Source organism: Mesorhizobium sp. M0166 (assembly GCF_040322255.1).
Lineage (GTDB): Bacteria > Pseudomonadota > Alphaproteobacteria > Rhizobiales > Rhizobiaceae > Mesorhizobium.
In genome coordinates, this window is the sequence record NZ_JAMYTD010000008.1 from 1 (window position 1) to 53,508 (window position 53,508).

Here is a 53,508-nt window from a genome sequence, read left to right on the forward strand (position 1 = left end):
CAGAGAAGCGGCTGCGTTTCATGTCCTGGTCCTCTCGATGGCCAGAACGAACTTCAAACCGGATTAGATCAGAGGGGCAAGGTCAAAGCTTCCAAAATCCTGATGCACCAACCGGTTTCTATCTCGGCCGATCTCAAGAAATGCCTTCGCAGCCTCATCAAACTGGACGCGGTTTCTCACCAAAGACGTCATATGTTCCCTAAAGACGTCTCCAAACATTTGATAAAATTTGTTCGCGTTATTTTTATCCCAATCAAACCACGTGTGGTATTGCCGGCTTATAACTCGGGCTTTAATCAAGTCGCCAACCATCGTGTTTGCGCTGCTATTCCTTGCAAACTCTTCCACTATGTTGGCGAGCGCGTTTTCGAAATAGCTCGCCGCGCTTAGCAGTATCGATTTTCTCGAATTGCCGTCCAAGCTATTCTGAAGAGAAATTTCACCAGCTCGACCTAGGACGTCATAGGTCGCGACAAATTCCTCATATATAGTATCTACGACCCCCACCTGATCGCCTCATCAAAGGGATGAAATTATTTCCCTCGCCTTTGAAATTCTAGTTTCAACATTGGAGGTTCTCGTTGTTCCTTCTAGTGAAGCGAGAACGAAATCCTTGTCTTTCTCAAGTGACGTGACTTCGCTTGGATTTATGACGCCCTTGACCTTCCTTCTCTCTTTGAAGGCCGTTGAGCAAGCTGCCGTGAACACCGCTTCAAACAGCGCAATATTAAATCTCCCATTTCGGGGATTGGTGAACGCATCCATTTGAAGTTCTGCGCACGCCTTCAGGAAAGAGTGGAACAAAGCCTCCAAATACGAATTTTGCTCTTTCGTATGGCTCTCGCACATCCTAGAAAAGTGATTTAGAAATCTAACTAAAGATGGAGCATATTTGTCCCCATCGATCAACATCGCGAATCCCCGTAGAAGAATCTCTATATCCTTCATATGTAGATCTGGCTCGGTATTTCCTAGGAATTCCCTCCATTTCTTATCTTGATTTATTCTGTATAGCATATCGTAGAAATTGGAATGGTACATACTGGTGCGAATCTCTTGCGGCCTTAGATTAACCCCGCCGGTATTAAGCCTATTGAAAACTTCATAAATAGCCGAGTCGTCGTCTTCGGGGGAGTTTTGTCTCACAACAATATTTCTAATGGGACGAAGATCCAATTGCGTCTTATATTCACCGAGCGTCGAATAGTTCAGCCCGTGGAACTTGTTGGACTCGTTTGGGAGTCGGCCCGTAAGCTTCAGTTTGAAATCCTCGAAATATGCATCGTCATGAAGTATCTCATCAGGTATCCGACCATGTAAATCGAATATCGCCCTAAGTTCGATCCTGTTATCTGTTCTTGGGAAGCGTCGCTTCATGAAATAATAAATTGACATTAGCCGCTGTTGACCGTCTATCACTAGAAACTTATTTCTAGATTGTTCATAAAGAAATAACTGAGGAACAGGTATACCGATTATCAAGGACTCAATAAGTTTTGACGCCCTCGTTCGGTCCCATACATAGTTTCGTTGGAAACCCGGTATACGAACGGCGCCGGCTTCGATGAAGCTGTAAAGCGTTAATACATTGAAGTCGTTCGGGGTGGCCGTAATGTCGTATTCGTCGACTTGGCCCTCGTCTGCATCATCGGCATAGTCGTCAAACCAAGAGTCTGTGTCGTCGGACATTCAAATCTCCAAATCGCGCGAAGCGCGTCGTGTCCATTAATCACAAATCTCAACGAGGCGTCAAAGGTCTCAATTCAACAAGAGTTAGGGAATATACACCCGAGCTAATCAGCCACAGATCCATTAACTATCGCAACTTTGATCCGATATTTGACCCTCAATGCTGAAGCTGCCTTAGACAAGCCAGCCCTCAGACCACTCCTGTATGAGTTAGAGTCGACGGCAAAAAGCATCAGAATATCGCGCAGCAGCCTCTTCAATCCCCCATCTTCAGCGCCTGGATAAACGCCTCCTGCGGGATGTCCACCTTGCCGAACTGGCGCATCCGCTTCTTGCCCTCTTTCTGCTTGTCGAGCAGCTTGCGCTTGCGGGAGACGTCGCCGCCGTAGCATTTGGCGGTGACGTCCTTGCGCAGCGCCGAGATCGTTTCGCGGGCGATGACCTTGCCGCCGATCGCCGCCTGGATCGGGATCTTGAACAGATGGTGCGGGATCAGCTCCTTCAGCTTCTCGCACATCTGGCGGCCGCGCTTTTCGGCCGCCGTGCGGTGGACCAGCATCGACAGCGCGTCGACCGGCTCCTCGTTGACCAGGATCGACATCTTGACCAGGTCGCCTTCCTTGTAGTCGGTGAGGTGATAGTCGAAGGACGCGTAGCCCTTGGAGATCGACTTCAGCCGGTCGTAAAAGTCGAAGACCACCTCGTTGAGCGGCAAATCGTAGATCAGCATGGCGCGTTTGCCGACATAGGAGAGGTCGGCCTGGATGCCGCGCCGGTCCTGGCAGAGCTTCAGGATGCCGCCGAGATAGTCGTCGGGGGTCAGGATGGTGGCGCGGATCCACGGCTCCTCGATGGCCGATATCTTGACCACGTCGGGCATGTCGGCCGGGTTGTGCAGTTCCTTGACCGTGCCGTCGTTCAGCAGCAGGCGGTAGACGACGCTCGGCGCGGTGGCGATGAGGTCGAGGTTGAATTCGCGCTCCAGCCGCTCCTGGATGATTTCGAGATGCAAAAGGCCGAGGAAGCCGCAGCGATAGCCGAAGCCGAGGGCCGCGCTGGTTTCCATTTCGAAGGAGAAGGACGCGTCGTTGAGGCGCAGCTTGCCGACGGCGGCGCGCAGGTCCTCGAAATCGGCGGCGTCGACCGGGAACAGGCCGCAGAACACCACCGGCTGCGCCGGCTTGAAGCCGGGCAGGGCCTGTGCCGTCGGCCGCTTGTCCTCGGTGATGGTGTCGCCGACGCGGGTGTCGGCGACTTCCTTGATCGAGCCGGTGAAGAAGCCGAACTCGCCGGGGCCGAGCTCATCGACATTGATGCGGGCGGGCGTGAAGACGCCGGTGCGCTCGACCAGGTATCTGGCGCCGGTGCCCATCATGCGGATGGTCTGGCCCTTCTTCAGCACGCCGTCGATGATGCGCACCAGCACGATGACGCCGAGATAGGCGTCGTACCAGCTATCGACCAGCATTGCCTTCAGCGGTGCGGCTATGTCGCCCTCGCGCGGCGGCGGCAGATCGTTGACGATGGCTTCCAGCACGTCTGGAATGCCCAGCCCGGTCTTGGCCGAGATCAGCACGGCGTTGGAGGCGTCGATGCCGATCACCTCCTCGACCTGCTCGCGGATGCGCTCGGGCTCGGCGGCGGGCAGGTCGACCTTGTTCAGCACCACGACGATCTCGTGGTTGTTGTCGATCGCCTGGTAGACATTGGCCAGCGTCTGCGCCTCGACCCCTTGCGAGGCATCGACGACCAGCAGCGAGCCCTCGCAGGCGGCCAGCGAACGCGACACTTCATAGGCGAAGTCGACATGGCCGGGCGTGTCGATCAGGTTGAGGATATAGTCCTGGCCATTGTTGGCGCGGTACTTCAGCCGCACCGTCTGCGCCTTGATGGTGATGCCGCGCTCGCGCTCGATGTCCATCGAGTCCAGCACCTGCTCCTTCATGTCGCGCAGCTCCAGCCCGCCGGTCGACTGGATCAGCCGGTCGGCAAGCGTGGATTTGCCATGGTCGATATGGGCAACGATGGAGAAGTTGCGGATGTTCTTGATCGGCGTGGTCATGCGGCGCGCTTTAGCAGGGGCACGGTATATCGGCAAGCGGCGGGGCGCGGGTGCGACGGCGGCGAGGCAAAGTCGTTAAACTTTGATCCATGAGATTAGAGCATAGTTCGCGCCCGGCGTGATAGCCCACCGGTCTATCACCGTTTCGGGGGGATCGGAATGCCGCTGTCAGCATGCAAATTTCTCACATCGGTGAGCGGCTCGTTCGCACCGATGCTCGCCATTTTGCTTATCCCGATGGTTGCCGCATTGGGTTTTTCCATCGACTATACCTCTGCGGTTTCAACCAGGGCATCGATGCAGAACGCCCTCGATGCAGCGTCGCTGTCGATCACGACGCTTGCGACGGACACCTCACTGGCAGACCGCCAGGTGAAGCTGCAGGAGGCATACCTGGCCAATGGCGGGCAAGGCACGGCAAAGCTCGACAGCTTCGTCGTCGCCGCCGACGGCGCCGCCAGCATCAAGGCTTCGGCCGGCTTTGCCATGCCGACGAGTTTCATGCAGATCGTCAAGATCAACACGGTGCAGGTCGGCGTCGCGTCGGGAGTGACAAAGCGGCCAGCATTGGTGGAGGCCACGTTCAAGGTCGACAAGATCTCGGGCTGGTGGGACAAGACGGTGACGCTCTACGGCACGAAATCCGGGGACACTGTGGCCAACAAGCTGATGAGGATCTCTTACGCCTACAACAGGTTTGGCGATCCGAAAGGCTACGGAACCTCCTCTGTGTACACGATCAATGGAACGACTGAGACGCTGGTCCAGAAACAAGTATGCACGACCACCACGGTGCTCAGCTTCTACGGCTTGCCCACCGGCACAATCACTCAGATCAGCGGCACCAGGAAATACGCAACCACCTGCGTCAACACGATGTATCCCGCGACCGGCGCCGGTGCGGTGATCGACGTGAAGGACATGGATAACCTGTCGCTGGAGATGAAGATTCCCAATCCCAATCCCGGTCTTGGCGGCGGCTACCTGGAGACGGGCACGAAAACAACCCTGCGATCGGACGATCCGGTAACCTCCGACCGATTGTTCATCGACAAGGTCAAGACGCTAGCCAATACGACTGTCGACATCTTTACGGCCGTGCCGTGCGGCATCACCAGCAGTCAAGCGTGGGAAGACGGCGGATCACTTACCAACAACACCATAGACGACGCCGATTTTTCCTATTTTGTGACCGGAAAGTGCGCCTTCAACAAGCGGCCTTCGGAAACCGTGCTTACACAATAGCCGGGCCGCGTGCCGATCTCCCCCCGTGTGGGCGAGATCGGATGTCGCCTCGGCTGTCGCCAATCCCTGAGACGAAAAACTTGTACTTCTCCTCAATCACGAAGCGGTGATGCTGTAACGAACCGTGCGTCGGCGGCGAAGTGTGGACATGGAACCGCACAGGAGAACAGCGATGACCGGATCGAAACGCAGCACAGCGCCGATGGGGCTCGCCGCGGCATTGTTTTCGGCGACTGTGCTGTCGGCAACCAGCGCGGCCGCCGGCCAGACACTGACCGTCGTCGAGCTGTTCACCAGCCAGGGCTGCTCGTCCTGCCCGCCGGCCAATGCCAATCTGATCAAGGTCAAGGACCGGCCCGGCGTGCTGGCGCTGTCGTTCAACGTCACCTACTGGGACTATCTCGGCTGGAAGGACACATTCGGCAAAGAAGAATTCACGCAGCGCCAGGTCCGCTATGAACCGTCGCTCGGCCGTTCCGGCCCGTTCACGCCGCAAGTGGTGGTCAACGGCAAGGCCGATGCCGTCGGCGCCAGGCCGGGCGAGATCGAGCAGCTGATTTCGAGCGGCGGCCACGCCGACGGACCTTCGCTGTCGCTCGCCGACGGCAAGGTCAGCATCGGCGCCGGTCCGGTGCCCGGCGGCAAGGCCGACGTCTGGCTGGTGCGTTACGGCAAGGGCGTCATCGAGGTGCCGGTGGCGCGCGGCGAAAACACCGGCCGCACGCTGCCGCACGCCAATGTCGTGCATTCGCTGACCAGGCTGGGCAGTTGGACCGGCGACGCCACCGCGCTGCCGCTGCCGGCGACGACGGGCGGCCTCAGCACCGCGGTGCTGGTGCAGGTGCCGGGCGGCGGGCCGATCCTTGCTGCCGCCACGAACTAGAGACTGTCGCGAAATTCCCCCAACGCGCAGCGGCGTCGCCGCATGCCGTCAACCCCTGCCAAACCCAAGGAGACCACCATGACCAATCGTTTGACCAATCGCCCGACCCTGGCGGCACTCGCCTTCGCACTTTGCTCGACGGCGCTGTTCGCCGGAGGCGCGGCGCGGGCCGAAGACGCTATGAAGCCGGCGATGGCGACAAACGCCATGAAGCCGGCCGGCGCCATGGCCACGACCGCGATGAAGGCGACAGATCCGATGAAGGCCGACTGCATGGACAAGGCAGCCGCCGAGACGGACGCCATGAAGAAGGCAGAGGCGACTAAGGCCTGCGATGCCATGGCTCCGGCCAAATAGGCGATGCGCACAGCAATGTGAGAGCCGGGCGGACCTATCCGTCGTATAATCACCACATCATGGGAGATCAGACATGACTGCAGCCGTGAAACGATCGTCGATTTTCGCAAAAGCAGCACTTGCCGCGCTTATCCTCACGGCGGCCGCTGCCGTGTTCTGGCAGACGCCGGCAGTCTCGGCCGAAGACGCGGTGGTGATCCCGCCGCCGGCAATGGACGAGAAGGCCACCGCCGGCACCGAAAAGGCGGTCTTCGCCGGCGGCTGCTTCTGGGGTGTGCAAGGCGTGTTCCAGCACGTCAAGGGCGTCACCAGCGCCGTCTCCGGCTATGCCGGCGGCGACAAGGACACGGCCGTCTATGAAATGGTCGGCACCAGCCGGACGGGTCATGCCGAATCCGTCGAGATCACCTACGAGCCGTCCAAGGTGACCTACGGCCAGCTGCTGCAGGTGTATTTCTCGGTGGCGCACAATCCGACTCAACTGAACTACCAGGGGCCGGACAGCGGCACCCAGTACCGCTCGACGATATTTGCCGAAAACGACATGCAGAAAAAGATCGCCGAAAGGTACATCGCCCAGCTCGACAAGGCCAAGGTGTTTCCCAAGCCGATCGTGACGACGCTGGAGACCGGCAAGAGCTTCTATCCGGCCGAGGATTACCACCAGGACTTTCTGACACTCAACCCGACCTATCCCTATATCGTCTACAATGATCTGCCCAAGGTCGAGAATCTGAAGCGACTGTTCCCAAACCTCTACAGCGAAAAGCCGGTTCTGGTGCTGGCCGCCAACAAGAGCTGAGCTTTTGGGGCCTGCGGGCCCGACGGAGAATAAGCGTCGGCGATCCTTCGCACCCCCCTCTGTCCTGCCGGACATCTCCCCCGCAAGGGGGGAGATTGGCTATCACCTCGACCTTCGCCAAATCTCCAACGTTCAGGACGAGCGGAGCGCTGAAACTGCTAATCTCCCCCCTTGCGGGGGAGATGGCCGGCAGGCCAGAGGGGGTGCTGTCCCGCCAACGCCTCGAAACTACACCCCCTTTTTCCAGGGCAGGCTCCAGCGCACCTTCTCCAGCGTCGCCTTTGCCTCGGCCGAGTCCGGGTCGGGCTCTGTCTCGCGATAATGCGCCGAGCCCTCAGGCGGGTAAGCAAGCGTGTTGTTGAGGGCGAATTTGTCGATCTGGCTGAAGTCGGGGAAAGGCAGATTTTGCGCCTCGCGCCAATCGCTGACCCTTTTCTCCGCGGCGATGCGTTTTTCGTCGTCGACCGGAAGGTCGGTGGCTCGGTATTCCAGTGACGAAGGGAAGGCGAACTGCGCGCCGGCATCATCCATGATATTGATCATGGACAACAGGATGTCCTCGCGGATGGCTTGAAAATCGGCCACGTCGGCGGTTTTGACGTAAGTGAACACGTCGATGTCGAGCGAATAGGCACCGAAGCCGGCAAAGCGCACGCGGCACGGCTCGTCGATGACGCGCGGGTGGGCGATCAGCAGCCTGCGCAGCTCGGCCAGGACGTAACGCAGCTGATCGGGCGTCGTCTCGTAGCGCAGCTGCAGCGTCGTCGTGAACCGGGTGCGGTCGCGATGCGCGTAGTTCTCGATCTGCATGCCGGCAAAATCCGAGTTCGGCACGAGATGATCGTGCGGTCGAGCGACCTGATGCGCGTCGAGCGCATGCCGATATGCTCGATCGTGCCGGACTGGTCGCCGAACTTGCAGAAGTCGCCGACGCTGACCGGCCGGTCGGCATAGAGCGTCAGGCCGGAGAGGAAGTTCTGCAGCGTCGGCTGCGCCGCCAGCGCCACCGCCAGACCGCCGATGCCGAGACCGGCAATGACGCCTTCGTAGGGGATGGCGAGCACTTCGGCCAACAGCAGGAAGGCGACGACCAGCACGGCGACGCGCGCGACACCGGTGGAAAGCGAAATCAGCGTGTCGTGATAGCCGGGCACCTGCCACAGTCCGCGATAGTGGTCGGCGACCTTGCCGATCAGGTGCCAGACCACCGGCACGGCGCCGATCACGACCAGGCTCCAGGCGATTGCCTTGACCGGGGCGGCGACGACTTGCGGCAGACCGAGCGGGCGCAGCGTCAACAGCAGGAAGAAGCCAAGCACGATCGAGCGCACCGCCCATTCGACAATGCGGAAGAAGGCCGAGCTGTCCGTCCTTCGCACAAACAAGGAAATCAGCGCATTGGCGATGAAGCCGAAGACGATACCGGCCAGTGCGGCAAGGCCGAGCATCCACCATTGCCAGTGCTCCATCGGGCCGGCGCGGGTGAGCAGGCCGGGGCTGATCTTGCGGGCGAGGCCACGGGCGATGAAGAACGGGTCGGTGCTGGCGAAGGCGGCGAATTCCGGCGCCACCGGCACGTCTTCGACGTCGGCGTAGAGCGCGCGGATGTGGGCGAGCGTCTCGGGCGTAAACTGCCAGATCTTGCCCTTCTCGGTCTCGACCGGGCCGATGACGATGTTGCCGGCGGGATGCTCGAAATAGACGAAGGGGGTGTTGCTCTTCGGATCGTCGGGGATCTCCTGCCAATAGACATAGCCGATGCGGTCGATGACCTTTTTGAGATAGCGCTCGAGCAGGAACGCCTCGTCGCCGCGCACGGCCTGACTGTAGTTGCGCAGGTCGAGCGCCGCTTGTGCCGGGTCGCCGGCTTCGGTGAGGCCGCTCAACAGTACCTTGAACGTATCGCGCGGCGAGGCAAGCTTGCTCGGATCGTCGACCATGTCGACGGCTTCGCCACGCGCTTCCCTGGAATTCGGCGAGCTTGGCCTGGAGCCGGGCAAGTGGCGGCCCGACGATGAACCAGTCGCCATTCTTGCGGCGAAAAGTGACGGCGAAGGAGATCCTGGTGCCGTATTGCGGCAGCGTCGCCGTCGCCTCGTCTCCGGAAATCGCATCATGCGGCAGGCTCCACAGACGGAACGTCGCGTTGTCGATGACGGTGAACAGAAGCTTGGTGTAATCGGGCATATTGAGGCCGCCGCGGTCGGCCTCGGTGACGTCGACGAGACCCGCTGCCAGACCGGCAAGACCCATGCCGCCGCCCGTGGCGCGCGGCACGTTGTCGGCGCCGCTCTCGTTCATCGTCTGCAGGAACGAGCGCATGGTGCTCATCGGGCTCGACTGGTCGACACGGACGTCCTCGACGGCGCTGACACGCACCCCTGTCCACCATTCGGCGGTGGCGGCATCGAAACGGCCCATGAAGCTGCCGCCGTCGGGCGACTGGACGAAGGTGAAGGCGCCCTGGCGGTCGCCTTCGAACCAGTGGCCGACAAGCTTGTCGCCTTCGGCCTTGGCCTCGATGCGGCCGTTATAAACCGGGTACACGCCCTTTACGTCGGCGCCGGTCTGCTCGAACTTGATCTGGGCGCCGCCGCCGCGCCACTTCGTGTCCCACACGCCCGCCCAGTTGGCCGCGTCCTGGGCATGCGCCTGCGGCATGACCGGCAGCAGGCCGGCAAGCGCGAGTGCGCCGATCAGCGCGACCGTCCGGATCAGCAAAAGCAGCAGCCGATCCTGTGCTGCCGCAGAAAAGGGGTTCATTCTGTTGCCCTTCTTCTCGCCGGCGATTCTGCTGGGCCGACCAGAGAAGGTTATTCCGCTTGAAGATGAATATTCTGTTTCAGGCGGCGACGGCGATGCCGGTCAGTCATAGGTCAGATCCGTCGCCTTGCCGGCGAACACCCGGTAGGCAAAGAACGAGTAGAAGATGATGATCGGCAGCACGACGACCGTCCCGACCAGGATGACGGCCAGGCTTTCGGGTGCCGAAGCAGCCTGCCAGATGGTCAGCCGGTCGGGCACCACGAAGGGGTAGAACGACCAGGCGAGGCCGGCAAAGCCGAGCGTGAAGATCGCGGCCAATGTCAGGAACGGAAGCAGCGCGTGGCGGTCGCCGGGTTTCGGCAGATGGAAGGTCTGGCGCCATAGCCACAGGAACAGCACTGCCGACAGGATCGGCAGCGGCGACAGATAGAGCATGGCCGGCCAGACGAACCATTTGTCGAAGATGCGCGCGCTGGCAAAGGGCGTGGCCAGCGATACCGCGACCATGCCGAGCGCGGTCAGCACCAGCGCCGTGCGCAGCCACAGCACCGCCTTCCTCTGCAGATCGCCTTCCGTCTTGTAGATGACCCAGGCCGCGCCCATCGCCGCATAGGCGGCGGCAAGGCAGAGCGCCACCAGCGCGCCGAACGCCATGCCGCCAGGGCCGACGTCGAGGCCGAGCACATAGACGCCGAGCATGTAACCTTGCGCCAGCGACGCGGTGACCGAACCGAGGAAAAAGATGCGGTTCCAGCGGTGCTTCCTGCCGGCCGGCACCTTGGCGCGGAAATCGAAGGCGACGCCGCGCAGGATCAAGCCGACCAGCAGCACGAAGACCGGAATGTAGAGCGCCGTGAGGATGGTGCCGTGCGCCAACGGGAAGGCGACCAGCAGCAAGCCGACCGCCAGCACCAGCCAGGTCTCGTTGGCGTCCCAGAACGGGCCGATGGCGGCGATCATCGTATCCTGCTCGGTATCTTCGGCTGCGGCGAACAGGATGCCGATGCCGAGATCGAAGCCGTCGAGGATGACGTAGATCAGGATGGCGAGGCCCATCAGCCCGGCAAAGATCAGAGGCAGCAAGGTAGGCCAGTCGAAGCTCATGATGTTTCTCCCGGTTGCGCAACAGGCTGCGACAGCGGCCTGTTCATGACGCCCGGCAGCGGCGAGGTGTCACCATCCTTCGCCGCCTTCAATGCCAGATGCACCAACACGCCGAGATAGGCGATCAAGAGCAGCACATAGAGGATGAGATAGACAGCGAGCGACAGCGCGACATGGCTGCCGGCGACCGGGCCGACAGCATCGGCGGTACGCAGCACGCCGGTGACCAACCAGGGCTGGCGGCCGATCTCGGTGGTGTACCAGCCGGCCAGCGTCGCCAGCCAGCCGGACAGCGCCATCGGCACCATGACGAGCGCCAGCGGCTTGGGTAGGCTGTGGCGGCGCTTGAGGAAGAAGGCGGCCGACCAGGAGACGGCGAGCATCAAAAGGCCGGTGCCGACCATGATGCGAAAGCCCCAGAACACCGGAAATACCGGGGGATGGTTGCCGGCATAATCGTTCAGCCCAGGCACGACGCCGCCGGCGCTGTGCCTGAGGATAAGGCTGGCGCCATCGGGAATGGTGAGCTCGAACCTGTTTTCCCTGGCCGCTTCGTCGGGAAGCGCAAACAGCACCAGCGGCACGTTGGGACCGGTGTTCCAGTTGGCCTCCATCGCGGCGATCTTCTGCGGCTGGTGTTCCAGCGTGTTGAGGCCGTGCTGGTCGCCGGCAAAGATCTGGATCGGGATCAGGATCGCGGCGGTGAAGACGCCGGTGCGCAAGGCCTTCCACATCGATTCCGAGCGATCGCCGTAGAGATAGCGCAGCGCCGACAGGCCGGCGATCAGGAACGAGACGGTCAGCCCCGAAGCAAGTAGCATATGGACGAGCCGGTAGGGCATGGATGGATTGAAGACAACGGCCCACCAGTCGGTGGCGTGCGCCACACCATCGCGCATTTCGAAGCCGGCCGGCGTCTGCATCCACGAATTGAGTGCGATGATCCAGAAGGCGGACAAGGTGGTGCCGCCGGCCACCAGCACCGTCGCCAGTGTATGGACGCGGTTCGAGACGCGGCGGAAGCCGAACAGCATGATGCCGAGGAACGCCGCCTCGAGGAAAAAGGCGGTCAGGATCTCGTAGGCCAGCAGCGGGCCGGCGATGTTGCCGACCGTCTCCATGTAGCCCGGCCAGTTGGTGCCGAACTGAAAACTCATAGTGACGCCGGAAACCACGCCCATGGCGAAGGACAGTGCGAATACCTTAACCCAGGTGAAATAAGCGCGCATCCAGGCTGAATCGTTTGTCGCGTTGTAGCGGAGCTTGAAGAAAAGCAGCACCCAGCCGAGCGCTATGGTAATCGCCGGGAACAGGATGTGGAACGAGATGTTCGCGCCGAACTGAATGCGCGACAGAATGAGCGGGTCCATGGCGGCTCCGGCTGCTGCTTGTTTGTTGAAGGATAGGCTTGATGCACCGGACGGTCAAAGCGGCGTCCCGCCGCGAGGCGGAACGCCGCAGTGCCGGTTAATCTGCTTTTGCATGGAATTTGGCTGGACGACCGGGCAGGTGTTGCCTATTCCGGCGAACCTCGATGTCCCGAACTGTCAGGAGCGCCATTGACATCCGGATTTGCGAACCGACATTCAGCGGATTAAATCAACAACTCTGTTTCAAGCAGCCGTTTTCAGCCATGCAGCCGATCATCTCGATTTCCGGGGTCACCAAGACCTACGCCACCGGCTTCAAGGCGCTGAAGGAGATCAATCTCGACATCGTGCGCGGCGAGATCTTTGCGCTGCTAGGGCCGAACGGCGCCGGCAAGACAACGCTGATCTCAATCGTCTGCGGCATCGTCAACCGTTCGTCGGGCAGCGTCACCGTCGACGGCCATGACATCAACCGCGACTACCGCGCCGCGCGCAGCCTGATCGGGCTGGTGCCGCAGGAACTGACTATCGACGCCTTCGAGAGCGTATGGGCGACGGTCAATTACAGCCGCGGGCTGTTCGGCAAGCCGGCGGACAAGGCGTTCGTCGAAAAAGTGCTGCGCGATCTGTCGCTCTGGGACAAGAAGGACGCCAAGGCGATCACGCTGTCCGGCGGCATGAAGCGCCGGCTGATGATCGCCAAGGCGCTGTCGCACGAGCCGCGCATCCTGTTCCTCGACGAACCGACGGCAGGCGTCGATGTCGAGCTGCGCCAGGATATGTGGGCGATGGTGCGCCGGCTGCGCGAAGACGGTGTCACCATCATCCTGACCACGCATTACATCGAAGAAGCCGAGGCGATGGCCGATCGCGTAGGCGTCATCAACCGCGGCGAGATCGTGCTGGTGGAGGACAAGGCCGAGCTGATGCGCAAGCTTGGCCGCAAACGGCTTGTACTGGAACTGCGCAGTCCCCTGGCCACTGTTCCCGACGCTTTTTCGAGCTATGCGCTGGAGCTTTCGCCGGATGGCGGACAGCTGACCTATACTTATGACAACCAGAGCGAACGGCCGGGCGTCGCCTCGCTGATCCGCGAGCTCGAGGCGGCCGGCATCCAGTTCCGCGACATCGATACGGAAAACAGCTCGCTCGAGGAGATCTTCGTCAATCTGGTGAGGAAACCGGCATGAATCCGCGCGCGGCCATGAATCTTCATGCGGTATGGGCGATCTATCGGGTGGAGATGGCGCGCGCCCTTCGCACGGTGCTGCAAAGCATCGTTTCACCGGTCATTTCGACGTCACTCTATTTCGTCGTCTTCGGCTCGGCCATCGGCTCGCGCATCACCGAGATCGACGGCATCAGCTACGGTGCCTTCATCGTGCCGGGGCTGATCATGCTGTCGCTGCTGACGCAGTCGATCTCCAACGCCTCTTTCGCCATCTATTTTCCGAAATTCGTCGGCTCGATCTACGAATTGCTGTCGGCGCCGGTGTCCTATCTGGAGATCGTCATCGCCTATGTCGGGGGCGCGGCGACAAAGTCGATCGTGCTTGGCCTGATCATCCTGGCGACGGCCTCGCTGTTCGTGCCGCTGACGATCGAGCATCCGTTCTGGATGCTTGCCTTCCTGGTGCTGACGGCGGTGACCTTCAGCCTGTTCGGCTTTATCATCGGGATCTGGGCGAAGAGCTTCGAGCAACTGCAGCTGGTGCCGCTGCTGATCATCACGCCGCTGACCTTCCTCGGCGGCAGCTTCTATTCGATCAACATGCTGCCCGGCATCTGGCGCACGGTGACGCTGTTCAACCCGGTGGTCTACCTGGTCAGCGGCTTCCGCTGGAGCTTCTACGGCAAGTCCGACGTTTCGGTCGGCGTCAGCCTCGGCATGACGGTGGTCTTCCTGCTCGTCTGCATAGCAATCGTCGCCTGGATCTTCAGGACCGGCTACCGGCTGCGCAACTGATCGACTGGCCTTGTCCCGGCGAAGCAGCCTTATCGGTCGACGTTTCCTTTCCGAAGGCGATATAAGCCCGCGCCCGCGCCCCGGAGCCGGCGCTTGAATGCTCGATCTTGCTTTTTATGCATTGTTATATATCATGTTATAGATTTTGAGGTGAAGTGACCTATGGAAGACGTCATACGATCGCTTGGCTTCCTATGCCTGGGAAGCAGGCTGAAGCGTATAGGCGAGCAACTGCAAGCGGAGGCGCAGCGCCTGCTCGACCGGCTGGATGTTCCGGTTCAGGCGAGCCAATACCCCCTGCTGGCCGCGCTCGACAGGCTGGGTCCGTTGTCTGTCGGGGAACTGGCGCAATGCCTTGGCGTCGCGCAGCCGGGCGTAACGCGAAGCGTCTCGCTTCTGTCCGAATTGGGACTGCTCGAGGTCAGTCCGTCGACCGATGACCAGCGGCGCAGGATTGTCTCGCTTACTTGGGACGGCCGGCGGCTGGTCGATGTCGCAAAGCGCGACGTCTGGCCTTCCATCGAGAACGCCGTCGCGGATTTGTGCGCAGGTCTTTCGGGGCCGCTTCTTGAGCAGCTGGCTGCCATCGAGGATGGCCTCGCCGCGGCCCCTCTCGACCGTCGTGTAAAAAAGCCTGAGGGTGCCGCGCAATGAGACATCTGCTTGACCGCCCCGTCTGGAGCGCGCTTCAGACGCGACATTCGGCGTTCGCGCAAGGTAATGACCTCGCCAAGCGATATAGGCCGTCGATTGTTCCTTTCGCCGCCACTGGCGCGGACGCCCCGGATAGCCTGCGGGCGCTCGAAAGGCTTGTCTCCCCGGGCGAGAGTGTGATCCTGCTTCAAGCGGACGTGATTGCTCTGCCCACGGGGCTTTCCGCGACTTCGGCCGCAGCCGGGGTTCAGATGATTGCCGAGCAGCCATTGCAAACCGTGTCTGACAAACGCGTGCAACGTCTGACCCGAGACGATGCCGCTGAGATGCTCGCCCTGGCATTGCTCACCAAGCCTGGCCCATTCACGCTCGAAGCCTTGAGCCTGGGCGATTTCTGGGGTGTGAAAATCGAGGGCAGGCTTGCGGCGATGGCCGGCGAGCGCATGAAGCAGCCTGGCTATACCGAACTCAGCGGCGTGTGCTCACATCCGGAATTTCGCGGCGGTGGCCTGGGCAAGCTGCTGTCCCTGTTCGTGGCAAACCGGATAGTGGCGCGCGGCGAAGTTCCCTATCTCCACGCCTACGCCAGCAACGCCACGGCCATTAGATTATACGAGTCCATTGGCTTCAGGTTGCGAAGCACAATGAATGTGGCTGTGGTTCAGCGCACCGGATGAGTGTCGGCGCATGATGCGCAGCATGGATGCATCCCGTATCGGAAAGGAAGGATTTCGTATGGCCGAAATCCTTCCTTGAGACTGCAAGACCTTGCTGCGTGTCAGACCGCGATCTTGCCGCCGCCTTGCCTGGTAATGGCAACGACCGACGGGCGCACCGGCATGTCCGGCTTGAAGTCGGGCCAGCGGGTCGACAAATCCTCATAGTAGGACGGACGGCCGAAAGCCTCCCAGTCCTCGCCGCCGTCGCCCGGATGCTGGACGGCAACGAAGGCGGTCTGGTCGTCCGGCGCAAACAAGGGACCGCACATTTCGGCGCCGATCGGCACGCGGAAGAACAGCTTTGATGTCGCCCGCGCCGGCCCTTCCGTATCGACAGCCCACAGACCATCGGTGCGGCCGGTGGCTTTCGGGCCTTGGCCGTCGGTAGCGACCCAGAGGCGGCCGGCCGAATCGACCGCGCAATTGTCCGGCATGCCGAACCAGCCATTGGCGGTGGTTGCGGTCGAGAAGGTGGCGCCGACAGCGGCAACCGAGGGATCACCGCATTTCAGCAGGATTTCCCACCTGCCCTTTGTCGCGGTGAAATCACCGCCGTCCTCGACGATCTCGATGATGTGGCCAAAGGCATTTTCGGCACGCGGGTTGGCGGCGTCGACCTGATCGGCCTTGCGCTTCGAATTGTTGGTCAGCATGACATAGACCTTGCCGTTGGCGGCATTGGGCTGGATGTCTTCCGGGCGGTCCATCTTGGTGGCGCCGAGCAGGTCGGCGGCGCGGCGCGTTTCGATCAGCACGTCGGCCTGGCTGGCAAAGCCGTTCTCGGCCGTCAGCGGCCCCTGGCCGAAGACGATCGGCAGCCATTCGACCGAACCGTCGTCGGCAAACTTGGCGACATGCAAGGTGCCGTCGTCGAGCAAATCCATGTTGGCGGCGCGATCGTCTGGGTTGAACTTGCCTGTGGTGACGAACTTATAGACATAGTCGAAGCGCTCGTCGTCGCCGAGATAGAAGACGACACGGCCATCCTTGGCGACGATCGATTCGGCGCCCTCATGCTTGAAGCGCCCCATCGCGGTGCGCTTCCTCGGCGTCGAAGTCGGATCCTGGACGTCGACCTCGACGATCCAGCCGAAGCGGTTCGGCTCGTTCGGCTCCTTGCCGATGTCGAAACGGTCGTAATGCGCTGCCCATTCGTAGGCACCTTCGGGAATGCCGAGGCGCTTGTAATTGGCGGCTTCCTTATGGCCCTGCGGCAGCTCGCCTGAGAAATAGCCGTGGATGTTCTCCTCGGCCATGACATAGGTGCCCCATGGCGTGACGCCGCCGGCACAATTGTTGACGGTGCCTATGACCTTCGTGCCGGTCGGATCGGCGCTGGTCTTGACGCGGTCGTGGCCGGCGACGGGGCCGGAGAGCGCAATCTCGGTGTTGGAGGTGATGCGGCGGTTGAGCTTGCCGTTGCGAACGATCTGCCATTTGCCTGATAGCTTGCGGATCTCGACGATGGTGCCGCCATGCGCGGTCATCTCGACGTCGACTTGTTCCTTGCTGAGGGGCGCCTGCTTGGCCTTGCCGTCAACGATGGTGACGAGGCCCGGAAACATCAGGTGCGGATTGGTGTATTCGTGGTTGACCACCAGCAGGCCGTGCTCGGCCGAGCCGTCGATCGGGATATAGCCGACATAGTCGTTGTTGTAGCCGAACTGTCTGGCCTGGGCTTCCGCCGACTGTTTTGTCGGATCGAATTCGGGCGAATCGGCGAACAGCGGATCGCCCCAGCGCAGCAGCACATCGGCGTCATAGCCCGGTGCGACGTGATGCTTGTCGTCGATGCCGGCCTCGAGCTCGTCGAAAGCGAAGGCGGAGCCTTCGGCGGCGCGGGCGTTGTCGGCGGTGATCAGCGCCATCGGGCTGACGGTAGCGGCTATGGCCGAGACGGCAAGCGAGCCCTTGAGGAAGCCGCGGCGCGAGAACCGCGCGGCGATGATCTCACCCATGGTGCGGTTGTCGGTGGGATTGGCTCCTGGCCCGCCGTTTTCCTCGAGCAGGCTGGTGCGGAAATGGGCGTCAGGGGTGCGATGTTCGGTCGAGCGCTGTTCAGTCATGGGGGCCTGCCTCTGGCTGGATGGATTGCTGGAGCGTGTTGCCTGGCCAAATCCGGTATCGCCGGCAGGTCACAGTTTGATGACATGCCGGCTAATTGCCACCTGCGATTTCCTATCCAACATCGGGCCCGCTTGACCGCGACCGGCGCTTCGGAAACAAGAGCTGCGGCAGGCGCGTAGGGATCGCATCGGGAGGAACAAAAAGTGAGTTTCTGGGGACTTGGGCAGCTCTGCGTTTCGACGGTGATCTTCCTGCTGGCGGCGATGGCTGCAAAACAGTGGGGGCTGGCGCCGAGCCTCGGCAAGATCGTGCTGACGTTGGCGCTCTATTCGCTCGGCAATCTGATCATGCTGAGGCTGATCCGTGAATTCGGCATGTCGGTGTCGTTCAGCCTGTCGGCGGTGATCCAGCTGGTGTCGGTGAATGTGGTGGCGCTGGTCTTCTTCGGCGAGCGCGTCAATGCCTTACAGGCAACCGGCATCGTGCTTGCCATCGCAGCTGTGGCGCTGATCACGCTCGGGCCCTATCTGCAGAGGCTGTAACTGCGATCGGGCCGATGAAGAAGGTTGCAAGCAGACTGCGCAACTGGCTGGAGTTCCCGGTTCTGCTGGCCGGGCTGGTCATTGCCGGCGGGCTGTGGGGGTTCGAGGAGCTGATGGAGATGGCGCGGGCCACCACGCCGCATGCCTTCGATACCGAAATCCTGCTTGCCTTCCGCAAGGCCGGCCAGCCCGACAATCCGATCGGACCGGCGTGGCTGGAAGGGGCGATGCGCGACATCACCAGCCTCGGCAGCGCCAGCGTGCTGGTGCTGATTACCGCAGCAATGATCGTCTATCTGCTCCTTATCCGCAGGCCAGGCGCGGCGCTTCTCATGTTCGTCGCGGTAGCGGGCGGCCAGCTCCTGTCGAGCGTGCTGAAATTCGATATAGACCGGCCGCGCCCCGATCTGGTCTCGCATCTCGCCGACGTGGCATCGCTTTCGTTTCCGAGCGGCCACGCCATGCTGTCGGCGGTGACATATTTGACGCTGGGCAGCATGGCGGCGCGGTTTTTGCCCGGGCGGACAACGAAGATCTATGTACTCGGGCTGGCGGTGCTGACGACGGTGGTGGTCGGCATCAGCCGCATCTATCTCGGCGTCCACTGGCCGTCCGACGTATTGGCCGGCTGGTGTGCCGGCTTTGCCTGGGCGATGCTGTGCTGGCTTGCGGCTCGGTTCCTGCAACGATGGCTTGGGCAGGCCGACGGCACCTGACTCAAATCAGCCCGTTGATCAGGCCATGGCCGCAGCCTGCCAGCAGGAAAACCATCGACAGCAAGGCTGTCGAGGTCGCCAACGCTTTGAATATCACCCGCTCATCCTTTTGAAGTCGTGCCTGTGAAATCGGGATCGCAGTGGATGTTCCGCCAAACGATGCCGAGGTTTGTAGCATGACAGCGCATCGGCTGGCAAAGAGTGCTGTATGTTTCAAGTATGCAAGATGATTCTTGAACCATCATAATAATCAGGCGCTTCACCGCAGACACGCCGTATGCTGATCAACCACGGCGTCAAGCGGCCGCTGGTGACTTATGCCGCCTCGATCACGGATGCGCGGGCGCAGCTGAGGAAAGCCGCGCCCGCAGCCTGAGCCGATGGCTCGCTTAGTCGAGGCCTAATGCCGCGACCTCGCCCTCATTCATCAGCGGCACGAAGATGGTCGACCTACCGTCGGTGCCGATGTCGGCGCTGCCCGGCTTGAACGTCGCAACCGCTTGCGGCGTGCCGCCGGCTTTGTAGCGGTAGAGCGTGCCGGTCATATAGGCAGTGGCGTAGACGCTGCCGCCGATGGCAACGACGCCATCTAGGTTGGCGAACTTTTCTGCGCCGGGCAGTGGCGAAACGGCCTTGGTGGCGAGATCGACCGAGAGCAGGCCGCCTGGCTCCGCGGTGCTGAAATCTGATTTGATGCCCTTGCCCCACGAAGCGACGATCAGCCGGCCGCCATCGGCGAAGATGCCATTCGGCGAAGCAAGCGCCGCATCCCTGACGAACAGTTCCGGCCGGTCGCCATCGACGCGATAGATCGTGTCGGCCAGCATGTCCGTGACGTAGACCTTGCCGGACGCGTCGGCGGTCACGTCGTTGAGGAAGACGGCGTTCGGCACGTCGATCGTGGATGTTAGCTTGCCGCTTGCGAGATCGACGACGCGCACATGGGTGATATCGGCGACGTAGAGTTTGCCGTCGGCAATCGCCATGCCCTTGGGCGCGTCCATGCCGTCGGTCCAATGTTGCGTAACCATCTTGCCGTCCATCGACAGGACCGACAGATATCCATTGCCGTCGGCGTCGCCGGGATTGCCAACGATATTGGAGATGATGATGCGTTTGCCGGCGGCATCGAACAGCGCCGATTCCGGCTGCTCGAGGCCGCCGGCGCGCCAGAGTTCAGCGGCCTGAACTGCCGGCGCAGTCGCGATGCCGACGATGGCGAGAAGTATCGGTGTGAAGAGGCTTTTCATGGCTAGTCTCCTGTAATGGACTGGCGGAGAGCTAGGCTCTACGATACTTTTCGGGAAGATCTATCAGGACTAGTACCGAAGGCTGATACCAAATCGCGCAAACGAGGTGCATCCCATGAACGGCCTGATCTTCGAAGCGCTGAAGCGGACGCTTAAGGCCAAGGGCGTGACCTACCGCGTCCTTGCCGAGCGGATGGGCGTTTCCGAGCCGACGGTGAAACGCATCTTCCATGAGCGCAACTGCAAGCTCGACCGGCTGATGGAGATCTGCACTGCCGCCGGCGTGGAGTTGGAGAACGTGCTCGGCTCTATGAACAGAGGGCCGGGACCTGCCAACCAGATCGCGCCGGAGATCGAGCGCAAGCTCGCAGGGCGGCCGGCACTGCTGTTCGTCTTCGTCATGCTTTCCGAGAAATTCACGCCCGAAGGTATCATGCGCTCACAAGGGCTGAGCGAGGCTTCGATGTTCCTCTATCTGCGCGACCTCGAGGAACTCGGCCTGGTCGCGCTCGGTCGCGGCCTGTCGGCAAGGCTGCTGGTCGAGGCGCCGATCCAGTGGAATTTCGACGGGCCATTGCGGCCGCTGTTCGAGATGACCAACAAGAATTTCATCGGCTGGGCCATCACCCATCTTGAGCGCGAGGCGACATTCGTCAGCTTCTCCAGGCGGATGCGGCCGGAAACGGCGGAAATGGTCAGGCGCGAGGCGGAGGAATTGGCGGAGCGCGCCAAATTGCTTGCTCATCACGACCAGCACACGACGCCCGAAGACGGACTGGTCGGCTACAAATGGACGTTTGCGTTCGGCGCAACGCCGTTCCCGGTGATCATGCCGATCGGGCCGCATCCGCGCGACGCAGGCGCGCGGACGGACGATCGAGTTGCGGCCGCCCCAAACGGACGGCGTCTGCCGGCCTAGGTCAAGACGCAGAACGACCGAATCCGGGCTGTTGGCGGCAGCCAGTCTGACTGAGCTTCTCACCCCTGAGTATCGGCCGCAAACCGGTTATCAGAGCGTCCCATGCTCAACCACAAGATCGAGCGGCTATTCGGCGGTCTTGTTCGCCGCCACCTTGTCATCCCAGACCACATGCCGGTAGTCGAAGCCGTATTCCAGCGTCGGCTTGACGATGCGGAAATAGGGCGACAGGTCGAAGTCGCGCGGCGTGTAGAGCGAGTGGTGACGGATGTGCAGGATTTCCTTGCGCGAATAGCTCGACTGGGCCGAAGCACGGCCGGGCGCCCGGGTAATCTCGGGCAGGATCGGGTAGCGGATCTGGCCGTAAGCCTCCGCGATCAGCGACGAGCAGATGGCGCGCGTCGGGTCGCCGGAACCGAAAGCCAGCATGCGGCGGCGCCAACGCACCGGCACCGGCGGCGTCGGCAAGAAGTAGCGCAGCATGTCGAATATGTTCTTGAGATCGTATCTGAGACCGAGTCTGCCGATCATGAAGGCGACGACCGCTTCGCGATCGTCCGGAGCCAGGCCGCTCGCACGGCAGATGCGGGTATTGTAGCTGCGGTAGCGCGACAGCGGCACGGCGATGCAGCCATCGCCGAGCGTGACCTCGATCAGGCGCCGCCGCTCCGATCCGTCTTCCGGCTCCGGCAATGCATCGCCGACATAGAAGGCGGCATGCGACCAGGTCGACTGGGTGAGGTATTTGATTGCCGCCGAGATCTTCTGGTTGCCCTCGATGAGCAGGATGTCGCCGGGTTCGAGCGTGCGGCGCAGCGTTTCGGCGTCCGACGGCGTGTAGGGCTCGTAGCCGGACGATTCCTCCTGCAGCCGGCCGGCAAGCCAGCGGCCAAGTCGGTCCAGAAGCGTGTCGCCGGGCTCGGTCATGCCAGACGGCGATTACCACAGGGCGGCAAATTAGACCATGATCAGCCCACGCCAGGCGCGCCGGCGTCTGCCTGCTGCGGTACCGCTGTGAGATCTTCGCGCGCTTTACGGGCGAGCTTCCTCGTCGAGCGCTTCAGGCTGTCGCCGAAAAGCTCGGCCGCCTCGGCGAGGCAGGTCTTTTTCAGGCTCTTTTCCGAGCGTTTCAGCAGCTTGGCAAGCAACCGCGTGTCCTCAGGGGGGCCAAGCGGCTCGTCCTCGGCATCGAGAAGCGCGCGCATAACGAACACATCGTGCAATTCGCCGAGCCGCTCGCCCAATTCGTCGACGGCCTTGCGTCGCGTCTTGATCGACGTCGGCCACAACCTGCCGAGCAGCGACAGGTGCATGGCATGCGTCTTGGCCGCCTTGCGCAGATCGTGAAAGTCATCGGCTTCGCCGCGCGAAGCCGCCTTGTCCAGCGCTTTCCTGGCGCGGCGCAAAGTGGTGCGCGCGCCTTCGGCGAGCACGTCGGCAGCCTGCTCCGGCTGGTCGGGCAGAGCGAGCTTGTCGATCCGGACGACACCTTCCTCGCAAGCGGCGATCGCCGCGCCTATCGCAGCGTCAAGGCCTGCTCCGCCATGCAGTTCATGCTGGCGCGCAACGAGCCTGTCACGCACGGCATCGAGGCCGCCGGCACTTTGCTCGGGAAAGCTTGCCGCTAGCCGGTCGATTGTTTCGACCAGTGCAGTCGCCTCACGCGGGCCGGCAAGCAGGGCCGCTACCTGGCGGTAGCACTGGTTCTCGGTCACGCAGAATGTTTCGTCTCCGGAACGGACAAGGCGCAGCAAGGCGCGGACGTTCTTCAGCCGTTTGCGGCATTTGTGCAGTCCCTGTTCGGGCCTGTCACGCGCGGCGTTCAGATGGTCGAGCGCCTTGCCGATTTCCTCGGCAAGGATGCGCCTGACCTCGCCGGTCAGCGACATGCGCGGATCGATACGAAAGCTCATGCGACGATCTCCGGAATCCCCCCAAGGGCGAGCGACGCGTTGTAAAATCTCGGCTCGCCGGTGACTTCACGGCCGAGCCAATCTGGCAGCATTTCGTCCGGTACATCCTCCGGCGTCTCGAGCTCGGCGATCACCAACCCCGCAAGCGTCCCGCCGAAGACATCGACTTCGTAGCGATAACCGCGGTGTCTAACATGGTGGCGTGTCTTCTCGATGACATGTCCGATGGCAAAGGCCTGCATCTCCTGCGCCTCCGCCAAAGGTACTGGATATTCGAATTCATCGCGCACGCGTGCCTGGCTGCCGAACTTGAGCGTCAGCTTGGCGGCCGCATCGTTGCTGATGCGCACACGCACCGTACGGCTGGGTTCGGCGACAAGATAGAATTGACGGATATGAATGTCCGCCTCGATCATCGCCCGCCATTCCTCACCTGAGACCAGGAATTTACGCTCGATTTCCTTGCCCATGGCCAGGCACTAAAGCGCGCACGGCCAGAGTTGGCAAGCCGCTTGACCGCACTTGACTTTAATCATTCGATTGATTAAATTATCGGCCATGATCAAATCGCCCAGCGCCAGCGGCCCTCCTCATGAGGCGCCCAAGACCGCCGCAGATATGACGCGGACGGCACTCGTGCACGCGGCGCTGAAGCTGTTCGGACGGCAGGGTTTCGACGGCACGTCGACGCGCCAGATCGCGGCCGAGGCCAAGGCCAATATCGGCTCGATCGCCTATCATTTCGGCGGCAAGGAAGGGCTCCGCAACGCTGCGGCCGACTACATCGTCGACACCATCCAGACCGTTGCCGGCCAGGCGATCGGCAATCTGCAAGCGCCGGCCGCGGCATTGGCGGACACCGAGGCCGCGCGGGCACATTTAGCCGTTGCACTGGAGCGGATGGTGGCCTTCATCGCGGCAAGGCCGGAAGCCGGCGAGATTGTACAGTTCGTCCTGCGTGAGCTGTCGCATCCAACCGCCGCGCTCGACCGTATCTATGATGGCGTGTTCGAACCGGCGCATCACCGGCTCTGCCTGATCTGGGAACAGGCGACGGGCGAGCCGGCCGAGAGCGAGCGCACAAAACTCACCGTATTCACGCTGATCGGCCAGGTCGTGTATTTCCGCATCGGTCGCGAGGCGGTTATGCGCCGGATGGGCTGGCGCGAGATCGGCGATGACGAGGCCGGCAGGATCGCGGCAACAGTAACCGACAACCTCAGTGCGATTTTAGCTCGGCGCGATTTGGCTGTACGGAAGGATCGTGGATCATGAGCCTGCTCTGTTCTTTGCCGCTTGCCGCCCAGCTTTTCAGCGCCTGCGCGCCGGCAGCACCGCTCGCCGTCGGCTACGTCGAGGGCGATTATGTGCTGCTGGCACCGATCGAGGTGGCGCAGGTCGAGACGATTGCGGTCAAGCGCGGCGACCGCGTCGCGCCCGGCACGCCGGTGGTGACGCTGGAAAACGCCGACGCCAAGATCGCGATCGCACAAGCCGAGGCGGCCCTCGCGCAGGCCCAGGCGCAACTTGCCGACCTGCAGGTCGGCAAGCGGCCGGAAGAGATCGCGGTGCTCAAGGCGCAGGTCGACATGGCCAAGGCGCAAGCCGCCGACGCCAAACGCCGTTACATCCGCGCCAGTGATCTGTTCAAACGCGGCACCGGCACACAGGCCGACTACGATACGGCTTCCGCGACGCTGGAGACGGCCAACGCGCAGGTCGGCCAGGCGGAGGCCAATCTCGCCGTCGGCGGCCTGCCGGCACGGTCCGAGACGATCAAGGCCGCCGACAATCAGGTGAGGCAGGCGCGATCGGCGCTGGAGCAAGCGCAATGGCGGCTGTCGAAGCGCGTGCTGACGGCGCCCTCGTCCGGCCGGGTCAACGATGTCATCCGCTATCCGGGCGACACGGCCGGCCCGACCGCGCCGGTCATCTCCATACTGCCGGACGGCGCGGTGAAGCTCAGCGTCTATGTGCCGGAAAGCGCGTTCTCGTCGATCGAGATCGGCACGCTGCTCAACGTCCATTGCGACGGTTGCGGATCGGGCGTGAAGGCTCGCGTCAGCTACGTGTCGCCGGATCCGGAATTCACGCCACCGGTGATCTACTCGCTCGAGACCCGGCAAAAGCTGGTCTATCTGGTCGAAGCGCGGCCGGAGGGCGACGCCAGCGCATTGCAGCCCGGGCAGATCGTCGACGTCGATCTGGCGGACATCGGAAAATGAACGTCATCGACGTGCACGGCCTGGTCAAACGCTTCGGCGACAAGACCGTCGTCGACCATGTGACGATGACGGTGGCCGAGGGCGAGATCGTCGGCTTCCTCGGGCCGAACGGCTCGGGCAAGACGACGACCATCCGCATCATGTGCGGCTTGCTGACGCCGGATGAGGGCGAAGGCACGGTTCTGGGCTTCGACATCCGCACCGACAGCCTGCGGATCAAACGCGAAGTCGGCTACATGACGCAGAGATTCTCGTTCTACGAAGACCTGACGATCGGCGAGAATCTCGAATTCGTGGCGCGGCTCTACCGGCTGAAGCCGCTCGACGAGCATGTGGCTAAGACGCTTGAGGAGCTCGGCCTGATATCGCGCAGGAACCAGCTGGCCGGCACCTTGTCCGGCGGCTGGAAGCAGCGGCTGGCGCTGGCCGCCTGCATCATGCACAAGCCGAAACTGCTGCTTCTCGACGAACCGACGGCTGGCGTCGACCCGAAGGCCAGACGCGAATTCTGGGACGAGATCCACCGGCTGGCGAGCGGCGGGCTGACCGTGCTGGTCTCCACCCATTACATGGATGAGGCCGAGCGCTGCCATCGCATCAGCTACATCTCCTATGGCAAGATGCTGGCCACCGGCACGGTCGAGGACGTGGTGAGGAATGCCGGGCTGACTACGTTCGTCCTGCAGGGGCCGCGGCTCGACCAGGTCGCTGCCGCACTTCATGGCCGCCCAGGCGTCGACCAGGTGGCGCCGTTCGGCGCGACGCTGCATGTCGTCGGCTCCGACAGGACGGCCCTTCAGGCAGCGCTCGCCGACGTCGAGAAAGACCACAAGGGCGTCAGGGTCTCGCCTGGCGAGACCAGCCTGGAGGATGTGTTCATCCAGTTCATGTCCGGTTCGAAGGACAACATGGGATGAAAAACGGGATAAACAGCATCTTTTCCTTCGCCAGGCTGGGCGCGCTGCTGATCAAGGAGTTCATCCAGATGCGGCGCGACCGCATCACCTTCGCCATGATGCTCGGCGTGCCGCTGATGCAGCTGGTGCTGTTCGGCTATGCCATCAACAACGACCCGAAGAGCCTGCCGGCAGCGCTGGTGGTGATGAGCAGCGATCCTTACACGCGGGCCATGGTTTCGGCGCTGCAGACCACCGGCTATTACCGTTTCGACCATGTCGCGCAAAGTGCCGCCGAAGCCGAATTCCTGATGGCGCGCGGCGACGTCGCTTTCGTCGTCACCATTCCCGCCGATTTCGCCCGACGGGTCGAGCGCGGCGACAGCCCGCAGATCCTGATCGAGGCGGATGCGACCGACCCGGCCGTCGCCAGCGGCGCCATCTCGACGCTCGGCACAGTTGCCAACCAGGCGCTGCTCAGGGCACGCGGCATGCAGGAGACGGCGGCCGAAGCTGCCCGGGGGCAGCTCCAGGTGGTGGTGCACCGGCGCTACAATCCGGAAGCCGTCTCGCAATACAACATCGTGCCCGGCCTGCTCGGCGTCATCCTGCAGATGACGATGGTGATGATGACCTCGATCGCGCTGACGCGCGAGACCGAGCGCGGCACGATGGAGAACCTTCTGGCGATGCCGTCCAGCCCGCTCGAGATCATGCTGGGCAAGGTGCTGCCCTATCTGGCGGTCGGCGCCGTGCAGGTGCTGGTGGTGCTGGCGGCGTCGAAGCTTCTCTTCGCCATCCCCTTCACCGGATCGATGTCGCTGCTGTTGACGGCCGTCCTGATCTTCGTCCTGGCGTTGGTGCTGCTCGGCTACACGATCTCGACGATCGCCCGCACGCAGATGCAGGCACTACAGCTCACCTTCTTCTTCTTCCTGCCGTCGATCATGCTGTCCGGCTTCATGTTCCCCTATCGCGGCATGCCGGACTGGGCGCAGGTCTTCGGCGAGGTGCTGCCGCTGACGCATTTCCTGCGCATCATCCGGGCGGTGATGCTGAAGGGCGCCGAGCTGCCGGCAGTGGCAACGGAAATCGGTTGGCTGGTGGTGTTCGTGGCGCTGTTCGCCGGCATTGCGCTGGTGCGGTTCCGCCGGACGCTGGATTAGGGTCAACGCAATCAGCTTGCGCAAATGATCGAGATTCACACGGTCCTGGCCTAGCCCGGAACCGGGGTCAATTCAGGCGCATTGAGCCCTTCGAAGGGATCGCGCCAGGCGTCGATTTCTTCAAGCTGCCGATACCAGCGGCCAACAGAAGGATAGTCATCGAGAGGCAATCGGGCGACGTCGTTGAAGGGCAGAAACGTCGCCATTCGAAAGTCGGCGTAGGAAACCGAATTGCCGACCAGCCATTCTCGCTGGGAAAGCTCGGCATCAAGTATTACAGCGGCGGTACTGAAGTCCCTCAAGCCCTCCTCAACCCGCGCCTGATCGATCGGGCCGAGCGCATAGCGCTGTTTGGTCCCGCGTTCGAAATGCACGACGTCGCAGGCTCTTACGAAGTTCTCTTTGCCCCAACTCAGCCATCGGATCATCTCGGGCTCGTCGTCGCCGGTGCGCCAGAAATGCGAATGGGTGTCGCGTGAAAGCCGGCAGGCTATGGCGTCGGCCTCCCAGAGGCTTTTTCCCAAGTCCACAAGGATGGGCAATGAAAGATTTGGATTGAGCGGCCGAAAGCGCTCGGCCTGCCCCGGAGCGAAGGGAGACGCGAATTCGAACTCGATCTTGGCTTTGAGATACCGTGCCACCGCGACCGCGAGGCGAGGATTGGGATTGCGGCTGAAGAACAGTTTCATCGATCTCAGTCTTTGAAGGTACCGGTTTGACTAGCGCAACGGAGGCTCGAGCGCCTCGAACCGGCACATCACCTGGAATTGGTTGCTATCTTAGCTGGCAGCAATGATCTCGGCATAGGTGCTAAGATCGACATTGCCGCCGGAGAGCACCACGGCAATGGATTTCCCGGCAAGGTCGATCTCGCCTGACGACAGCGCGGCCAAGCCGACGCAACCGCCAGGTTCGACCACCAGCTTCAGGCAAGCCATCGCATCGCGCATCGCCTGTGCCACCGCCTTGTCAGAAACGGCGATGGCGCCAGCGAGGTTCTTGCGGTTGATCTCGAAAGTGATCGCGCCCGGCTCGGCGACGAGAAGGGCATCGCAGATCGAAGTGTGGCCGGGCGCGTTCGACACCCTGGCGCCTCTGATCAGCGAGCGGCGTGTGTCGTCAAAATGCTCCGGTTCCACGGCCCAGACGGCGGTGCCCGGCGAGGCGTCCTTGACCGCTATCGAAATGCCGCTGCTCAACCCGCCGCCACCGCAGGGAACCACTACCGCATCGAGGCTGACACCAAGCGCTCTTGCTTGGCGCATCAATTCGAGGCCGATCGTGCCCTGGCCGGCGATGATGGCCGGATCGTCGTAGGGCGGCACCAGGACCATGCCCTTTTCCACGTAAGAACGGACGACGGCAGTGCGATCGTCGCGGACCCGGTCGAAGGTGATCACGTCCGCGCCCATCTTCCTGACATTGCCGACTTTCATCGCCGGCGCATCGGTGGGCATGGCGATAACGGCCTTGACGCCGAACATCGCCGCCGCGGCGGCAACGCCTTGCGCGTGATTGCCCGACGAGAAGGCGACGACGCCGCGGGCGCGTTCTTCCGCCGAGAGCGAGGAGAGCTTGTTGTAAGCGCCGCGGAACTTGAACGAGCCGGTGCGCTGCAACGTCTCCGGCTTGAACAGGATCCTGGCGCCGAAGCGCTTGTTCAGCTCCGGCGATTCGATCAGCGGCGTTTCGACGATCAGTCCGGACAATCGCGCTGCTGCACTGTGAATATCGGCGATGCCGGGAGGGGTGGTCATAGCTAGGTCCTGCAAGAGATGAGACCGCCTATGTGCACGGAAAGAGAGGCGGCGCACCAATGAAAAAATGTGACCGTTACAATTCGTCTTTGGAGGCAGGAGTGGGGCGTGACCGTCCCCACCGCCTCCTCGGCCCTCCGCCATGCATTCGTCGCTTCAATCGACAAATCGTTGCCGATTGACCGGAATTGCCGGCCGCTCCTCACCCCAACAGCGTCTTTTGCCGTTTGGGGCCGCCCATCTTGCGCCAGGTGTTGAAGCGGTGGGTGGCGGCGGCGAAGGAGATCTTCATCTGTTGTGCGACCGAATAGCGCGACTTGCCCTCGTCGAACAGCCGATAGCAGCACTCGACACCCTCCTCGGTCAACTTGCCGTCGGGAGCCTTGTTGTGCGGATTGGCGGGATCGAATTTTTCGACCTGCTGCTCGACCAGGCCTTTCAGGCGCTGCAGATCCGCCTCAATGTTAGCGATCAGGTCGAGAACCGGTTTGGGATCAAACGGCTGCTGTTTTTCCGGCATCTGCCGCGTTCCTTTCTCTTGGTTGAGATTCGGTTATATAAGTGAACGTTTGCCGATAGCAACAGGCGACGTGTTCGGGATTTTGAAGCTTGTACCTTTTGAGCATGAGCGGAGCGCAAACGATTGACCGGCGACGCGTGAGGTCATAGTTTAGAACTATTCTAAACTAGGGTGAATTTCTCATGCTTTCCCGCGTTTTCGGCATCGGCCGCCGTCCCTTTGAGTCGCTCTCGGAACAGGAGATCCTGGCGCTCGCCATCTCCTCCGAGGAGGATGACGGGCGCATCTATCGCGCCTATGCCGACGGGCTGGCGGAGAGCTTTCCGCAATCGGCCAAGGTGTTCGAGGAGATGGCGGAGGAGGAGGACGGCCATCGCGATTCGCTGATCGAGCTTTACCGCAAGCGTTTCGGCGAGCGTATACCGCTGATCCGGCGCGAACATGTGAAGGGCTATTACGAGCGCAAGCCGGACTGGCTGGTGAGGCCGCTCGGCGTCGATCATGTGCGCAGCCAAGCCGAGGCCATGGAGCGGCAGGCCTACCTGTTCTATATCGAGGCGGCCAAACGCACAGGCGATGCGTCGACGCGAAAGCTGCTCGACGACCTGGCGATCGCAGAACAGGGCCACGAGACACTGGCGCAGCGGCTGGAGCAAAAGCATGTGCCGGGCGCGGTCAAGGACGAAGAGGCGGCAGCCGAGCAGCGCCAGTTCATCCTGACCTACGTGCAACCGGGACTGGCTGGGCTGATGGATGGATCGGTGTCGACGCTGGCGCCGATCTTTGCCGCCGCCTTTGCCACGCATGATACGTTCCAGACTTTTCTGGTCGGGCTTGCCGCCTCGATCGGCGCTGGCATCTCGATGGGTTTCACCGAGGTGGCTTCCGACGACGGCAAATTATCTGGCCGCGGCTCGCCGGCAAAACGCGGGCTGACCGTCGGCGTCATGACGACGCTGGGCGGGCTCGGCCATGCGCTGCCCTATCTCATCCCGCTTTTCTGGACGGCAACCATTGTCGCCGCCGTGGTGGTTTTCTTCGAGCTGTGGGCGATCGCCTTCGTGCAGAACCGCTATATGCAGACGCCGTTCTGGCGCGCCGCCTTCCAGGTGGTGCTGGGTGGCGCGCTGGTGTTTGCAGCAGGGGTGCTGATCGGGAATGCATAGCGGTCCCTATCCGTTCACAACCCGGCTATCTGTTGGCGCCTCGGCGCGTTCGGTCAGGCCGTAGTCGCGCACGACATGAGCGATACGCAAACGATAGTCCGCAAAGATACCGCCGCGCCCGGCCTTTTGCGCCTGCCGATGTTCCTGCGTGTTGCGCCAGGCCTTCACCGCGTCCTCGTCGCGCCAGAAGGACAGCGACAGGATGCGGCTCGGATCGGCAAGGCTCTGGAAGCGCTCGATCGACAGGAAACCGTCGAGGCCGTCGAGCAGTGGGCGCAGGTCGGCGGCAATGCCGAGATAGGCATCGCGCTTGCCCGCCGCCGGCTCAACCTCGAAGATGACGGCGATCATGGCTTCACCAAAGGAGCATGCGGTCCGGAGGCCAGCTTGAGGAAGATGCGGTCCTCCTTCAGAATGAATTTTTCCCGCCGGGCGAACTCGTAATTCGTCCTGCCGGCGGGATCGGCGGCGAGCCGGGCGCGGTAGGCTTCGTAGGCTGCAAGACTGTCGATGTTGTAGGCGGCATAAGCCGTGGTGGCCGAGCCTTCGTGCGGCGCGAAATAGCCGATCAGATCGGCGCCGCAGCGCGGGATCGCCTGCCCCCAATTGCGAGCATATTCCTCGAACGCCGCCTTGCCGAACGGATCGATTTCGTAGCGGATGAAGCAGGTGATGGTCATTTTTCGCCTCCTTGGCGGTGGATGTTTTCTTGCGGTCACAGTTCGAGCGGGATCGAAACGTTCCGAAGACCGATATGCTAGGCAAATCCCTCGCTGATCATGCCTGCCAGAACGATTTCGCGCATTCGCGGCGGACGTCTTCAGGTGTCAGGCCAAGGTCACGCAGCAGATGATCGTCGATCTCGGCGAGGTCGAGACGCTGCAAATGACGGTCGTACCACCGCTTCAGGAGCCGTAGCCGCAAGCGGCGCAAGACAATGAACGGGAACGGCCGGCGATCGGGCGCGGCGCTGAGAATGGTCCTTGCAGGCATCGTCGTCTCCTTGATTTGCATGGAGACTAATGCTTTATCTGACGAGGATGCTTCGATGAGGAACGAACTATGCGCGAAGGACCTGACATAGCCCGCATTGCCAGCCTGGTGGGCGATCCGGCGCGGGCAAACATGCTGTCCGCACTGATGGGCGGCACGGCACTGACGGCGAGCGAACTGGCACTCGAAGCCGGCGTGTCGCTTCCGACCGCGAGCTCCCATCTGTCGAAGCTGATGGAAGGCGGGCTGCTGACGCTGGCGAGCCAGGGACGGCACCGCTATTACGGCCTCGCCGGCCCGCAGGTGGCAGGAATGATCGAAGCCATCACCGGCGTTGCCGCCGCGGTCGGGCCGCAGAGGGTGCGACCCGGCCCTCGCGACGCGGCCATGCGCGTGGCGCGGGTCTGCTACGACCACCTCGCCGGCGAGCAGGCGGTGGCGATGCTGGACCGTCTTGTCGCTCGACAAGTGCTCCTGCGGGATGATGAGGAGATTCAACTTGGGCCGTCGGCCGCCTCGCATTTCGCCGCGATCGGCATCGACATCCATACCAAAGCGCGGCGACCGGTGTGTCGGGCCTGCCTCGACTGGAGCGTGCGGCGTTCGCACCTTGCCGGCACGCTGGGCGCCGCCATTCTCGACAAGATCCTCGCCGAGAAATGGGCGCGGCGCGAGAAGGACAGCCGTGCCGTGATCTTTTCACCGGTAGGCAAGCAGGTCTTCGAGAAGACGTTTCTCGCCTGACAGATCGCTTCGATGCGGTAGAACGGTTCGTCGTTTCACAAACGCTGAACCGCTCTAGCTTTTTTGTTTTGACGCATGTCGTTATCGCAAAACCGCTGCGCACTTTTGCGCGACATGCATTAGCCGCGCTTGAGCGGCTTGGCCCGCTTGAAAAAATCAGCCCAGGGATCGGCTTGCCCGAGCCGCTTCAGCGTCGTCTTGTCGCCGATCGGAAAGGCGTTCGGCGGCAATCCGGCCTCGATTTCCGCCCACGTCACCGGCATCGATACCGTGGCGCCTTTTTTGGCGCGCGACGAATAGGGGGCGACGGTGGTGGCGCCGCGGCCGTTGCGTAGATAATCGACGAAAATCTTGCCCGTGCGCGCCTTCTTCGACAGCGCCGCCGTATAGCGGTCGGGTGCGCGCTGTTCGAGCGCTCGGGCGAACTCATGGGCGAAGCCTTTGACCTCGTCCCAGTCCGCCGACGGCTTCAGCGGGACGAGGACATGATAGCCCTTGCCGCCCGAGGTCTTGACGAAATTCGGCAGGGACAGTTCGTCGAGCCGGCTGCGGATATCGAGCGCCGCGGCACGCACCGCCTTCACGTCGACACCCTCGTCGGGATCGAGATCGAAGATGATCTGGTCGGGTTTTTCCAGCTCGTCCGTGGTCGAGCCCCAGATGTGGATCTCGACGACGCCGAGCTGCACCAGGGCCACGACACCGTCGAAATCGCGGATGAACAATATCTCCTCGCCGTCGGTGGGATCCTTCATCACGGCGATCTTGTCGTGCATGCCGGCCGAGGCGTGTTTTTGGAAGAACCGTTGACCGCCAACGCCGTCCGGCGCCCGCACGAGGCTGAGCGGCCGGTTGATGACGAATTGCTTCATGCGCGGCCAGACCAGCGCGTAGTGATCGACCAGATCCTGCTTCGATACGTTCTCCTCGGGCCACAGAAGCTTGTCGGGGCGGGACAGCGTAACCGAGGTTTTCGCCGCCGCGCCCGCAGGTTTGGCGGGCTTTGGCTTCGGCTCTGCCGCGGCTGAGCGTGCTTTCGGTTTCTCCTGCACGACTTCCTCCGCCGGCTTGTCCTCGCGCAATCCCTGGAACGACGCGTGGCGTATTATACGGTCCGACGTCCAACTGCGAAACTCCACTTCGCCGACAAGTTCGGGCTTGACCCAGACCAGCCCCTTGCCCCTTGGCACCGCCCCGTCGAAGGGCGAGGTTGTCGTCTTCAGCGCATCAAGCCTCTTCTTCAGCTCGTTGGTGCTTTTGGCGGTGAAGCCGGTGCCGACGCGGCCGGCATAGCGCAGCTTGCCGCCCTCGTGATAGCCGACCAGCAGCGAGCGCAGGCCCCGCCCGGTCTTGTCCGACGGCGTATAGCCGCCGATGACGAATTCCTGGCGCGCCGTGCATTTCGACTTCACCCACGAGGGAACACGGCCGCTGCGGTAGGGCGCTTCGGCGCGCTTGGAGACGACGCCTTCGAGGCCCAGGCGGCAAGCGTGCTCCAGCATGATCTTGCCGGGCTCGGCAAAGTGGTCGCTGAAGCGCACGGCCTGATCCTCGGCCTGTCCGGCGAGCAAGGTGCGCAGCCTTTCCTTGCGCTCCACCAGCGGCTCGGAACGGATATCCTCACCGTTGAGACGCAACAGGTCGAAGACATAGTAGATGAAACGGTCCGCACGGCCCGCCGACAGATCTTGCTGAAGCAGCGAGAAGGACGACACGCCATTATCCGCCAGCACGACGATTTCGCCGTCGATGATCGCATCGGTGCATTTCAGGCCGCCAAGTGCCGCGACAATTGCGCCCCCGAATTTGTCGGTCCAGTCGAGGCCAGCGCGTGTCAAAAGCCGCACCTCGGTGCCGACAAGCTGCGCCTGCATGCGATAGCCGTCGAACTTCACCTCATGCAGCCAGTCCTTGCCGGGCGGCGCGTCCCGCTCCAGCGTTGCGAGCGCCGGTTCGATGAATTCGAGCCGCCTTGCCGCGACAGCCTTCGCTTTGCTGGCGGCCGGCCTGTCGGACTGCCAGACGCTTGGCTTCTTGCCGTCGGCGGTCTTGCCTTCGCCGACCTCCTCGATGGTCAGGCCGGATTTCACCGATTGCGGCGCCTCCTGCAAAATGTCCTCGCCCGGACGCGCTGCGGCATCGTCGGATTTGATCAGCAACCAGTTGTCACGCTTTTCTCCCGGACGCGGCTTCAGCCGCACCAGATGCCAGGCGCCATGCAATTTGTGGCCATGCAGTTCGAAACTGATATGGCCTTTCTTCATCGCCTTTGCCGGGTCGCCATCGGGGACCCAAGTTCCCTCGTCCCAGACAATGACCGAGCCGCCGCCATATTGGTCCTTCGGGATGGTGCCTTCAAACGGCGCATAGTCGATCGGGTGGTCCTCGACATGCACGGCGAGCCGCTTTTCGTGCGGGTCGAGGCTCGGGCCTCGCGTCACCGCCCAGCTCCACAGCACGCCGCCATGCTCGAGGCGAAGGTCGTAGTGAAGCCTGGTGGCGGCATGCTTGTGGATGACGAAAATGCCACCCGGCTCGGCTTTTTTGCCGCGCGAAACCTTCCCGGCCGGTTCGGCCGTCTTCTTGAAATTGCGCTTGGCGTGATACTGCTCGAGGCTGGCCATGGTCTGATCCTAAGCGGATTTGCGCCGAGCGGCTTTGGACTTGGCGCCCTTTGCCGGGCGTCCGGTCTTTGCCGGCGTACCGGCTTCCGACGAAAGGCTCTTCTTCAGTGCATCGAAGAGATTGACGACGTTGGAGGGCCGTGGTTCCGCCTTGGTCTTCGGTGCCTTCTTGCCGGCCTTCTTGGCGCGGACCAACTCGATCAGCGCGTTTTCGTATTTGTCCTCGAATTCGGAAGGATCGAACTTTGCCTGTTTCTCATCGACGATGTGTTCGGCCAGCCTGATCATCTCGGCGTCGGTCTTCACCGGCTTGATGTCCCCGAACACGATCTCGGGCCTGCGAACCGTATCGCCATAGCGCAGCGTCGTCAGCAGCAGACCCTTGCCCGACGGCTCGATGACCACCGGACGTTCGCGGCGATAGAGCACAATGCGGGCTAGCCCCGCCGTCTTCTTGGCGGCCATGGCGTCGCGGATGACGGCGAAGGCCTCTTCCGAGACCTCGTCAGCAGGCGTCACATAATAGGGCGTATCGAGATAGATCTGCTGGATCGAGGATTTTTCGATGAACCCATCGAGGCTCATCGTATGCGAGGATTCGATCTGCACGGCTTCGATCTCCTCCTCCTCGATTTGGACGAAGTCGCCGTCGCCGATCTCGTAGCCCTTGATCTCGTCGCCTTCATCGAGCGGCTTGCCGCTTGCCGAATCGACATAGACGCGCTTGACGGTATTGCCGGTTTTGCGGTTGAGCACGCGGAACGAGACTTTCTCGGCCTGGGTGACGACATTGGTCAGTTCGACGGCGCAAGTGACCAGCGAAAGCTTGAGATACCCTCTCCAGGCGGGGCGCGGCGCCATGACAAACTCCCTGCGCGACAACGTTCAACCGAGAACGGGCAAAGTCCGTTCCGGTTCCGGCGGCGCAAAAGGCAAGTCCGGGGTTTCGGCCCAGCCTTGCCTTGAACTCAATTCTTTATCGCAGCCCTACTCGGCGGCTTGCAGGTTGATCTTGCTTTCCGCCATCTCGGTAAGCTTGCGGTCGGTCGCCTGTTCCTCCTTGAGATTGTTGGCCAGCACATTGGCGCAGTCGCTGCGGCCCAGTTGCTTGGCCCAGGCAATCAAGGTGCCGTAACGGGTCATCTCATAATGCTCGACCGCCTGGGCCGAGGCGATCAGCGCAGCGTCGAGGACCTCCTTGTCGGCGATGTCGCCGCTGACGTCGTCGGCCTCTTCGAGAATGCCGTCGATGGCCGGGCAGTCGACCTGCTTGGCCTTCACACCGTGCAGTTCGAACACCTGCTCGACACGCTGGATATGACCCTTGGTCTGGGCGAGATGTTTCTCAAAGCCGGCTTTCAGCTGCGGATCACTCGCCTTGTCGATCATCTTCGGCAGCGATTTCTCGATCTGTTTTTCAGCGTAATAGATGTCGCGCAGCGTGTGCACGAACAGGTCATCGAGTGTTTTGATATCCTTCGAAAAGAAGCCCATGGCCTTTGCCTTTCCATTGCTCTTGCAGTTTCGGATTTTTTGGCTGCGGCCCAACCCGAGCACCGCAGCCTGCGGAACCGGTTCGTCCCGGCACTGGGAAATGAACGTGCGGCTGACGGGCGGGTTCCTGGTTTTCCGGCCGCGTGCACGGAAATTTCGCGGTCCAGCAAAAACCTGAAACAAACCGCGCCTCTGCGACATTCAGGCGAAACATATGTGATGCAAAAGTCACACTGGGCGAAATGCCGACGGACTGCATGGAAACACCGCGAATCAGCCGCATTCCAGCCATGAACAAAGGCATTTTCGACCAGAGATTAACATCGCGTTCACCGACTATTCACGCCTGGACGCTATGATCCCCGCAATTCGGAAGGGACATCCGAAACGGGACAGGGACCGAGTAAAATGAGCTTCTGGAATCAAATCGCCGGCTATGCCGCCGCCATCCGCGAATTCGTCGCGCCGACCTATAGGCCCGAGCGCTATTACATGCGCGGCCCAGGCCCCGCCTGCGCGCGCCGTGGCAACACGCTTGGGATCGGCGTGCACTGATGATGAGCATGGAGAGCCGTCACGACAGCCGTATCTGCCGGCCTGACGCCGACAATCGGTCGACGACCTATCGCGCCGAGCGCCCTGCGCTGACCGACAGACGGCGTGCGACACCGCCAAGCCTCTAGCATTCCGGGCTTTGATCCAGCCGCCGGCAGGCCTAGTGTCGCCTGACACCAGCTGCCGGGCGCCCCGTGATCGTCAAGCCGAACCATTCTCCTGAGCCGCCAGAATTCGAATCGAGTCGCCCGTTGATCGTGTTCGACGGTATTTGCGTGTTGTGCTCGGGCTTTGTGCGCATGGTGGTGAAGCTCGACCGCAAGGGCCGCTTCCATTTCGTAACGGCGCAGTCGCGCTTCGGCGAGATGCTGTTCAAGAAATACGGGCTGCGGACGGATCGCTACGAGACCAATCTCGTCATCGTCGATGGCGCCGCTTTCACCCGCCTGGACAGTTTCGTTGCCGTCATGGCCGAACTCGGCTGGCCGTGGCGGGCGGCGCGGATCCTGCTGTTGTTGCCGCGCCCGCTTCGCGACTGGCTCTACGACCGCATCGCAAAGAACCGCTACGCCCTGTTCGGCAAGAAGGACAATTGCGAAATCCCTTCCGCCGAGGTGAGGGCAAGATTGATCGGCTAGGCTCACTGCCGTGGCCGGGAGCGGCGCGAGGCATTTTGGGGGGAACTGCGGATGAAGGTTCTTGTCGTCGGCGGCTATGGCACCTTTGGCGGTCGCACCATCGAGCTTTTGGAGGGCGAGCCGCGTCTGATCCTCTTCGTCGCCGGGCGCTCGCTCGCCAAGGCTAACGCATATTGCAAGAAGCGCGCCCCGGCAGCAGCCCGGCTGGTGCCGGCACTGTTCGACCGTGACGGCGATCTTGCCGCGCAACTCGCCGCATTTGAGCCCGATATTGTAGTCGACGCGAGCGGTCCGTTCCAGGCTTATGGCGAGGGGCGCTACCGCCTGATCGAGGCCTGCATCGCCCGGCGCATCAACTATCTCGATCTAGCCGACGGCTCAGATTTCGTCGCCGGTGTCTCCGCGTTCGACGAGGCGGCGCGAAACGCCGGCGTCTTCGTGCTGTCCGGCGCCTCGAGCTTTCCGGTGCTGACGGCGGCGGTGGTGGGTCATCTGTCTTCGGACCTGACGCGGGTCGACGGCATTCGCGGCGGCATCGCGCCTTCGCCCTTTGCCGGTGTCGGCGGGAACGTCATCCGGGCTATTGCCGGTTATGCCGTCCCGAACAAGGCCGTCCGTTCACCGAACAACTGCGCTACACCATCGCGCCGCCAGGCCGGCTGCCGCTTCGAAACACGCTGTTCTCGCTGGTCGACGTTCCAGATCTGCGCGCCTTGGCCGCGCTTTGGCCGGAGGCGAAGACCATCTGGATGGGAGCCGGGCCGGTACCCGAGGTGCTGCACCGCGCCCTGATCTGCCTCGCCTGGCTGGTGCGTGCCGGATTGATCGGTTCGCTTTTGCCGCTGGCGCCGCTGATGCATCAGGCAACGAACCGGCTGCGCTGGGGCGAGCATCGCGGCGGCATGTTCGTCGAGGTGGAGGGATCGGACCAGGCGGGCGCCATCGTCAAGCGCTCGTGGCATCTCTTGGCCGAGGGCAATGACGGGCCGCTGATCCCGTCGATGGCGGTCGAAGCTCTGGTCCGCAAAGCGCTGGCCGGACAACAGCCGGCGCCGGGCGCACGGGCGGCGGTGCGCGATTTGGAGCTCCGGGATTATGAGGCCCTGTTCGCCGGGCGGACGATCTACGCCGGCTTCAGGAATGGGACCGCGGACGAGGACAAGCCGCTTTATGCCGAGCTGCTCGGCAATGCCTGGCAAGGCCTTCCCGAGGCAATTCGGTCAATGCATGACCGTACGATCACCGCCGCAGGTCGTGCGCGCGTCGAACGCGGGCGCAATGTTCTTGGCCGGCTAATGGCCTGGATGGTCGGCTTCCCCCGGGGCAAGCGAGGACATCCCGGTTCATGTCCGCTTCGACACCGACAAGGACGGCGAGACCTGGACCCGGACATTCGGCAGGCACAGTTTTTCGAGCCTACAGTTCGCAGGCCGGGGTCGATCGCAGCGCCTGCTGTGCGAACGCTTCGGCCCGCTGACCTTCGCGATGGCGTTGGTTGCCGAAGACGGCCGGCTGGCACTGGTCTTGCACCGCTGGAGCTTTTTTGGCCTGCCGCTTCCGATGTGGCTCGGTCCACGCTCGACTTCCTACGAAACGGTGGAGGATGGCCGCTTCCGCTTCCATGTCGAGATCTCGCATCCGCTTGCCGGCATGATCGCCCGCTACCGCGGCTGGCTGGAGCCCTCCGACCCGCACGGCTCCAGCGAGATCGTGCCGCCTGCCAGCTTGGCCAGTTCGCGACAGTCCCGCGCCGTGCACAGCGTCCAGCCCTGACCCGTGGCGCCCGAGGCGGCGAGCACGAGGCGCCGCTGTGGCCCGACCTTGGGCGCATAAACCCACCAGCCGTTTCTCAGCACCGAGCCTTGCGGCGGCTCCATCCCGGCGCCCGATCCCTTGATGCGGGCCTCGACCAGCTCCAGGCCGGACGGCAGCACCTTCCAGTCTTCCTGCCACTGGGTCTTCTCCACCGAATGCACCCAGGACAGCGTGAAGGCAGCGACCGCGAGCGTCACCGTCTTGCCGGCCGCGACGATGCAGAGGCTCATGCCGAGTTGGCCAGCGAAGCCTGTCGCGCGCGCCAGCAGTGCCAGCCGATCCAGGCAAGAGACAGCGCCCAGCCCGCCTCGTCGGTGAGCGGCAGTGCAGCAACCAGCAGCACGCCGGCGGCGAAGGCGACGAGGCGTTCCCACCAGGCCATGCGCCGGGCGAGAAATCCGACGGCGGCGGCGCCCCAAAGGACAATGCCCATGCAGGCCTTGATGACGATATAGGCGACCTCGACGGGATAGCCGAAATGGGCGGCGATCGGGCCGGGGTCCTGCAGCATCAGCGCCGGGGTATAGACCGCCATGAACGGCACCACGAAGCCGGCAATGGCAAGCTTGGTGGCCTGGATGCCGATCTTGAGGCCGCTTTCCTTGGCCATGGGTGCGGCGGCGAAGGCGGCCAGCGCCACAGGCGGGGTGAGATCGGCCATGATGCCGAAATAGAAGACGAACATATGGCTGACCACCAACGGCACGCCGAGCGACAGCAGCGCCGGCCCGGCCAGCGACGAAGTGATGATGTAGTTGGGAATGGTCGGTATGCCCATGCCGAGCACCAGGCAGGTGAGCATGGTCAAAAGCAGCGACAGGAACAGATTGTTCTCGCCGATCGAGATGATCCAGCCGATGAAGGTCGAGGCGATGCCGGTGAGCGTCAACGTGCCGATGACAATGCCGACAATGGCGCAGGCAATGCCGACCGGCAGAGCGTTCTTTGCTCCCTCGGCAAGGGAATCCACGCATATGCGCAGCGTCTCGCGCCCCCTTTGAAAGTGAGGCATGCGACGACCAGCACGGCGATGACCAGGCTGAGGATGTTGACGCCGAATTTCATGAAGGAAGCCGCGGCAAGCCCGAGCGCCAGCCAGAAGACGATGCGGAAGGCGAGCGACCCGATCGATGCCGCAAGCGGCGTGCCGAGGATAAGCACAATGGTCAACGCCAGGCCCATGGTGCCGGCGAACACCGGTGTGTAGCCGGCAAACAGCAGGTAGATCAGTGCTGCGAGCGGCAGTACCAGCGGCCAATGTTGTCTCACCGCATCCCACGGATTGGGCAGGTCGGCCTTGGCCATTCCGTGCAGGCCGGCCTTGCCGGCCTCCAGGTGCACCTGCCAGAAGCAGGCGCCAAAATAGAGCAGCGCCGGAATGATCGCCGCCTTGACCACCGCGGCATAGGGGATGTTGAGCGTCTCGGCCATGATGAAGGCGACCGCGCCCATCACCGGCGGCATGATCTGGCCGCCCATCGACGAGGTCGCCTCGACGGCGCCGGCGAAGGCCGAGCGGAAGCCGAAGCGCTTCATCAGCGGGATGGTGAACTGGCCGCTGGCCACCACATTGGCGACGCCGGAGCCGGAAATGGTGCCCATCAGCGCCGAGGACAGCACGCAGACCTGTGCCGGGCCGCCGCGCCATGAGCCGACCAGGCCAAGCGCAAAGTCGTTGAACAGGGCGATCATGCCGGCGCGCTCAAGAAAGGCGGCGAAAACGACGAAGATGAAGATGTAGGCGGCCGAGACATAGATCGGCGTGCCGTAGATGCCTTCGGTGCCATAGGCGAAGGTGTCGACGAGCTGGGCGAAATCATAGCCGCGATGGATGAAAGGCGGCGGCAGATGATTGCCGGCAAATGCGTAGGCGAGAAAGATGAAGGCAATGACGGCAAGCGGCAGCCCCATCAACCGCCGCGCCGCCTCGAAAACCAGCACGACCAGCACCGCGCCGACGATCAGGTCAGGCGTGGTGAGAAAGCCGGAGCGGCGGATGAGGTCGGCATAGAACACCCAATTGTACAGACCGGTGGCGAAGCCAAGCACGCCGAGCGTCCAGAACACTGCTTTCGCCGGGACGCTTTTGGCGCGCAGATTGGCGATTAGGGCAAAGCCGAGCAGCAGCAGGAAGCCGACATGCATGGCGCGTACGACCTGGCTCGGCAGGCTGCCATAGGCGGCGATGTAGACCTGGAAGATGGAGAAGGCGATGGCGATAAAAAAAGCCGCCTTGCCGGCGATGCCTTCGCCGAAGCCCGGCGGCAATCCTTCGACAGGAGCTTCCGCTGTGGGGGAAAGAACGGTCGGGGTTACGGTCATTAGCGAGGTTCCTGGCGGGGCGCTCCAGCGAAGCGAGGCGGGTGGGGGTGGGTGCGGCAGTGCGCGGCCTCAACCGACCCCACCCGTCTATCCGCCTTCGGCAGCTGTTCACCTTCTCCTCAAGGGGGGATGGCTCCTTATTTCACCAATCCCTTTTCCTTGTAATACCTCTCGGCGCCTGGATGCAGCGGCACCGGCATGCCGTCGAGCGCCTTGGCCGGGTCGATCGCCTTGGCGGCGGCGTGGGCAGCGGTGAGTTGGTCGAGATGCTCGAACAGCAATTTGGTCATCTGGTAGGCGGTCTCGTCGGAGACATCGGCGCTGGTGATCAGGAAATTGCCGACGGCGGCGGTCGCGACATCCTCGGTTTGGCCCTCATAGGTGCCCTTGGGGATGACCACGGAAAGATAGGGCGAGCCGATCTTGGCGACGTCCTCCGCCGGCACGGCAACGATGTTTACCGGCACTGAGGTGGCGAGATCACGGATCGACGCGACCCCAAGGCCGGCCGACTGCAGCGTGGCGTCGAGCTGGCGGTTCTTGATCAGCTCCACCGATTCGGCGAAGGGCAGATATTCGATCCGCCCGAGGTCTTCGTATTTCAGCCCGGCAGCGGCGAAAATGGTGCGGGCGTTGAGCTCGGTGCCTGAGGCCGGCGCGCCGACCGAAAGGCTCTTGCCCTTGAGATCGGCTAGCGTTTTGATACCGGACTCCTTGCTGGCGACGATCTGGATGTAATTGGGATAGATGGCGGCAATGCCGCGCAGCTTGTCGAGCTTGCCTGGGAAGCCTGCTTCGGTGTTGCCTTCGGCGGCCAGCTTGACGGAATCGCCGAGCGCAAAGGCGATCTCGCCCTTGCCTTGCTGCAGCAGGTTGAGGTTTTCGACCGACGCTTTCGTTGCCTGCACCTGGGTGCGCGCGCCTTCGATGCCCTTGCCGTAGATTTCCGATAGCGCGACGCCGAGCGGATAGTAGACGCCGGACGTGCCGCCGGTCAGCACGTTGATGAATTCCTGTGCCTTGGCCGATACCGCGCCAAGGCCAAGCGACAGCGACAGCACGCCGGCTGCAACAAATTTCGTCCTGAAATTGAGCATGCGATTTCCTCCCTGAAAATTCGCCGCCGTGCCCTCCTCTGCGGCACGAAGCGAGGCGAGTTTAGACAGCGGGCGGGAAATGCCAACCCGCAATAGCAGCGATTAGACGAACGGCTAAGCAGTGCCCCAGCACATCGGCGCTTGCGCGAGATCGCATCGCGGCCGAAAGATTTTTCCAGCGCCTGTCGAAATCGGGCAGGGCCGCGCGACATACGTCCGGCTCGCAACGATGCGGCCTTAGAAACGGGAGAAGACGATGCGATATATGCTTTTGATTTACAACGACGAAGCCTCGATGGCCACCACGCCGAGCGAGAAGACCTACGAGATCAGCGCCGCGTATGGCGCCTATACCGAAGCGTTGAAGAAATCCGGCGCGTGGCTCGCCGGTGACCGGCTGAAACCAACCCAAGCCGCCACCTCGGTGCGAATGGCCAACGGCAAGACCAATGTGCTCGACGGCCCCTATGCCGACACCAAGGAACAGCTTGCCGGTTTTTACATGATCGAGGCTGAGGACGCCGATGCCGCCATCGCATGGGCGGCGCGTTGTCCGGGCGCCAGCACCGGCACGATCGAGGTACGGCCGATCTGGGAAATGACGGAGTACCTGTCTGAGAAATGACCATGTGATGGACAATCACCCCGAGGTCGCGCGGGCGGCGGCGGAAGCGGCCGCCCGGCAAAGCTACGGCAAGCTGGTCGCCTATCTCGCCGCGCGCACGCGCGACGTGGCCGCTGCCGAGGACGCCTTGGCCGATGCCTTTGCTGCGGCGCTCGAACGTTGGCCACAGGCGGGCGTGCCCGACAAGCCGGAAGCCTGGCTGCTGGCGGTGGCACGCAAGCGCCGCGTCGACGCGGTCAGACGGCGGCTGACACGCGAGGCGGGCCGCGACCACCTCAGACTGATCGCCGAGGAGATGGAGGCGCGCATGGCCGAGGAAGACCTGCCGGACGAGCGGCTCAGGCTGATGTTTGCCTGTGCCCATCCGGCAATCGAGGCCGGCGTGCGAGCACCGCTGATCCTGCAGACGGTCCTGGGCTTCGACGCAGCGACCATCGCCTCGGCTTTTCTTGTCTCGCCAGCCACGATGAGCCAGCGCCTGGTGCGCGCCAAAATGCGCATTCGCGAGACAGGCATTCCGTTCCGCGTGCCGGAGCGGGCCGAGCTCGGCGAGCGGCTGGGCACCGTTCTGGAAGCAATCTACGCGGCGTTTGCCGAAGGTTGGTCCGACCCGGCCGGCACCGAAACGCGGCGCCGCAATCTCGCGACCGAAGGCATCTGGCTCGGCCGGCTGGTCGCCTCGCTGATGCCGGATGAGCCGGAAGCACTCGGCCTGCTGGCGCTGATGCTGTTCGCCGAGGCGCGGCGTGCAGCCCGGCGCAATGCGGCGGGTGACTATGTGCCGCTGGCCGAGCAGGATCTTGCATTGTGGGACGACACCCTGATCGATGAAGCGGAGGCGCTGCTCGGGCGCGCGGCCGCCAAGGGCGTTGTCGGCCGCTATCAGCTCGAGGCCGCCGTGCAGTCCGCCCATACGACACGGCGGCTGACCGGTTGTACCGACTGGGTCGCTATCAAGGAGCTCTACGACGCGCTGTCGGTGATTGCCGGCTCGCCGGTGGTGGCGATCAACCGTGCGGTGGCGATTGCCGAGGCCGAAGGTGCTTCGGCAGGATTAGGCGCGCTTGACCAACTCAGCGGCGACAAGCGGCTGTATGACTATCAACCTTACTGGGCCGCCCGCGCGGGCCTGCTGGCCAGACTCGGCAAAGTTCCGCAAGCGAGCGAGGCCTATGACCGGGCTATCGGCCTCGAACGCGATCCGGCCGTGCGCCGGTTCCTGCAGGAACGACGGGCAGGGCTCGGCCATGCGGAAAGACACTGAGACAAGGCGGAGTGCTTAGGCCGGCCACATGTCGTGGGAAGCATTCAGCCTCTTCATTACCCGATGTTCCCGCAAATTGGCCCACAGGCGTTCGATATTCGGCCAAGCGGTTGGAACCGTCGCGACCTCCGGATGCCAGGCCACCAACATGACGAGATAGATGTCGGCCAGCGAGAGCCGGTCGCCGGCCAGCCAGTCCCGGCCTTCGAGGGCGGCATCGAGAATGGCGAAGCTGCGATCCATTTCCGAGACCGCCGTCTGTTTGACGGCATCCACGCCGCCAGCGTCGGCCGTGTAGCGATCAGCGTAGTAGAACCGCAGGTTGGCCGCATAGATGACGGAGGACATGAAAAACATCCAGCGCAGGAAGTCAGCACGGTCAGGTGTGTTCGCTGCCGGCGCTAGAGCTGCTTCCGGGTGGCGTTCGGCGAGCAGAATGCAGATTGCCGCCGACTCGGTCATCGAGCGTCCGTCCGGCAAGACCAGCACCGGCACCTGGTTCAAGGGGCTGATGTCTAAAAAGGCCTGGTCGAGTCGGCCCTTCGGAACGTCGATCCGGTCGAAAGGCACACCTGCCAAAGCGAGCGCCGCCTCGACGACAAAGCCGCCGGTATTGGCACGCGTATAGAGCTTGTACATGAAGTCCTCCGCCAGGCAGCGACGATTTGATACGGAAGTGACCCGCCGCTCAAAGCGAACGACGCCCGCCACAGGTGGTTTTTCAGCGGTCCACGCCGAAGCGTTGATACAGAACGTTTGATGCCGGAGGGCATCGCGAAGGATCGCTACGAACCGGTCAAAAACGCTCGTGTCTAAGCGCCCAATCCCTCAAACAGGATCGTCGAGAGATAGCGCTCGGCGAAGGAGGGGATGACGACGACGAGGTTCTTGCCCTTGTTCTCGGGCCGCGAGCCGACGACGATCGCCGCTTGCAGGGCGGCACCCGACGAGATGCCGACCGGCACACCTTCGAGCCGAGCGACGAGCCGTGCATTGGCAACCGAATCCTCGTTCGAGACCTTGACGATCTCGTCATATATCGTCGTGTCGAGGATTTTTGGCGCGAAGCCGGCGCCAATGCCCTGGATCTTGTGCGGGCCTGGCTGGCCGCCCGACAGCACCGGCGAGGCTTCCGGCTCGACGGCGACGACATGCACCGAGGGCTTGCGCTTCTTCAGCACCTGGCCGACGCCGGTGATGGTGCCGCCGGTTCCGATGCCGGCAACGAAGATATCGACTTCGCCATGGGTGTCGTTCCAGATTTCCTCGGCCGTGGTGCGGCGATGGATTTCTGGATTGGCCGGGTTTTCGAATTGCTGCGGAATGACAGCGTCGGGCAGCGTTGCCGCCAGCTCGTCCGCCTTGGCGATGGCGCCCTTCATGCCTTTCGGCCCTTCGGTCAGCACCAGTTCGGCACCGAGCAGCGCCAGCATCTTGCGGCGTTCGACGGACATGGTTTCCGGCATGGTCAGGATCAGCTTGTAGCCCTTGGCGGCGGCGGCAAAGGCGAGCGCGATGCCGGTATTGCCCGAGGTCGGCTCGATCAGAGTGGTCTTGCCGGGCGTGATCCTGCCCGAAGCCTCCAATGCCTCGATCATCGACACGCCGATGCGGTCCTTGACCGAGGCGATCGGGTTGAAGAATTCGAGCTTGGCCAGCAGATTGGCGACGACACCCTTCTCCCTAGCGAATTTATCAAGCCGCACCAGCGGTGTGTCGCCGATCGTCTCGGTGATCGAATTGTAGATGCGGCCACGGCCGGGCACGTGTGTGGGGGTGGCGGGCTTGTTCATTGATTTTCCTCCCAAAGGTCAAGCGGCAAGAGTCGGGGCGGGCATAGGATAGAGCCATCCACCGCGCAAGATAGGCTGTCGATCGAAAAATATCCGAGTGAAGTTCGTGCTGAATACCCCCGCCCTTGCAAGGCGTGGCAATCGTTGGGCGGATTGGTGAAAGAGATCTATTGGCGGGCGGCAATTGCCGCGGCCGCACCGACCATGAAGCCGGCGGCGGTGCGGTTGAGTGCCCTCAGCGCCCGCGGCGACTTCAGGAACCAGCGCGCCTTGGCCGCCAGCGCCAAATAGGGCACCAGCACCACGAGCAGGACGACGATCGTGATCGCGACCAGGATGCCGTAATCGGCCAGCGTGATCGTCTTCAGATCGACGATGGTCGGGGTGATGGCGAGATAGAAGATCATCGTCTTCGGATTGCCGAGCGTGACCGCGAGGCCGGCTACGAAGCTGGATGCCAAGCCGCCCTTGCCTTTCTTCGCCTCTACCGTCTCCGGCGTGATGCCGCTCGTCCAGAAACGCCAGCCAAGAAAAGCGAGGTAGGCGACGCCCAGCCATTTGATGGCCAGGAAGACAATGCCGAAGGTTTGTGCGACGAAAGCCAGGCCGAGCACCACGGCAGTGAGATAGGTCAGGTCGCCGAGCATCAGCCCGAACGACATGGCGAGCGAAGAGCGGAAGCCGGAACCCAGCGCACGCGCAACAAGCGCGGTGACGCCTGGGCCGGGGATGGCTGCGGCGATGCCGAGGGCGGCGCTATAGGCGAGGAACCCGGTGAGTGTCATGATTCGCGCTTGTCGCACAATGTTGAGGTTGGGTGAATTCCCTCGGCCCGAATTCGATTGCGCCAGCGCAGCAGGCGCCACCGCCGTTCAGGAGCGGCCGTCTTCGTAGGTAACGCGCCAGATGGTGCCGTTGCCGTCCTCGGTGACGATCAGCGAGCCGTCCTTGGCCATCGCGACACCGACCGGGCGGCCCCAGACGGCGTCGTTCGAGATGACGAAGCCGGTCATGAAGTCCTCATATTCGCCGGTCGGCTTGCCATCCCTGAATTTGAGCCTCACCACCTTGTAGCCGGTCCTGGCGCCACGGTTCCACGAACCATGCATGGTGACGAAAGCGTCACCTTGGTAATCCGTCGGAAAGTTCTTGCCGTCGTAGAAGGCTATGTTTATCGGCGCCGAATGCGCCTGCATCAATACATCGGGGACAGTGGCCTTGCCGGCGAGGTCTGGCCGCTCGCCCTGATGGCGGGAATCCTCGTTATTGCCGATGTAGTACCAAGGCCAACCATAGAATCCGCCGTCCTTGACCGCAGTTGCAAATTCGAACGGCACGTTGTCGCCGAGTTCGTCGCGCTCATTGACGACGCACCACAATGCGCCGGTGGCGGGCTGCACAGTCATGCCCGTACAGTTGCGCAGGCCGGTGGCGACCGTTCGGGGGTTTTTCCCATCCGGATCGAAGGCGAGCACGTCGGCACGGCCGTCCTCGGAGCCCCAGGCCGCCCCGAGCGGCTTTGATTTGGCCCAGGCGTCGAGGCCGCTATCCGGCTCCTTGCCTATGTCCTCGGCGACGTTCGAGGCGGAGCCAACCGACAAATAAAGGGTTTTGCCGTCCTCCGAAAAGGCGATGTCGCGGGTCGTGTGACCGCCCGACGGGATTTTGGCGACAATGGTTTCTGGTTTGCCGGATGTCTTCAGGTCGCCGTCGCGATAGGGGAAGCGGACGATGCTGTCGCTGTTGGCGACATAAACCCATTGCGGTTTGTCTCCTGGCGGATAGAAGGCGATGCCGTAGGGATAATTGAGCCCCTTGGCGAAGATCGCTTTCTCGATGGGCTTGGCGCTGCCCTCGGCGAGACGATAGACGCGTATTTGGTCGGCATGGCTGTTGGCAACAAAGAGGTCGCCATTCGGAGCGACGCGCACGACACGTGGATTGACGATGCCGGATGCGATCATTTCAGCCGAAAAGCCCGGCGGCAATTCTGGCTTGGCGCTTTCGGGCCGTTCCGCCACGCCGGCGCCGTTCGAAGCGGATTGGGCGGGGTCGGCTGCCGGCATGTCTTGCGGCCCGATCAGGCGGCGGACGCCAGGCCTGTCGGCGTGCCAATCGCCGAACGCGGCTTCGCCTTTGAGCACATTCTGGTCCGCCTGCTGGGCGGCTGCCGGTGTCGCAACAAGGAGGGCAGCGGCAACGGCCGCAAAGCCGCCAGATCGGATCATCAACGTCCTCCGGGATTCGCCTCGAACAGGGCAAACGGCATCAGGCATTGATCGTTCCAAGCGGTCGTCCAGCACACGAGGATTTGAAGCCGAACCCGTTCAGTTGCCAGAGGCGTAAAAGTCGTCGTCGAGGCGCTTTTCCAGCGCGACCAGATCGGCCGGCAGCGGCAAACCCATCGCCCGCATCTCTTGCAGCTTCTCGCGCAACTGCTCTTGCACCTCGTGCTGATCCTCTGGCTGGTTGATCATTTCTTCGAGCAGCAGACTGATCTGGGCCTTGAACGATTCCAGCGCCATTCTTTTCTCCTCCTTGCGGCAGGCCCGCGGCGGCTCCTAGCTCAGCATGCGCGAAATCAGCTGCGCGGTATAGTCGACCATCGGTACTATGCGCGCATAATTCAGCCGCGTCGGCCCGATGACGCCGAGCGCACCGACGACGCGTGCGTCCTTGTCGCGATAGGGCGCCACTACCAGCGAGGAGCCAGACAGCGAAAACAGCTTGTTTTCCGAACCGATGAATATACGCACGCCCGGGCCTTCCTCGGCGAGGTCGAGAAGCTGGATCAGCCCATCCTGCGTCTCCAGATCCTCGAACAGATGCCGCAACAACTCTATGTCGGCCTGGGCAGTGACGTTTTCCAGGAGATTGGCGCGGCCGCGCACGATAAGCCGCCCAGGCACGCCGCTTTCAGCGCCTGCCCAGACCGCCAGGCCCTTCTCGACCAGATCCTGCGACAGCGTGTCGAGGGCTGCCCTGGTCTCTTCCTTGATGCGGGCGATCTCGACCCGCGCCTCGGCCAGGGTGCGGCCGCGGATATGGGCGTTGAGGAAGTTGGAGGCTTCGTGCAATTGCGAGATGGTGATGCCGGCGGGCAGATCGATGACGCGATTTTCGACGTCGCCGTTCTGCGAGACCAGCACGGCCAGCGCCTTGGTCGGCTCGAGCTGGATGAATTCGATGTGCTTAAGCGCCACCTCATTCTTGGCGGCGAGCACGAGGCCGGCGCCGCGCGACATGCCGGACAGCATCTGGCTGGCCTCGGTCAGCATATGCTCCAGCGTCGCGCCCGAGCCGGAGGCGCGCACCTGCGCCTCGATGGTGCGGCGCTCCTCGTCGGAGAGGTCACCAAGTTCCATGAAAGCATCGACGAAGAAGCGCAGGCCTGCCTGGGTCGGCAGCCGGCCAGCCGAAATGTGCGGCGCATAGATCAGACCGAGATGCTCAAGGTCGCTCATCACATTGCGGATGGTGGCCGGCGACAGCGACGACGGCAGGATGCGCGACAGGCTGCGCGAACCGACCGGCTCGCCATCCCTCAAATAGGAATCGACGATGCGCCGGAAGATGTCGCGCGAACGCATGTCGAGCGATTGAAGCGCGGGCGATTGCAGCGCGTGCGACGGGAGCACGTGCGACTGCGAGCCGGGATCGACTGCCTTTGTCATTTCGAGCCAAACCTCCGCCCCGAAGATATAGACTTCCGCGGCGGCGGCGCAACCGGTCCATTTTCCTTTGCGCCTCACGTCCCGTGCGGCTACAAGCCGGCCAAGATTCCCCGGCCAAGATTCCGAAGAAAGAAAGAAGCCTGAATGCGCCCTTCCAAACGCCAATTCGACGAAATGCGCCCCATCTCCTTCGAGCGCGGCGTCTCCAAGCATGCGGAAGGCTCGTGCCTGGTGAAGTTCGGCGACACGCATGTGCTGTGTACGGCCAGCCTGGAGGAAAAGGTGCCGGGCTGGATGCGCAACTCCGGCAAGGGCTGGGTGACGGCGGAATACGGCATGCTGCCGCGTTCGACCGGCGAGCGCATGCGCCGCGAGGCTTCGGCTGGCAAACAAGGCGGCCGCACGCTGGAGATCCAGCGGCTGATCGGCCGCTCCCTGCGCGCCGTGGTCGATCTGCAGGCCCTCGGCGAGCAGCAGATCACCGTCGACTGCGACGTGATCCAGGCCGACGGCGGCACGCGCACCGCTTCGATCACCGGCGGCTGGGTGGCGCTCTACGACTGCCTGCGCTGGATGGAAGCCCGCCAGATGGCGAGCTTGGGCAAGGTGCTGAAGGATCATGTCGCGGCGATCTCCTGCGGCATCCATGATGGTCAGCCGGTCATCGATCTCGACTACATCGAGGATTCCTCGGCCGGCACCGACGCCAATTTCGTCATGACCGGCAAAGGCGGCATCGTCGAGATCCAAGGCACGGCCGAGGGCGAGCCGTTCTCGGAAGAGCAGTTCGCGGCGTTGATGGAGCTCGCCAAGAAAGGTATTCAGCGCCTGGTCAGCTTGCAGCAAATGGCGGTGGCTTAGCTGCCTTCAATATTGATGAGATTGGCGATCCTGTGACTCCTTCCGCAATCCTGGAATCAGCACTCTACGTGACGGACCTTGCTGCCGCGGAACGGTTCTATTCGGGCGTGCTCGGGCTCGATCTGCTCGGCAAGGTCGATGGCAGGCATCTCTTCTTCCGCTGCGGCGACGGCGTGCTGCTTATCTTCAATGCCGAGGCGACCAAAGTGCCGCCGCCGGCCGACGCCAAGGTCAAAGTACCGCCGCATGGCGCGGTCGGCGAGGGCCATCTTTGCTTCGCCGCAAGCGCGGATGAAATCCCACGCTGGAAAGCGCATCTCGAGGCGAAAAAAATCGCCATCGAAAGCGAGTTCGAATGGCCGCAGGGCGGCTGCTCGATCTATATTCGCGACCCGTCGGGCAATTCGATCGAATTCGCCGAGCCAAGAATCTGGGGCACCTGATGCATTCGCCAGCTGTTCATTCGCCAACTGTTCACTCGCTTGACGGGCATAAGATCGTCGTCGCCAGCCATAACGCCGGCAAATTGCGGGAATTCGCCGATCTGATGGCGCCATTCGGCATAGAAGCGAAGTCCGCAAAGGAATACGGCTTGCCGGAGCCGGACGAGACCGGCACCACTTTCGAGCAGAACGCCCTCATAAAAGCCTTGGCTGCCGCCAAGGCCACTGGATTGCCGGCGCTGTCGGACGATTCCGGCCTGTGTGTCGATGCGCTCGACGGCGCACCCGGCGTCTACACCGCCAACTGGGCTGAGACGCCGGACGGCTCCCGCGACTTCGGCATGGCCATGCAGCGCACGGAAGTGGCCTTGCAAGAAGTTGGCGCGATCACGCCTGCCCAGCGCAAGGGCCGCTTTGTCGCGCTCATCTGCCTGGCCTTTCCCGATGGCCAGGCGGAATATTTTCGCGGTGAGGTCGACGGCACGCTGGTGTGGCCGCCACGCGGCGAGCTCGGCTTCGGCTACGATCCGGTGTTCTTGCCCAACGGGTTCGAAAAGACCTTCGGCGAGATGAGCGCGGAGGAAAAGCATGGCTGGAGGCCCGGCCAGCCAACCGCATTGTCGCACCGTGCCCGCGCCTTCCAGAAATTCGCCCAAGCCCGATTGGCCGCCGCATGACCATGCTGCTCGACCGCAGGCCTGGTTTCGGCGTCTACGTCCACTGGCCGTTCTGCGCGGCCAAATGCCCCTATTGCGACTTCAACAGCCATGTCCGCCACCAGCCGGTCGACCAGGAGCGTTTTGCCCGCGCCTTCGAGACCGAGCTGGCGACGATGCGCGGTCGCACCGGGCCGCGCGAGGTGACCAGCATCTTTCTTGGCGGCGGCACGCCGTCGCTGATGAAGCCGCAGACCGTGGCGGCGGTGCTGGATGCCGTGGCGAAGAACTGGACGGTGCCCGACGGCATCGAGGTGACGCTGGAGGCCAATCCTTCCTCCGTCGAGGCCGAGCGCTTTCGCGGCTATCGCGCGGCCGGCGTCAACCGGGTGTCGCTTGGCGTGCAGGCGCTGAACGACAAGGATCTGCGCTTTCTCGGCCGTTTGCACAATGTCGATGAGGCCCTGCATGCGATCGGCCTGGCGCGCGAGATTTTCCCACGGTTGTCCTTCGACCTGATCTACGCGCGACCCGGCCAGACGCCTGAGGCGTGGCAGACGGAGCTCGAGCAGGCGATCGGCCACGCCGCCGACCATCTGTCCCTGTACCAGCTGACCATCGAGGAAGGCACGCCGTTCCATGCACTGCATGCGGCCAGGAAATTCATCATTCCAGACAATGAGCTTGCCGCCGATCTCTACGCGCTGACGCAGGAGATCACCGCCGCACACGGACTGCCGGCCTACGAGATTTCCAACCACGCCAGGCGCGGCGCCGAAAGCCGGCACAATCTCACCTATTGGCGCTATGGCGAATATGTCGGCGTCGGTCCCGGTGCGCACGGCCGCTTCGTCGAGAGCGGGCGGCGCGTGGTGACGATCGCCGAGAAAATGCCGGAGACCTGGGCCAATCTGGTCGAGGCCAAGGGCCATGGCGTTACCGGCGGCGAGATCCTGACGCGGTCCGAAGAGGCCGACGAGTTCCTGCTGATGGGACTGAGGCTGGCCGAAGGCATCGACCTTTCCCGCTATGAGGCATTTTCAGGGCGCGGCCTGTCGACGGCACGGCTGTCGGTGCTGCAGGACGAAGGCCTGGTGGCGCCCATCGGCAATGCCCGCCTGCGCGCCACGCCGGCCGGCATGATCGTGCTCGATGC

57 protein-coding genes and 1 pseudogene (1 of these 58 only partly in view) are annotated in these 53,508 nt (G+C 62.6%); 28 read left to right on the forward strand and 30 right to left on the reverse strand.

From position 1 onward, the window contains the following. Positions 1 to 63: 63 nt before the first annotated feature. From NKJ46_RS11895 to lepA, 3 genes are all read right to left on the reverse strand, one after another. Entirely contained in the window at positions 64 to 507 is a 444-nt protein-coding gene (locus tag NKJ46_RS11895; RefSeq protein WP_352665127.1) for a HEPN domain-containing protein, read from the reverse strand. 12 nt (positions 508 to 519) lie between these two features. Next, positions 520 to 1,689, reverse strand: coding sequence for a GmrSD restriction endonuclease domain-containing protein (locus tag NKJ46_RS11900; RefSeq protein ID WP_352665130.1), 1,170 nt, complete (start codon positions 1,687 to 1,689; stop codon positions 520 to 522). A gap of 256 nt (positions 1,690 to 1,945) precedes the next feature. Continuing rightward, positions 1,946 to 3,751 (reverse strand): translation elongation factor 4, encoded by a 1,806-nt coding sequence (gene lepA / locus NKJ46_RS11905; protein ID WP_023718891.1) that lies wholly within the window; start codon positions 3,749 to 3,751, stop codon positions 1,946 to 1,948. A gap of 159 nt (positions 3,752 to 3,910) precedes the next feature. Here lepA and NKJ46_RS11910 point away from each other — a divergent pair, with 159 nt between their 5' ends. From NKJ46_RS11910 to msrA, 4 genes are all read left to right on the forward strand, one after another. Continuing rightward, complete coding sequence (locus NKJ46_RS11910) at positions 3,911 to 4,996, forward strand: TadE/TadG family type IV pilus assembly protein (RefSeq protein ID WP_352665133.1); 1,086 nt, start codon at positions 3,911 to 3,913, stop codon at positions 4,994 to 4,996. Positions 4,997 to 5,168: 172 nt separating this feature from the next. Next, a complete protein-coding gene (locus NKJ46_RS11915; RefSeq protein ID WP_352665135.1) occupies positions 5,169 to 5,879 on the forward strand; it encodes a DUF1223 domain-containing protein in 711 nt (236 codons plus the stop codon). A gap of 78 nt (positions 5,880 to 5,957) precedes the next feature. Next, the gene (locus NKJ46_RS11920; RefSeq protein WP_352665137.1) at positions 5,958 to 6,236 is read left to right on the forward strand and encodes a hypothetical protein; all 279 of its coding nucleotides are present in this window, start codon (positions 5,958 to 5,960) and stop codon (positions 6,234 to 6,236) included. 73 nt (positions 6,237 to 6,309) lie between these two features. Then, on the forward strand, positions 6,310 to 7,038 hold the full coding sequence (gene msrA / locus NKJ46_RS11925) for a peptide-methionine (S)-S-oxide reductase MsrA (protein WP_352665139.1): 729 nt from the start codon (positions 6,310 to 6,312) through the stop codon (positions 7,036 to 7,038). A 228-nt stretch (positions 7,039 to 7,266) separates the two neighbouring features. Here the strand turns inward: msrA and NKJ46_RS11930 are convergent, their stop codons facing one another. After that, a complete protein-coding gene (locus NKJ46_RS11930) occupies positions 7,267 to 7,842 on the reverse strand; it encodes a hypothetical protein (RefSeq protein WP_352665314.1) in 576 nt (191 codons plus the stop codon). Next, positions 7,728 to 8,978, reverse strand: a complete 1,251-nt coding sequence (locus NKJ46_RS11935) for a mechanosensitive ion channel family protein (RefSeq protein ID WP_352665141.1) — start codon at positions 8,976 to 8,978, stop codon at positions 7,728 to 7,730. The genes NKJ46_RS11930 and NKJ46_RS11935 overlap by 115 nt, the downstream gene beginning before the upstream one ends. Here NKJ46_RS11935 and NKJ46_RS11940 point away from each other — a divergent pair. Next, positions 8,977 to 9,864, forward strand: coding sequence for a hypothetical protein (locus NKJ46_RS11940; RefSeq protein ID WP_352665144.1), 888 nt, complete (start codon positions 8,977 to 8,979; stop codon positions 9,862 to 9,864). The genes NKJ46_RS11935 and NKJ46_RS11940 overlap by 2 nt on opposite strands. A gap of 39 nt (positions 9,865 to 9,903) precedes the next feature. On the opposite strand, the gene NKJ46_RS11945 is transcribed toward NKJ46_RS11940, so the two are convergent. Both NKJ46_RS11945 and NKJ46_RS11950 read right to left on the reverse strand, forming a co-directional pair. Further along, positions 9,904 to 10,908 (reverse strand): cytochrome d ubiquinol oxidase subunit II, encoded by a 1,005-nt coding sequence (locus NKJ46_RS11945; protein WP_352665146.1) that lies wholly within the window; start codon positions 10,906 to 10,908, stop codon positions 9,904 to 9,906. Beyond that, the gene (locus NKJ46_RS11950) at positions 10,905 to 12,278 is read right to left on the reverse strand and encodes a cytochrome ubiquinol oxidase subunit I (protein WP_352665147.1); all 1,374 of its coding nucleotides are present in this window, start codon (positions 12,276 to 12,278) and stop codon (positions 10,905 to 10,907) included. Before NKJ46_RS11950 ends, NKJ46_RS11945 begins: the two co-directional genes overlap by 4 nt. 263 nt (positions 12,279 to 12,541) lie before the next feature. On the opposite strand from NKJ46_RS11950, the gene NKJ46_RS11955 reads away from it, so the two are divergent. The 4 genes from NKJ46_RS11955 to NKJ46_RS11970 all read left to right on the forward strand — a co-directional run bounded on the left by NKJ46_RS11955 (position 12,542) and on the right by NKJ46_RS11970 (position 15,575). Further along, on the forward strand, positions 12,542 to 13,468 hold the full coding sequence (locus NKJ46_RS11955; protein ID WP_352491167.1) for an ABC transporter ATP-binding protein: 927 nt from the start codon (positions 12,542 to 12,544) through the stop codon (positions 13,466 to 13,468). Positions 13,469 to 13,482: 14 nt separating this feature from the next. Beyond that, complete coding sequence (locus tag NKJ46_RS11960; RefSeq protein ID WP_292656992.1) at positions 13,483 to 14,244, forward strand: ABC transporter permease; 762 nt, start codon at positions 13,483 to 13,485, stop codon at positions 14,242 to 14,244. Between the two features lie 162 nt (positions 14,245 to 14,406). Further along, positions 14,407 to 14,898: a MarR family winged helix-turn-helix transcriptional regulator gene (locus tag NKJ46_RS11965; protein ID WP_352665149.1), complete on the forward strand. Its 492-nt coding sequence runs from the start codon at positions 14,407 to 14,409 to the stop codon at positions 14,896 to 14,898. Then, positions 14,895 to 15,575: a GNAT family N-acetyltransferase gene (locus tag NKJ46_RS11970; RefSeq protein WP_352665151.1), complete on the forward strand. Its 681-nt coding sequence runs from the start codon at positions 14,895 to 14,897 to the stop codon at positions 15,573 to 15,575. The genes NKJ46_RS11965 and NKJ46_RS11970 overlap by 4 nt, the downstream gene beginning before the upstream one ends. A gap of 101 nt (positions 15,576 to 15,676) precedes the next feature. On the opposite strand, the gene NKJ46_RS11975 is transcribed toward NKJ46_RS11970, so the two are convergent. Further along, positions 15,677 to 17,683 (reverse strand): PhoX family protein, encoded by a 2,007-nt coding sequence (locus NKJ46_RS11975; protein ID WP_352665153.1) that lies wholly within the window; start codon positions 17,681 to 17,683, stop codon positions 15,677 to 15,679. Between the two features lie 204 nt (positions 17,684 to 17,887). On the opposite strand from NKJ46_RS11975, the gene NKJ46_RS11980 reads away from it, so the two are divergent. After that, the gene (locus NKJ46_RS11980; protein ID WP_023679017.1) at positions 17,888 to 18,226 is read left to right on the forward strand and encodes a hypothetical protein; all 339 of its coding nucleotides are present in this window, start codon (positions 17,888 to 17,890) and stop codon (positions 18,224 to 18,226) included. Positions 18,227 to 18,240: 14 nt separating this feature from the next. After that, entirely contained in the window at positions 18,241 to 18,942 is a 702-nt protein-coding gene (locus NKJ46_RS11985; RefSeq protein ID WP_352665155.1) for a phosphatase PAP2 family protein, read from the forward strand. 389 nt (positions 18,943 to 19,331) lie between these two features. Here NKJ46_RS11985 and NKJ46_RS11990 read toward each other — a convergent pair whose 3' ends face one another. Next, a complete protein-coding gene (locus NKJ46_RS11990; RefSeq protein WP_352665157.1) occupies positions 19,332 to 20,192 on the reverse strand; it encodes an SMP-30/gluconolactonase/LRE family protein in 861 nt (286 codons plus the stop codon). A gap of 115 nt (positions 20,193 to 20,307) precedes the next feature. Between NKJ46_RS11990 and NKJ46_RS11995 the strand changes: the two genes are divergently transcribed. Continuing rightward, positions 20,308 to 21,111: a helix-turn-helix domain-containing protein gene (locus tag NKJ46_RS11995; protein ID WP_352665159.1), complete on the forward strand. Its 804-nt coding sequence runs from the start codon at positions 20,308 to 20,310 to the stop codon at positions 21,109 to 21,111. Between the two features lie 126 nt (positions 21,112 to 21,237). Here NKJ46_RS11995 and NKJ46_RS12000 read toward each other — a convergent pair whose 3' ends face one another. Genes NKJ46_RS12000 through NKJ46_RS12010 form a run of 3 tightly spaced genes read right to left on the reverse strand, consistent with a single transcriptional unit; the run spans position 21,238 to position 23,494 of the window. Beyond that, a complete protein-coding gene (locus NKJ46_RS12000) occupies positions 21,238 to 22,038 on the reverse strand; it encodes a C40 family peptidase (protein WP_352665161.1) in 801 nt (266 codons plus the stop codon). A gap of 41 nt (positions 22,039 to 22,079) precedes the next feature. Continuing rightward, a complete protein-coding gene (locus tag NKJ46_RS12005; protein WP_352665163.1) occupies positions 22,080 to 23,024 on the reverse strand; it encodes a CHAD domain-containing protein in 945 nt (314 codons plus the stop codon). Next, complete coding sequence (locus NKJ46_RS12010; protein ID WP_352665165.1) at positions 23,021 to 23,494, reverse strand: CYTH domain-containing protein; 474 nt, start codon at positions 23,492 to 23,494, stop codon at positions 23,021 to 23,023. The genes NKJ46_RS12005 and NKJ46_RS12010 overlap by 4 nt, the downstream gene beginning before the upstream one ends. Before the next feature lie 88 nt (positions 23,495 to 23,582). Between NKJ46_RS12010 and NKJ46_RS12015 the strand changes: the two genes are divergently transcribed. The 4 genes from NKJ46_RS12015 to NKJ46_RS12030 are packed head-to-tail and all read left to right on the forward strand — an operon-like array spanning position 23,583 to position 27,311. Then, entirely contained in the window at positions 23,583 to 24,299 is a 717-nt protein-coding gene (locus NKJ46_RS12015) for a CerR family C-terminal domain-containing protein (RefSeq protein ID WP_502903393.1), read from the forward strand. Then, entirely contained in the window at positions 24,296 to 25,249 is a 954-nt protein-coding gene (locus NKJ46_RS12020; protein ID WP_352665169.1) for an HlyD family secretion protein, read from the forward strand. Before NKJ46_RS12015 ends, NKJ46_RS12020 begins: the two co-directional genes overlap by 4 nt. Next, positions 25,246 to 26,166 (forward strand): ABC transporter ATP-binding protein, encoded by a 921-nt coding sequence (locus tag NKJ46_RS12025; protein ID WP_352665171.1) that lies wholly within the window; start codon positions 25,246 to 25,248, stop codon positions 26,164 to 26,166. The genes NKJ46_RS12020 and NKJ46_RS12025 overlap by 4 nt, the downstream gene beginning before the upstream one ends. A gap of 8 nt (positions 26,167 to 26,174) precedes the next feature. Continuing rightward, positions 26,175 to 27,311, forward strand: a complete 1,137-nt coding sequence (locus NKJ46_RS12030; protein ID WP_352665315.1) for an ABC transporter permease — start codon at positions 26,175 to 26,177, stop codon at positions 27,309 to 27,311. Positions 27,312 to 27,361: 50 nt separating this feature from the next. Here the strand turns inward: NKJ46_RS12030 and NKJ46_RS12035 are convergent, their stop codons facing one another. The 3 genes from NKJ46_RS12035 to NKJ46_RS12045 all read right to left on the reverse strand — a co-directional run bounded on the left by NKJ46_RS12035 (position 27,362) and on the right by NKJ46_RS12045 (position 29,588). Next, positions 27,362 to 28,000, reverse strand: coding sequence for a glutathione S-transferase family protein (locus tag NKJ46_RS12035; RefSeq protein ID WP_352665172.1), 639 nt, complete (start codon positions 27,998 to 28,000; stop codon positions 27,362 to 27,364). Between the two features lie 90 nt (positions 28,001 to 28,090). Beyond that, on the reverse strand, positions 28,091 to 29,068 hold the full coding sequence (locus NKJ46_RS12040; protein ID WP_352665174.1) for a threonine/serine dehydratase family protein: 978 nt from the start codon (positions 29,066 to 29,068) through the stop codon (positions 28,091 to 28,093). A 202-nt stretch (positions 29,069 to 29,270) separates the two neighbouring features. Further along, complete coding sequence (locus NKJ46_RS12045) at positions 29,271 to 29,588, reverse strand: hypothetical protein (protein WP_023718860.1); 318 nt, start codon at positions 29,586 to 29,588, stop codon at positions 29,271 to 29,273. A 182-nt stretch (positions 29,589 to 29,770) separates the two neighbouring features. Here NKJ46_RS12045 and mbfA point away from each other — a divergent pair, with 182 nt between their 5' ends. After that, a complete protein-coding gene (mbfA, locus tag NKJ46_RS12050) occupies positions 29,771 to 30,754 on the forward strand; it encodes an iron exporter MbfA (RefSeq protein WP_352468633.1) in 984 nt (327 codons plus the stop codon). Between the two features lie 6 nt (positions 30,755 to 30,760). Here the strand turns inward: mbfA and NKJ46_RS12055 are convergent, their stop codons facing one another. The 3 genes from NKJ46_RS12055 to NKJ46_RS12065 all read right to left on the reverse strand — a co-directional run bounded on the left by NKJ46_RS12055 (position 30,761) and on the right by NKJ46_RS12065 (position 31,747). Then, entirely contained in the window at positions 30,761 to 31,105 is a 345-nt protein-coding gene (locus NKJ46_RS12055) for an antibiotic biosynthesis monooxygenase family protein (protein ID WP_352665175.1), read from the reverse strand. Then, positions 31,102 to 31,434 carry an NIPSNAP family protein gene (locus tag NKJ46_RS12060; protein WP_352665176.1) on the reverse strand — a complete coding sequence of 111 codons (333 nt, stop codon included), beginning with the start codon at positions 31,432 to 31,434 and terminating at the stop codon, positions 31,102 to 31,104. The genes NKJ46_RS12055 and NKJ46_RS12060 overlap by 4 nt, the downstream gene beginning before the upstream one ends. Before the next feature lie 97 nt (positions 31,435 to 31,531). Continuing rightward, the gene (locus NKJ46_RS12065; protein ID WP_352665177.1) at positions 31,532 to 31,747 is read right to left on the reverse strand and encodes a DUF1127 domain-containing protein; all 216 of its coding nucleotides are present in this window, start codon (positions 31,745 to 31,747) and stop codon (positions 31,532 to 31,534) included. A gap of 69 nt (positions 31,748 to 31,816) precedes the next feature. Here NKJ46_RS12065 and NKJ46_RS12070 point away from each other — a divergent pair, with 69 nt between their 5' ends. Continuing rightward, the gene (locus NKJ46_RS12070) at positions 31,817 to 32,491 is read left to right on the forward strand and encodes an ArsR/SmtB family transcription factor (RefSeq protein WP_352665178.1); all 675 of its coding nucleotides are present in this window, start codon (positions 31,817 to 31,819) and stop codon (positions 32,489 to 32,491) included. Between the two features lie 119 nt (positions 32,492 to 32,610). On the opposite strand, the gene ligD is transcribed toward NKJ46_RS12070, so the two are convergent. The 3 genes from ligD to NKJ46_RS12085 all read right to left on the reverse strand — a co-directional run bounded on the left by ligD (position 32,611) and on the right by NKJ46_RS12085 (position 36,609). Then, positions 32,611 to 35,115, reverse strand: a complete 2,505-nt coding sequence (ligD, locus tag NKJ46_RS12075) for a DNA ligase D (protein ID WP_352665179.1) — start codon at positions 35,113 to 35,115, stop codon at positions 32,611 to 32,613. 9 nt (positions 35,116 to 35,124) lie between these two features. Continuing rightward, a complete protein-coding gene (gene ku / locus NKJ46_RS12080) occupies positions 35,125 to 35,976 on the reverse strand; it encodes a non-homologous end joining protein Ku (RefSeq protein WP_352665181.1) in 852 nt (283 codons plus the stop codon). Between the two features lie 126 nt (positions 35,977 to 36,102). Further along, the gene (locus NKJ46_RS12085) at positions 36,103 to 36,609 is read right to left on the reverse strand and encodes a YciE/YciF ferroxidase family protein (protein WP_352469066.1); all 507 of its coding nucleotides are present in this window, start codon (positions 36,607 to 36,609) and stop codon (positions 36,103 to 36,105) included. A gap of 408 nt (positions 36,610 to 37,017) precedes the next feature. Between NKJ46_RS12085 and NKJ46_RS12090 the strand changes: the two genes are divergently transcribed. The 4 genes from NKJ46_RS12090 (at position 37,018) to NKJ46_RS12105 (ending at position 39,575) form a co-directional block, all read left to right on the forward strand. Continuing rightward, entirely contained in the window at positions 37,018 to 37,164 is a 147-nt protein-coding gene (locus tag NKJ46_RS12090; protein ID WP_352491190.1) for a hypothetical protein, read from the forward strand. A gap of 257 nt (positions 37,165 to 37,421) precedes the next feature. After that, positions 37,422 to 37,802, forward strand: a complete 381-nt coding sequence (locus NKJ46_RS12095) for a thiol-disulfide oxidoreductase DCC family protein (protein WP_352491268.1) — start codon at positions 37,422 to 37,424, stop codon at positions 37,800 to 37,802. Positions 37,803 to 37,853: 51 nt separating this feature from the next. Further along, on the forward strand, positions 37,854 to 38,594 hold the full coding sequence (locus NKJ46_RS12100; protein WP_352665182.1) for a saccharopine dehydrogenase NADP-binding domain-containing protein: 741 nt from the start codon (positions 37,854 to 37,856) through the stop codon (positions 38,592 to 38,594). A 543-nt stretch (positions 38,595 to 39,137) separates the two neighbouring features. Then, on the forward strand, positions 39,138 to 39,575 hold the full coding sequence (locus NKJ46_RS12105) for a DUF4166 domain-containing protein (RefSeq protein ID WP_352665317.1): 438 nt from the start codon (positions 39,138 to 39,140) through the stop codon (positions 39,573 to 39,575). Here NKJ46_RS12105 and NKJ46_RS12110 read toward each other — a convergent pair. The 3 genes and pseudogenes from NKJ46_RS12110 to NKJ46_RS12120 form a co-directional block, all read right to left on the reverse strand. Then, a complete protein-coding gene (locus NKJ46_RS12110; protein ID WP_352665183.1) occupies positions 39,464 to 39,847 on the reverse strand; it encodes a DUF1850 domain-containing protein in 384 nt (127 codons plus the stop codon). The two genes, NKJ46_RS12105 and NKJ46_RS12110, sit on opposite strands and share 112 nt — an antisense overlap. Next, positions 39,844 to 41,939: pseudogene (locus NKJ46_RS12115) on the reverse strand (TRAP transporter permease). Before NKJ46_RS12115 ends, NKJ46_RS12110 begins: the two are co-directional and overlap by 4 nt. A 137-nt stretch (positions 41,940 to 42,076) precedes the next feature. Next, a complete protein-coding gene (locus NKJ46_RS12120; RefSeq protein ID WP_352665185.1) occupies positions 42,077 to 43,036 on the reverse strand; it encodes a TAXI family TRAP transporter solute-binding subunit in 960 nt (319 codons plus the stop codon). A 256-nt stretch (positions 43,037 to 43,292) separates the two neighbouring features. Between NKJ46_RS12120 and NKJ46_RS12125 the strand changes: the two genes are divergently transcribed. Further along, positions 43,293 to 43,661, forward strand: coding sequence for a YciI family protein (locus NKJ46_RS12125; RefSeq protein WP_352665186.1), 369 nt, complete (start codon positions 43,293 to 43,295; stop codon positions 43,659 to 43,661). 7 nt (positions 43,662 to 43,668) lie between these two features. Then, positions 43,669 to 44,925 (forward strand): RNA polymerase sigma factor, encoded by a 1,257-nt coding sequence (locus tag NKJ46_RS12130; RefSeq protein ID WP_352665187.1) that lies wholly within the window; start codon positions 43,669 to 43,671, stop codon positions 44,923 to 44,925. Positions 44,926 to 44,940: 15 nt separating this feature from the next. Here the strand turns inward: NKJ46_RS12130 and NKJ46_RS12135 are convergent, their stop codons facing one another. From NKJ46_RS12135 to hrcA, 6 genes are all read right to left on the reverse strand, one after another. After that, positions 44,941 to 45,564: a glutathione S-transferase family protein gene (locus tag NKJ46_RS12135; RefSeq protein ID WP_352665188.1), complete on the reverse strand. Its 624-nt coding sequence runs from the start codon at positions 45,562 to 45,564 to the stop codon at positions 44,941 to 44,943. Positions 45,565 to 45,737: 173 nt separating this feature from the next. Continuing rightward, positions 45,738 to 46,718 (reverse strand): cysteine synthase A, encoded by a 981-nt coding sequence (gene cysK / locus NKJ46_RS12140; RefSeq protein ID WP_023718844.1) that lies wholly within the window; start codon positions 46,716 to 46,718, stop codon positions 45,738 to 45,740. 167 nt (positions 46,719 to 46,885) lie between these two features. After that, positions 46,886 to 47,503, reverse strand: coding sequence for a LysE family translocator (locus tag NKJ46_RS12145; RefSeq protein ID WP_352491197.1), 618 nt, complete (start codon positions 47,501 to 47,503; stop codon positions 46,886 to 46,888). An 87-nt stretch (positions 47,504 to 47,590) separates the two neighbouring features. Continuing rightward, entirely contained in the window at positions 47,591 to 48,946 is a 1,356-nt protein-coding gene (locus NKJ46_RS12150; RefSeq protein WP_352665189.1) for a PQQ-dependent sugar dehydrogenase, read from the reverse strand. Between the two features lie 99 nt (positions 48,947 to 49,045). Next, positions 49,046 to 49,243 (reverse strand): hypothetical protein, encoded by a 198-nt coding sequence (locus tag NKJ46_RS12155; protein ID WP_023678983.1) that lies wholly within the window; start codon positions 49,241 to 49,243, stop codon positions 49,046 to 49,048. A 36-nt stretch (positions 49,244 to 49,279) separates the two neighbouring features. After that, entirely contained in the window at positions 49,280 to 50,392 is a 1,113-nt protein-coding gene (gene hrcA / locus NKJ46_RS12160; protein ID WP_352665190.1) for a heat-inducible transcriptional repressor HrcA, read from the reverse strand. A 144-nt stretch (positions 50,393 to 50,536) separates the two neighbouring features. On the opposite strand from hrcA, the gene rph reads away from it, so the two are divergent. The 4 genes in view from rph to hemW are tightly spaced (at most 32 nt apart) and all read left to right on the forward strand, a layout consistent with a single transcriptional unit that may run on beyond the window. Next, complete coding sequence (rph, locus tag NKJ46_RS12165; RefSeq protein WP_352491199.1) at positions 50,537 to 51,253, forward strand: ribonuclease PH; 717 nt, start codon at positions 50,537 to 50,539, stop codon at positions 51,251 to 51,253. A 32-nt stretch (positions 51,254 to 51,285) separates the two neighbouring features. Continuing rightward, positions 51,286 to 51,696 carry a VOC family protein gene (locus NKJ46_RS12170; RefSeq protein ID WP_352665191.1) on the forward strand — a complete coding sequence of 137 codons (411 nt, stop codon included), beginning with the start codon at positions 51,286 to 51,288 and terminating at the stop codon, positions 51,694 to 51,696. After that, positions 51,696 to 52,373, forward strand: a complete 678-nt coding sequence (gene rdgB, locus NKJ46_RS12175; RefSeq protein ID WP_352665193.1) for an RdgB/HAM1 family non-canonical purine NTP pyrophosphatase — start codon at positions 51,696 to 51,698, stop codon at positions 52,371 to 52,373. The genes NKJ46_RS12170 and rdgB overlap by 1 nt, the downstream gene beginning before the upstream one ends. Next, positions 52,370 to 53,508, forward strand: the 5' portion of a protein-coding gene (gene hemW / locus NKJ46_RS12180; protein ID WP_352665194.1) for a radical SAM family heme chaperone HemW. The gene runs 25 nt beyond the window's last position; 1,139 of the gene's 1,164 nt are visible here — the first part of the coding sequence; the start codon lies at positions 52,370 to 52,372; the stop codon falls past the right edge of the window. The genes rdgB and hemW overlap by 4 nt, the downstream gene beginning before the upstream one ends.

What these genes read in the sequence shown, in the direction of transcription:
- NKJ46_RS12100 (WP_352665182.1), top strand. Translation starts at nt 37,854, where the DNA reads ATGAAGGTTCTTGTCGTCGGCGGCTATGGCACCTTTGGCGGTCGCACC.
- NKJ46_RS12090 (WP_352491190.1), top strand. Translation starts at nt 37,018, where the DNA reads ATGAGCTTCTGGAATCAAATCGCCGGCTATGCCGCCGCCATCCGCGAA.
- NKJ46_RS11950 (WP_352665147.1), bottom strand. Translation starts at nt 12,278, where the DNA reads ATGGACCCGCTCATTCTGTCGCGCATTCAGTTCGGCGCGAACATCTCG.
- NKJ46_RS11940 (WP_352665144.1), top strand. Translation starts at nt 8,977, where the DNA reads ATGTCGACGGCTTCGCCACGCGCTTCCCTGGAATTCGGCGAGCTTGGC.
- NKJ46_RS12065 (WP_352665177.1), bottom strand. Translation starts at nt 31,747, where the DNA reads ATGCCTGCAAGGACCATTCTCAGCGCCGCGCCCGATCGCCGGCCGTTC.
- NKJ46_RS12085 (WP_352469066.1), bottom strand. Translation starts at nt 36,609, where the DNA reads ATGGGCTTCTTTTCGAAGGATATCAAAACACTCGATGACCTGTTCGTG.
- NKJ46_RS12070 (WP_352665178.1), top strand. Translation starts at nt 31,817, where the DNA reads ATGCGCGAAGGACCTGACATAGCCCGCATTGCCAGCCTGGTGGGCGAT.
- NKJ46_RS12155 (WP_023678983.1), bottom strand. Translation starts at nt 49,243, where the DNA reads ATGGCGCTGGAATCGTTCAAGGCCCAGATCAGTCTGCTGCTCGAAGAA.
- NKJ46_RS12020 (WP_352665169.1), top strand. Translation starts at nt 24,296, where the DNA reads ATGAGCCTGCTCTGTTCTTTGCCGCTTGCCGCCCAGCTTTTCAGCGCC.
- mbfA (WP_352468633.1), top strand. Translation starts at nt 29,771, where the DNA reads ATGCTTTCCCGCGTTTTCGGCATCGGCCGCCGTCCCTTTGAGTCGCTC.
- NKJ46_RS11900 (WP_352665130.1), bottom strand. Translation starts at nt 1,689, where the DNA reads ATGTCCGACGACACAGACTCTTGGTTTGACGACTATGCCGATGATGCA.
- NKJ46_RS11915 (WP_352665135.1), top strand. Translation starts at nt 5,169, where the DNA reads ATGACCGGATCGAAACGCAGCACAGCGCCGATGGGGCTCGCCGCGGCA.
- NKJ46_RS12150 (WP_352665189.1), bottom strand. Translation starts at nt 48,946, where the DNA reads ATGATCCGATCTGGCGGCTTTGCGGCCGTTGCCGCTGCCCTCCTTGTT.
- NKJ46_RS11970 (WP_352665151.1), top strand. Translation starts at nt 14,895, where the DNA reads ATGAGACATCTGCTTGACCGCCCCGTCTGGAGCGCGCTTCAGACGCGA.
- cysK (WP_023718844.1), bottom strand. Translation starts at nt 46,718, where the DNA reads ATGAACAAGCCCGCCACCCCCACACACGTGCCCGGCCGTGGCCGCATC.
- NKJ46_RS12145 (WP_352491197.1), bottom strand. Translation starts at nt 47,503, where the DNA reads ATGACACTCACCGGGTTCCTCGCCTATAGCGCCGCCCTCGGCATCGCC.
- lepA (WP_023718891.1), bottom strand. Translation starts at nt 3,751, where the DNA reads ATGACCACGCCGATCAAGAACATCCGCAACTTCTCCATCGTTGCCCAT.
- msrA (WP_352665139.1), top strand. Translation starts at nt 6,310, where the DNA reads ATGACTGCAGCCGTGAAACGATCGTCGATTTTCGCAAAAGCAGCACTT.
- NKJ46_RS12135 (WP_352665188.1), bottom strand. Translation starts at nt 45,564, where the DNA reads ATGTACAAGCTCTATACGCGTGCCAATACCGGCGGCTTTGTCGTCGAG.
- NKJ46_RS12045 (WP_023718860.1), bottom strand. Translation starts at nt 29,588, where the DNA reads ATGCCGGAAAAACAGCAGCCGTTTGATCCCAAACCGGTTCTCGACCTG.
- NKJ46_RS12010 (WP_352665165.1), bottom strand. Translation starts at nt 23,494, where the DNA reads ATGGGCAAGGAAATCGAGCGTAAATTCCTGGTCTCAGGTGAGGAATGG.
- NKJ46_RS12120 (WP_352665185.1), bottom strand. Translation starts at nt 43,036, where the DNA reads ATGCTCAATTTCAGGACGAAATTTGTTGCAGCCGGCGTGCTGTCGCTG.
- hrcA (WP_352665190.1), bottom strand. Translation starts at nt 50,392, where the DNA reads ATGACAAAGGCAGTCGATCCCGGCTCGCAGTCGCACGTGCTCCCGTCG.
- NKJ46_RS12125 (WP_352665186.1), top strand. Translation starts at nt 43,293, where the DNA reads ATGCGATATATGCTTTTGATTTACAACGACGAAGCCTCGATGGCCACC.
- NKJ46_RS11985 (WP_352665155.1), top strand. Translation starts at nt 18,241, where the DNA reads ATGAAGAAGGTTGCAAGCAGACTGCGCAACTGGCTGGAGTTCCCGGTT.
- NKJ46_RS12005 (WP_352665163.1), bottom strand. Translation starts at nt 23,024, where the DNA reads ATGAGCTTTCGTATCGATCCGCGCATGTCGCTGACCGGCGAGGTCAGG.
- NKJ46_RS11920 (WP_352665137.1), top strand. Translation starts at nt 5,958, where the DNA reads ATGACCAATCGTTTGACCAATCGCCCGACCCTGGCGGCACTCGCCTTC.
- ku (WP_352665181.1), bottom strand. Translation starts at nt 35,976, where the DNA reads ATGGCGCCGCGCCCCGCCTGGAGAGGGTATCTCAAGCTTTCGCTGGTC.
- NKJ46_RS11960 (WP_292656992.1), top strand. Translation starts at nt 13,483, where the DNA reads ATGAATCTTCATGCGGTATGGGCGATCTATCGGGTGGAGATGGCGCGC.
- NKJ46_RS12055 (WP_352665175.1), bottom strand. Translation starts at nt 31,105, where the DNA reads ATGATCGCCGTCATCTTCGAGGTTGAGCCGGCGGCGGGCAAGCGCGAT.
- NKJ46_RS11910 (WP_352665133.1), top strand. Translation starts at nt 3,911, where the DNA reads ATGCCGCTGTCAGCATGCAAATTTCTCACATCGGTGAGCGGCTCGTTC.
- NKJ46_RS12130 (WP_352665187.1), top strand. Translation starts at nt 43,669, where the DNA reads ATGGACAATCACCCCGAGGTCGCGCGGGCGGCGGCGGAAGCGGCCGCC.
- NKJ46_RS12025 (WP_352665171.1), top strand. Translation starts at nt 25,246, where the DNA reads ATGAACGTCATCGACGTGCACGGCCTGGTCAAACGCTTCGGCGACAAG.
- NKJ46_RS12015 (WP_502903393.1), top strand. Translation starts at nt 23,583, where the DNA reads ATGATCAAATCGCCCAGCGCCAGCGGCCCTCCTCATGAGGCGCCCAAG.
- NKJ46_RS11935 (WP_352665141.1), bottom strand. Translation starts at nt 8,978, where the DNA reads ATGGTCGACGATCCGAGCAAGCTTGCCTCGCCGCGCGATACGTTCAAG.
- NKJ46_RS12040 (WP_352665174.1), bottom strand. Translation starts at nt 29,068, where the DNA reads ATGACCACCCCTCCCGGCATCGCCGATATTCACAGTGCAGCAGCGCGA.
- NKJ46_RS11995 (WP_352665159.1), top strand. Translation starts at nt 20,308, where the DNA reads ATGAACGGCCTGATCTTCGAAGCGCTGAAGCGGACGCTTAAGGCCAAG.
- rph (WP_352491199.1), top strand. Translation starts at nt 50,537, where the DNA reads ATGCGCCCTTCCAAACGCCAATTCGACGAAATGCGCCCCATCTCCTTC.
- NKJ46_RS11990 (WP_352665157.1), bottom strand. Translation starts at nt 20,192, where the DNA reads ATGAAAAGCCTCTTCACACCGATACTTCTCGCCATCGTCGGCATCGCG.
- rdgB (WP_352665193.1), top strand. Translation starts at nt 51,696, where the DNA reads ATGCATTCGCCAGCTGTTCATTCGCCAACTGTTCACTCGCTTGACGGG.
- NKJ46_RS11975 (WP_352665153.1), bottom strand. Translation starts at nt 17,683, where the DNA reads ATGACTGAACAGCGCTCGACCGAACATCGCACCCCTGACGCCCATTTC.
- NKJ46_RS12000 (WP_352665161.1), bottom strand. Translation starts at nt 22,038, where the DNA reads ATGACCGAGCCCGGCGACACGCTTCTGGACCGACTTGGCCGCTGGCTT.
- NKJ46_RS12035 (WP_352665172.1), bottom strand. Translation starts at nt 28,000, where the DNA reads ATGAAACTGTTCTTCAGCCGCAATCCCAATCCTCGCCTCGCGGTCGCG.
- NKJ46_RS12110 (WP_352665183.1), bottom strand. Translation starts at nt 39,847, where the DNA reads ATGAGCCTCTGCATCGTCGCGGCCGGCAAGACGGTGACGCTCGCGGTC.
- NKJ46_RS11955 (WP_352491167.1), top strand. Translation starts at nt 12,542, where the DNA reads ATGCAGCCGATCATCTCGATTTCCGGGGTCACCAAGACCTACGCCACC.
- ligD (WP_352665179.1), bottom strand. Translation starts at nt 35,115, where the DNA reads ATGGCCAGCCTCGAGCAGTATCACGCCAAGCGCAATTTCAAGAAGACG.
- NKJ46_RS11965 (WP_352665149.1), top strand. Translation starts at nt 14,407, where the DNA reads ATGGAAGACGTCATACGATCGCTTGGCTTCCTATGCCTGGGAAGCAGG.
- NKJ46_RS12060 (WP_352665176.1), bottom strand. Translation starts at nt 31,434, where the DNA reads ATGACCATCACCTGCTTCATCCGCTACGAAATCGATCCGTTCGGCAAG.
- NKJ46_RS11945 (WP_352665146.1), bottom strand. Translation starts at nt 10,908, where the DNA reads ATGAGCTTCGACTGGCCTACCTTGCTGCCTCTGATCTTTGCCGGGCTG.